The sequence below is a fragment of the Lysobacter sp. Soil_C_15 genome, from assembly GCF_057657315.1.
In genome coordinates, this window is the sequence record NZ_JBDGIR010000001.1 from 776,899 (window position 1) to 833,036 (window position 56,138).

General features: G+C 68.4%; 49 protein-coding genes, 1 tRNA gene and 1 pseudogene (1 of these 51 running past the window's edge). 18 read left to right on the forward strand and 33 right to left on the reverse strand.

Annotation, left to right across the window (positions count from 1 at the left end):
- Positions 1-203: 203 nt before the first annotated feature.
- From AC3A57_RS03310 to glyQ, 4 genes are all read right to left on the reverse strand, one after another.
- Complete coding sequence (locus AC3A57_RS03310; RefSeq protein WP_487577559.1) at positions 204-4,082, reverse strand: translocation/assembly module TamB domain-containing protein; 3,879 nt, start codon at positions 4,080-4,082, stop codon at positions 204-206.
- A 29-nt stretch (positions 4,083-4,111) separates the two neighbouring features.
- Entirely contained in the window at positions 4,112-6,010 is a 1,899-nt protein-coding gene (locus AC3A57_RS03315; protein WP_487577560.1) for an autotransporter assembly complex protein TamA, read from the reverse strand.
- Positions 6,011-6,273: 263 nt separating this feature from the next.
- A complete protein-coding gene (gene glyS, locus AC3A57_RS03320) occupies positions 6,274-8,451 on the reverse strand; it encodes a glycine--tRNA ligase subunit beta (protein ID WP_487577561.1) in 2,178 nt (725 codons plus the stop codon).
- Between the two features lie 127 nt (positions 8,452-8,578).
- The gene (glyQ, locus tag AC3A57_RS03325) at positions 8,579-9,532 is read right to left on the reverse strand and encodes a glycine--tRNA ligase subunit alpha (RefSeq protein ID WP_487577562.1); all 954 of its coding nucleotides are present in this window, start codon (positions 9,530-9,532) and stop codon (positions 8,579-8,581) included.
- A 149-nt stretch (positions 9,533-9,681) separates the two neighbouring features.
- Here glyQ and AC3A57_RS03330 point away from each other — a divergent pair, with 149 nt between their 5' ends.
- Positions 9,682-10,407, forward strand: a complete 726-nt coding sequence (locus AC3A57_RS03330; protein ID WP_487577563.1) for a glutamine amidotransferase — start codon at positions 9,682-9,684, stop codon at positions 10,405-10,407.
- Positions 10,408-10,491: 84 nt separating this feature from the next.
- Positions 10,492-11,421: a BPSS1780 family membrane protein gene (locus AC3A57_RS03335; protein ID WP_487577564.1), complete on the forward strand. Its 930-nt coding sequence runs from the start codon at positions 10,492-10,494 to the stop codon at positions 11,419-11,421.
- 141 nt (positions 11,422-11,562) lie between these two features.
- Here AC3A57_RS03335 and AC3A57_RS03340 read toward each other — a convergent pair whose 3' ends face one another.
- From AC3A57_RS03340 to AC3A57_RS03365, 6 genes are all read right to left on the reverse strand, one after another.
- Positions 11,563-12,249, reverse strand: coding sequence for an RDD family protein (locus tag AC3A57_RS03340; protein WP_487577565.1), 687 nt, complete (start codon positions 12,247-12,249; stop codon positions 11,563-11,565).
- Positions 12,246-13,037: a twin-arginine translocase subunit TatC gene (tatC, locus tag AC3A57_RS03345; protein ID WP_487577566.1), complete on the reverse strand. Its 792-nt coding sequence runs from the start codon at positions 13,035-13,037 to the stop codon at positions 12,246-12,248. The genes AC3A57_RS03340 and tatC overlap by 4 nt, the downstream gene beginning before the upstream one ends.
- A complete protein-coding gene (gene tatB, locus AC3A57_RS03350) occupies positions 13,024-13,527 on the reverse strand; it encodes a Sec-independent protein translocase protein TatB (protein WP_487577567.1) in 504 nt (167 codons plus the stop codon). Before tatB ends, tatC begins: the two co-directional genes overlap by 14 nt.
- 42 nt (positions 13,528-13,569) lie before the next feature.
- Complete coding sequence (gene tatA, locus AC3A57_RS03355; protein ID WP_221670530.1) at positions 13,570-13,794, reverse strand: Sec-independent protein translocase subunit TatA; 225 nt, start codon at positions 13,792-13,794, stop codon at positions 13,570-13,572.
- A 213-nt stretch (positions 13,795-14,007) separates the two neighbouring features.
- Positions 14,008-14,895 carry a lipid-binding SYLF domain-containing protein gene (locus tag AC3A57_RS03360; protein WP_487577714.1) on the reverse strand — a complete coding sequence of 296 codons (888 nt, stop codon included), beginning with the start codon at positions 14,893-14,895 and terminating at the stop codon, positions 14,008-14,010.
- Between the two features lie 164 nt (positions 14,896-15,059).
- Positions 15,060-16,052, reverse strand: a complete 993-nt coding sequence (locus tag AC3A57_RS03365; protein ID WP_487577568.1) for a hypothetical protein — start codon at positions 16,050-16,052, stop codon at positions 15,060-15,062.
- A 279-nt stretch (positions 16,053-16,331) separates the two neighbouring features.
- Between AC3A57_RS03365 and hemH the strand changes: the two genes are divergently transcribed.
- The gene (gene hemH / locus AC3A57_RS03370) at positions 16,332-17,327 is read left to right on the forward strand and encodes a ferrochelatase (RefSeq protein WP_487577569.1); all 996 of its coding nucleotides are present in this window, start codon (positions 16,332-16,334) and stop codon (positions 17,325-17,327) included.
- Complete coding sequence (locus tag AC3A57_RS03375; RefSeq protein ID WP_487577570.1) at positions 17,327-18,190, forward strand: alpha/beta fold hydrolase; 864 nt, start codon at positions 17,327-17,329, stop codon at positions 18,188-18,190. The genes hemH and AC3A57_RS03375 overlap by 1 nt, the downstream gene beginning before the upstream one ends.
- Before the next feature lie 434 nt (positions 18,191-18,624).
- On the opposite strand, the gene AC3A57_RS03380 is transcribed toward AC3A57_RS03375, so the two are convergent.
- The 3 genes from AC3A57_RS03380 to ttcA form a co-directional block, all read right to left on the reverse strand.
- Positions 18,625-19,419, reverse strand: coding sequence for a M48 family metallopeptidase (locus AC3A57_RS03380; RefSeq protein ID WP_487577571.1), 795 nt, complete (start codon positions 19,417-19,419; stop codon positions 18,625-18,627).
- Positions 19,420-19,636: 217 nt separating this feature from the next.
- Positions 19,637-20,548 (reverse strand): recombination-associated protein RdgC, encoded by a 912-nt coding sequence (locus tag AC3A57_RS03385; RefSeq protein ID WP_487577572.1) that lies wholly within the window; start codon positions 20,546-20,548, stop codon positions 19,637-19,639.
- Positions 20,549-20,704: 156 nt separating this feature from the next.
- A complete protein-coding gene (gene ttcA, locus AC3A57_RS03390; RefSeq protein ID WP_487577573.1) occupies positions 20,705-21,610 on the reverse strand; it encodes a tRNA 2-thiocytidine(32) synthetase TtcA in 906 nt (301 codons plus the stop codon).
- A gap of 96 nt (positions 21,611-21,706) precedes the next feature.
- On the opposite strand from ttcA, the gene AC3A57_RS03395 reads away from it, so the two are divergent.
- The 5 genes from AC3A57_RS03395 to AC3A57_RS03415 all read left to right on the forward strand — a co-directional run bounded on the left by AC3A57_RS03395 (position 21,707) and on the right by AC3A57_RS03415 (position 25,763).
- Positions 21,707-21,916, forward strand: coding sequence for a YdcH family protein (locus AC3A57_RS03395; RefSeq protein WP_487577574.1), 210 nt, complete (start codon positions 21,707-21,709; stop codon positions 21,914-21,916).
- 157 nt (positions 21,917-22,073) lie between these two features.
- A complete protein-coding gene (locus AC3A57_RS03400) occupies positions 22,074-23,729 on the forward strand; it encodes an ATP-binding cassette domain-containing protein (protein ID WP_487577575.1) in 1,656 nt (551 codons plus the stop codon).
- Positions 23,730-23,806: 77 nt separating this feature from the next.
- Entirely contained in the window at positions 23,807-24,430 is a 624-nt protein-coding gene (locus AC3A57_RS03405; RefSeq protein ID WP_487577576.1) for a hypothetical protein, read from the forward strand.
- Positions 24,427-25,074 carry a hypothetical protein gene (locus AC3A57_RS03410; protein ID WP_487577577.1) on the forward strand — a complete coding sequence of 216 codons (648 nt, stop codon included), beginning with the start codon at positions 24,427-24,429 and terminating at the stop codon, positions 25,072-25,074. The genes AC3A57_RS03405 and AC3A57_RS03410 overlap by 4 nt, the downstream gene beginning before the upstream one ends.
- A 47-nt stretch (positions 25,075-25,121) precedes the next feature.
- Entirely contained in the window at positions 25,122-25,763 is a 642-nt protein-coding gene (locus tag AC3A57_RS03415) for a hypothetical protein (protein WP_487577578.1), read from the forward strand.
- A gap of 1,013 nt (positions 25,764-26,776) precedes the next feature.
- Here AC3A57_RS03415 and AC3A57_RS03420 read toward each other — a convergent pair.
- From AC3A57_RS03420 to ubiA, 3 genes are all read right to left on the reverse strand, one after another.
- Positions 26,777-28,219, reverse strand: coding sequence for a short-chain fatty acid transporter (locus tag AC3A57_RS03420; RefSeq protein WP_487577579.1), 1,443 nt, complete (start codon positions 28,217-28,219; stop codon positions 26,777-26,779).
- Between the two features lie 432 nt (positions 28,220-28,651).
- Positions 28,652-29,158, reverse strand: a complete 507-nt coding sequence (locus tag AC3A57_RS03425; protein WP_487577580.1) for a Rid family hydrolase — start codon at positions 29,156-29,158, stop codon at positions 28,652-28,654.
- An 87-nt stretch (positions 29,159-29,245) separates the two neighbouring features.
- Positions 29,246-30,151: a 4-hydroxybenzoate octaprenyltransferase gene (ubiA, locus tag AC3A57_RS03430; RefSeq protein WP_487577581.1), complete on the reverse strand. Its 906-nt coding sequence runs from the start codon at positions 30,149-30,151 to the stop codon at positions 29,246-29,248.
- A 332-nt stretch (positions 30,152-30,483) separates the two neighbouring features.
- On the opposite strand from ubiA, the gene AC3A57_RS03435 reads away from it, so the two are divergent.
- Positions 30,484-30,560: transfer RNA gene (locus AC3A57_RS03435), tRNA-Arg, on the forward strand.
- 69 nt (positions 30,561-30,629) lie between these two features.
- Here AC3A57_RS03435 and AC3A57_RS03440 read toward each other — a convergent pair.
- On the reverse strand, positions 30,630-31,256 hold the full coding sequence (locus AC3A57_RS03440; RefSeq protein WP_487577582.1) for a hypothetical protein: 627 nt from the start codon (positions 31,254-31,256) through the stop codon (positions 30,630-30,632).
- 183 nt (positions 31,257-31,439) lie between these two features.
- On the opposite strand from AC3A57_RS03440, the gene AC3A57_RS03445 reads away from it, so the two are divergent.
- The gene (locus AC3A57_RS03445; protein ID WP_363799851.1) at positions 31,440-31,826 is read left to right on the forward strand and encodes a DUF4160 domain-containing protein; all 387 of its coding nucleotides are present in this window, start codon (positions 31,440-31,442) and stop codon (positions 31,824-31,826) included.
- A gap of 139 nt (positions 31,827-31,965) precedes the next feature.
- Positions 31,966-32,187, forward strand: a pseudogene (locus AC3A57_RS03450) (hypothetical protein); the annotation flags it as partial.
- A gap of 450 nt (positions 32,188-32,637) precedes the next feature.
- Here AC3A57_RS03450 and AC3A57_RS03455 read toward each other — a convergent pair.
- From AC3A57_RS03455 to AC3A57_RS03470, 4 genes are all read right to left on the reverse strand, one after another.
- Positions 32,638-33,612: a hypothetical protein gene (locus AC3A57_RS03455; protein ID WP_487577583.1), complete on the reverse strand. Its 975-nt coding sequence runs from the start codon at positions 33,610-33,612 to the stop codon at positions 32,638-32,640.
- A gap of 263 nt (positions 33,613-33,875) precedes the next feature.
- Positions 33,876-34,532 carry a hypothetical protein gene (locus AC3A57_RS03460; protein WP_363799854.1) on the reverse strand — a complete coding sequence of 219 codons (657 nt, stop codon included), beginning with the start codon at positions 34,530-34,532 and terminating at the stop codon, positions 33,876-33,878.
- Complete coding sequence (locus tag AC3A57_RS03465; RefSeq protein WP_363799855.1) at positions 34,532-35,563, reverse strand: ImmA/IrrE family metallo-endopeptidase; 1,032 nt, start codon at positions 35,561-35,563, stop codon at positions 34,532-34,534. Before AC3A57_RS03465 ends, AC3A57_RS03460 begins: the two co-directional genes overlap by 1 nt.
- A 31-nt stretch (positions 35,564-35,594) precedes the next feature.
- Positions 35,595-35,963: a hypothetical protein gene (locus tag AC3A57_RS03470; RefSeq protein ID WP_487577584.1), complete on the reverse strand. Its 369-nt coding sequence runs from the start codon at positions 35,961-35,963 to the stop codon at positions 35,595-35,597.
- Positions 35,964-35,999: 36 nt separating this feature from the next.
- Between AC3A57_RS03470 and AC3A57_RS03475 the strand changes: the two genes are divergently transcribed.
- Entirely contained in the window at positions 36,000-36,560 is a 561-nt protein-coding gene (locus tag AC3A57_RS03475; RefSeq protein WP_363799857.1) for a sce7726 family protein, read from the forward strand.
- On the opposite strand, the gene AC3A57_RS03480 is transcribed toward AC3A57_RS03475, so the two are convergent.
- Positions 36,557-37,579 (reverse strand): beta family protein, encoded by a 1,023-nt coding sequence (locus tag AC3A57_RS03480; protein ID WP_363799858.1) that lies wholly within the window; start codon positions 37,577-37,579, stop codon positions 36,557-36,559. The genes AC3A57_RS03475 and AC3A57_RS03480 overlap by 4 nt on opposite strands.
- 749 nt (positions 37,580-38,328) lie before the next feature.
- Complete coding sequence (locus AC3A57_RS03485; RefSeq protein WP_487577585.1) at positions 38,329-39,072, reverse strand: SDR family oxidoreductase; 744 nt, start codon at positions 39,070-39,072, stop codon at positions 38,329-38,331.
- A 98-nt stretch (positions 39,073-39,170) separates the two neighbouring features.
- Here AC3A57_RS03485 and AC3A57_RS03490 point away from each other — a divergent pair, with 98 nt between their 5' ends.
- Together AC3A57_RS03490 and AC3A57_RS03495 are read left to right on the forward strand one after the other, a co-directional pair.
- Positions 39,171-40,091 (forward strand): AraC family transcriptional regulator, encoded by a 921-nt coding sequence (locus AC3A57_RS03490; protein ID WP_487577586.1) that lies wholly within the window; start codon positions 39,171-39,173, stop codon positions 40,089-40,091.
- A 575-nt stretch (positions 40,092-40,666) separates the two neighbouring features.
- Positions 40,667-41,830 (forward strand): AlbA family DNA-binding domain-containing protein, encoded by a 1,164-nt coding sequence (locus AC3A57_RS03495; RefSeq protein ID WP_487577587.1) that lies wholly within the window; start codon positions 40,667-40,669, stop codon positions 41,828-41,830.
- A 770-nt stretch (positions 41,831-42,600) separates the two neighbouring features.
- Here the strand turns inward: AC3A57_RS03495 and AC3A57_RS03500 are convergent.
- The 8 genes from AC3A57_RS03500 to AC3A57_RS03535 form a co-directional block, all read right to left on the reverse strand.
- Entirely contained in the window at positions 42,601-43,131 is a 531-nt protein-coding gene (locus tag AC3A57_RS03500; RefSeq protein WP_487577588.1) for a hypothetical protein, read from the reverse strand.
- A gap of 61 nt (positions 43,132-43,192) precedes the next feature.
- Complete coding sequence (locus AC3A57_RS03505; RefSeq protein ID WP_487577589.1) at positions 43,193-44,191, reverse strand: alpha/beta fold hydrolase; 999 nt, start codon at positions 44,189-44,191, stop codon at positions 43,193-43,195.
- A gap of 138 nt (positions 44,192-44,329) precedes the next feature.
- The gene (locus AC3A57_RS03510) at positions 44,330-44,488 is read right to left on the reverse strand and encodes a DUF1427 family protein (RefSeq protein WP_487577590.1); all 159 of its coding nucleotides are present in this window, start codon (positions 44,486-44,488) and stop codon (positions 44,330-44,332) included.
- On the reverse strand, positions 44,485-44,727 hold the full coding sequence (locus tag AC3A57_RS03515) for a DUF1427 family protein (protein ID WP_487577591.1): 243 nt from the start codon (positions 44,725-44,727) through the stop codon (positions 44,485-44,487). The genes AC3A57_RS03510 and AC3A57_RS03515 overlap by 4 nt, the downstream gene beginning before the upstream one ends.
- A 34-nt stretch (positions 44,728-44,761) precedes the next feature.
- Positions 44,762-46,615 carry an amidohydrolase gene (locus AC3A57_RS03520; protein WP_487577715.1) on the reverse strand — a complete coding sequence of 618 codons (1,854 nt, stop codon included), beginning with the start codon at positions 46,613-46,615 and terminating at the stop codon, positions 44,762-44,764.
- 121 nt (positions 46,616-46,736) lie between these two features.
- The gene (locus tag AC3A57_RS03525; protein ID WP_487577592.1) at positions 46,737-47,393 is read right to left on the reverse strand and encodes a hydrolase; all 657 of its coding nucleotides are present in this window, start codon (positions 47,391-47,393) and stop codon (positions 46,737-46,739) included.
- A 99-nt stretch (positions 47,394-47,492) separates the two neighbouring features.
- A complete protein-coding gene (locus tag AC3A57_RS03530) occupies positions 47,493-48,023 on the reverse strand; it encodes a helix-turn-helix domain-containing protein (RefSeq protein ID WP_487577593.1) in 531 nt (176 codons plus the stop codon).
- A 137-nt stretch (positions 48,024-48,160) separates the two neighbouring features.
- On the reverse strand, positions 48,161-48,487 hold the full coding sequence (locus tag AC3A57_RS03535) for a hypothetical protein (protein WP_487577594.1): 327 nt from the start codon (positions 48,485-48,487) through the stop codon (positions 48,161-48,163).
- A 207-nt stretch (positions 48,488-48,694) separates the two neighbouring features.
- Here AC3A57_RS03535 and AC3A57_RS03540 point away from each other — a divergent pair, with 207 nt between their 5' ends.
- The 3 genes from AC3A57_RS03540 to AC3A57_RS03550 are packed head-to-tail and all read left to right on the forward strand — an operon-like array spanning position 48,695 to position 54,078.
- Complete coding sequence (locus AC3A57_RS03540) at positions 48,695-51,793, forward strand: sensor histidine kinase (protein WP_487577595.1); 3,099 nt, start codon at positions 48,695-48,697, stop codon at positions 51,791-51,793.
- Positions 51,783-52,409: a response regulator gene (locus AC3A57_RS03545; protein WP_487577596.1), complete on the forward strand. Its 627-nt coding sequence runs from the start codon at positions 51,783-51,785 to the stop codon at positions 52,407-52,409. The genes AC3A57_RS03540 and AC3A57_RS03545 overlap by 11 nt, the downstream gene beginning before the upstream one ends.
- A 25-nt stretch (positions 52,410-52,434) precedes the next feature.
- Positions 52,435-54,078: an MFS transporter gene (locus AC3A57_RS03550; RefSeq protein WP_487577597.1), complete on the forward strand. Its 1,644-nt coding sequence runs from the start codon at positions 52,435-52,437 to the stop codon at positions 54,076-54,078.
- Between the two features lie 241 nt (positions 54,079-54,319).
- Here AC3A57_RS03550 and AC3A57_RS03555 read toward each other — a convergent pair whose 3' ends face one another.
- Together AC3A57_RS03555 and AC3A57_RS03560 are read right to left on the reverse strand one after the other, a co-directional pair.
- Entirely contained in the window at positions 54,320-55,333 is a 1,014-nt protein-coding gene (locus tag AC3A57_RS03555; RefSeq protein ID WP_487577598.1) for a hypothetical protein, read from the reverse strand.
- Between the two features lie 307 nt (positions 55,334-55,640).
- Positions 55,641-56,138, reverse strand: the 3' portion of a protein-coding gene (locus AC3A57_RS03560; protein ID WP_487577599.1) for a TraB/GumN family protein. Its footprint extends 255 nt past the window's final position; the window shows 498 of its 753 coding nt (coding positions 256-753); the start codon falls outside the window, past its right edge — the gene reads right to left on this strand; it ends in the stop codon at positions 55,641-55,643.

A 56,138-nucleotide genomic window follows, 5' to 3' on the forward strand; every position in this document is an offset into this window, starting at 1 on the left:
CACGCCGCTCCTACAGGGGTACGGCGCCCCGGTTTGGGTAGGAGCGACGCAAGTCGCGACCGCGCCGTCGCCCGCCGTGGCGATCCGATCCCGAAGCGCGCAACACGCGCCTGCTCGAACAGAAGCCGCCGATGGGCGTGCCTATCGGTCTTGCCCCTTGTTCGGCCAAACGCGTCCGGGCGCGACGGCTAGTTTTGCTCCGGCTACTTTTCCTTGCGCCAATTGATCGAAGCCCGATTCTCCAGGGTGCTCGACTCGATCTCGATGTCGAAGCCCTTGCGCAGCAGGTACTTCAGGGTCAGCACCTGGCCGGTGCCGAGCAGCGACACGCCATAGCCGACGTACAGGCGCGGCGACAGGTATTTGCCGACGCCGAGCACCGAACCGCCGAGGGCGCGGCTTTCCATCACCCCGGCGTCGTCGAGGCCGATCTTGGCGCCGAGCTGCGAGGCCAGCAGGCCGCCGCCGGCCGAGAGCGCGGCGCTGGCGGCGTTGAGCTGCTTGCTCTCGTCGCCGGTGACCGAGGACAACGGGCGGCCGAGGGCGAGGTAGGCCAGGGCTTCGGACTGCGAGCTGGCCGGGTCGGACCAGACGTTGACCTGCGGCGAGCTGACCCGGCCGCTGATGTCGACGCCGGCGGTGACCGCGCCGACTTCGCGCTCGGCGCGGATGTCGAGGATCGGGTCGGACACCGGGCCGTTGTTCCAGATCAGGTTGCCGCGGCTGATCTGCAGCTTCTGGCCGTAGGCGGTGTAGCGGCCTTCGACGTTGAGCGCGCCGCTGGCGGTCATCTCGCGGCCGGGGCGCGAACGCACCCGCATCTGCCCGCCGAGCTTGCCTTCCAGGCCGAAGCCGTTGAGCTTGACGTCGTCGCCGACCGCCAGGGTCAGGTCGAGATCGAGCGGCGAGCTGCCGGTGTCTTCCGGATCGACCGGATCCAGCACGACCACGTCCTCGGACACCGACACGCCCTGGTCCAGGCGCTCCAGGTCGATCCGCGCCGACGGAATCGTTACCTTGCCGGTGACGCCGAGCGGCTGCCTGGCCGCGTAGCGCACGGTCAGCTCGGGATTGGCCACCGCGCGCAGGTCGCGGGTGTCGGAAGCCAGCACGTTGGTGCCGCGCAGGTTGAGCACCAGCGGCGTGTCCTCGCCCTGCCAGCCCAGGGTGCCGTCGACGTTGAGCGTGCCCTCGCCGGAGCGCACGCTGCCGGCGATGCGCGCGCTGCCGTCGGGCTGCGCGTCCAGGCGCACGTCGCCGTCCTGCAGCACGATCGCCAGCGACGGCACCTCGGTGCTGAACTGCGACAGCCGCGCCTGGCCGCCGAGCAGCGGCTGCGAACGGGTGCCGGCCAGACTGATCCGGCCTTCCAGCTTGCCCTTGGGCTCGACGATGTCGGGCGAGAACAACTCGATCCAGGTCAGCTCGTCGGTGTCGACCGCGATCGCGCCCGACAGCGGCGCGTAGGCGTCCCAGCCGGTGGCGAGGTTGGCCTCGATCCGGCCGTCGTCGTTGAAGCCGGCCTTGAGTTCGGCGCGCAGCCTTTGCGGATCGAACTCGGCCTTCAGCGCGAGCTGGTTGTAGCGCAGCAGCTCGCGCCGCGAGCGTTCGCTGAACTTGAGCCCGCCGCCGGCGGAAGTGACGTCGAACTGGCCGCGCCAGCCGTTGCCGAGCGGGCGCAGGCTGCCGTCGATGGCGATCTCGCCGCGCAGCAGCCACGGCCGCTTGTCGCTGCGTTCGGGCAGATAGGCCTGGGCCAGCAGCAGCGGCAGCCCCTGACCCTTGAGGTCGAGGCCGCGTCGCGGCCAGTCCGCGTTCGCGCACAGCGAGCCGCCGCTGCTCGAGGCCAGGCAGGCGTTGCTGAGCGCGCCTTGGCGGCCGTCCCAACGGAACTGCGCGGGCTGCTGCAGGCGCCACGAGGCGCCCTTGCTCGGGGTCAGCTGCAACGACGCCAGCGCGCCCTGCCAGGTCGCGCCGCGCTTGTCGGCGTGGCCGCTCAGATCGAGCGCGGCGACCTCGCTGCGCGCCTGCGCCTGCAGTTGCAGGGCTTCGATCGCGCCGCGCGCGTCGATGTTCAGCGACGACAGCGCCAGGCCGGCGTCGAGATCGCTGGCGCGCACGATCAGCTCGCCGCCGCGGCCGCGCCAGGGCAGGCGGCCCTTGGCGCTGACGCTGGCGGCGCGGTAATCGCCGTACTTGAGCCCGCTGCCGCTGAGGTCGGCGTCGATGTCCGGCGCATCGGCCGCGCCCTTGAGCTTGAGCGTGCCGCTGAGGCTGCCCGCGGCGCCCGGCAACAAATCGTTCAACTGCAGCGGCGCCAGCTTGGCGTCGACATCGATGGCCTGGGCGTACTTGCCCTTGGCGTCGATGCGGCTGCCGCCGAGGGTCAGGGCGACCTCGCCTTCGTAGGCGTCGCCGGTCTTGCCGCTGGCCGCGCCGTGCATGACGAAGCGGCCGCGGCCGCCGAGCGGGCGATCGCGCAGACGCCCGCCGAGGCGTTCGGCGCTGGCCTGGATCTCCAGACCGCCGTCGGCGCGGGTGCTGCCGGTGCTGGCCAGCTGGCCGTCGACCGCGCCCTTGAACTCGGGCGCGAAGTAGCCCGGATCGAAACCGGACAGAGTGGCCTTGGCGTCCCAGCGCAGCGACGGCGCCCAGGTCACCTCGCCGCTGGCGTCGAGGCGGCCGGTCGGCATCCGCGCCTTGAGCGACTTCAGGGTCATGCGCTGGTCGTCGCCGCGGCCGTCGAACTCGACCGTCGCCGCCTGCTGGTCGCGCACCAGCTTGGCGGTGCCGATCGCCGCCCACTGCTTGACCGTGCCGGCGAAGCCGAGGTCGGCGGTTTCCAGGGTCACCGCCGGCGTCGCCGGCGCGGCGATCGCCTTGGCCGGCTTGCCGACCGTAGCCAGGGTGGTCGGCGCGGCCTGGCCGCCCCAGGTCAGGCCGCGGGCGTTGATCGCGAACTTGAATTGGCCGTTATCGGCGTCGCGGAAGTCGGCGCGGCCGCGCAGGGTCGCGCTGCCGCCGAACAGGCGCAAAGCCAGCGGCTGCACGTCCAGCACCTGCTCCTTCAGCGACACCTTCGACGGCAACACCTCGATCGCCAGGTCGCCCTGGCGGAATTCGCCGCGCAACTCGGCCTGGCCGCCGACGCCGTCGGCATCGAACCGCAGCGCCATCGGCGTGTCCGACGGCCGGGCCTCGGGCGAGACCAGCAGGCCGATGTCGAGCGCCTCGCTGCGCGCCTGCAGCCGCCAGCGCGGATCGTCCTTGCCGCGCAGGGTCAGGGTCGCGCGCACCGGGCCCGGCGCGGCGCCGGCCACGGCCACGTCCATGCGCGCCAGATCGCCGCGCGCGACCAGGCCCAGGCGCGGCGGCGTGCGGCCGAAGCCGGCCGGCAGCACCGCGGTGGCGACCAGGTCGGTCTTGAAGTCGTCGTGCGGCTCGTACTGCCCGTGCAGGGCGAAGCGGCCGCGGTCGGTGTCGGCGTCGAGCTTTTCCACCCGCAGGCGACCGGACTGCGCATCCAGCCCGGCGCGCAGGCGGCGCACGTCGAGCAGCGGCTTGCCTTCCTGGCTGAGCTTGAAGCCGTCGATGCGGACGTCGTCGGCCTGCAGCGCCAGCGGCGGTTCGATCTGCGGCAGCACCTCCGGCCAGCGCGGCAGCTCGAACGGTTCCTCGCTCTTGGCCAGGTCCAACGTCGCCCGCTCGACCTGCAGCGCGTCCAGGCGCAGCTTGCGGCCGAGCAGCGGACGCAGGGCCGGATCGACGTAGATGCGTTCGGCGGTGAACACCGTGCCGCGGTAGCTGAAACGCACCCCGCGCAGGGTCAGCGGCCCCGACATCGGGCCTTCGGCGCTGCGCCAGGTGAAGCTGGAATCGGCCGGCAGGCGGGCCACGATCTGGCGCAACAGCAAGTCGCGGCCGGCGATGGTGGCGATCAGCCAATACACCGCGAACGCGAACAGCAGCGTCAGCGCGGCGGCGACGAAGCTGCTGCGCCAGGCCCAGCGCTTGGCCGCCGCGCGCCGGCGCTGGCGCCGCTCGATCAGCAGTTGCTCCGGAGTTTTCGCCGTCTCGCTCATGTCGTTGCGGATACGTCCTTGGGTCCGGGTCAGAACTCGGCGCCGATGTTGAGGTAGATCTGGAAGTTCGAATCCGGGTCGTCCAGGCCGCGCGCGATGTCGATGCGCAGCGGGCCGACCGGCGAACGCCAGCGCAAGCCGATGCCGACGCCGGTGCGCATGTCGGGCGTGTCGTCGAAGGCGCTGCCGCTGTCGACGAACACCGCGCCGCCCCAGCTGTCGTTGAAGTACTGCTCGTACTCGACGCTGCCGGTGACCACGTTCTTGGCGCCGAGCGCGAAGGCCTTGCGGTCCGGCCCGGCGGGGATGCGCGGGCCGACTTCGCGCCATTCGTAGCCGCGCACGCTGCGGTCGCCGCCGGCGTAGAAGCGCAGGCTCGGCGGCAGGTCGACCAAGGCATTGGTGAAGGTGTGGCCGAGCTCGCCGCGCACGATCAGCCGGCTGCGCTCGGCCAAGCCCTTGTACCAGCGCGCGGTGACGTGGGCCTGGATGAAGTTGGCGTCGGAACCGACCCCTTCCAGGCCGCCGCGGATCATGCCGGTGGCGCCGATGCCGTTGCGCGGGTACAGGCGGTCGTCGGCGTCGATGTATTCGGCGCGCAGCGAGGGATACAGGAAGGTCGCGGTGCGGTAGTCGACCGGCGTGGTCGGATCGTCGTCGTCCTCGTCGGCATAGGCCCAGCGCTCGCGCAGGCCGTGCAGCGAGGCGGTCGCGGTCCAGTGCTGGTTGATCTTGCCGCTGCGGCTGGCGACCAGTTCGATCCGGCGGGTATCGATGTAGTCGGTCTGCTCGTCCGAGCCCTGCAGGCTGAAGGTGTACCAGCCGTCGACCCAGGCGAAGGCCGGGATGCGGTACTGCAGGGTCGCGGTCTTGCGCCGCTGCGCGTAGTCGACCTGGGCCAGGGCCTTGTGGCCGCGGTCGTTGAGGTAGCGCCGCTCCAGGCCCAGGCGCACGCCGGCGCCGCTGTCGGTGCCGTAGCTCAGGCCGGCGGTGTAGATGCTGCGCTTGGCCGGAGTCAGCACCACCTTGACCGGCACCTGGCCGTCGACCGCGTTCTCCGGCTGCGGCTCGATGTCGATGCTGGAGAAGTAATCCAGCCGCGCCAGCGATTCGCGGAAGCGATCGAGCTTGCCTTGGTGGTAGTAGCTGCCCTGCTCCCAGTACACCAGGCGCTGCAGCAGGCTGTCGCGGATGATCCGCTTGGGCGTCTGCTCGAAGCTGATCGGCCCCATGTCGTAGCGCGGGCCGCTGGTCCAGACCAGGTCGATGTCGGCGGCGTTCTGGGCCCGGGTGACTTCGACCCGGCGCGAAGAGAAATCCGCATCGAAGTAGCCGCGCTCGGCCAGGCGGCGACTGATCTTGGTCTTGCTGGCCTCGTACAGCTCGTGGTTGAAGACCTGCTCGGGACCGGGGCGGAACGCGGCCAGGTCCTGGTTCAGATAGCGGTCGTCGCTGCCGGCGCCGAGGATGGCGATGTCGGAGCGGCGCACCTTGACCGGCTCGCCCTTGTCGACGGTGATCACCACCGACACCGGCGTGCTGGACGGGGCCCGCTCCGCGGCCGGTTCCGGCGCGGCCGCGGCATCGGCGGCCGCGGCTTCGCGTTCGGTCTCGGCATCGCCGGCCTGCGATTCGCTGCGCCGGCGATTGCCGCGCGAATCTTCGACGGTGATGGTCGGCGAGTAGTAGCCGAACGGCTCCAGCGCCTCGCGCGCCTCGTCCTCGGCCTCACGCAGCAGATAGCCCAGGCGGCGGCCGGACACGGTCTTGCCGATCGCGTCGACCAGCGACAGCGAGACGCGCACGTTCTGGGTCATGGCCTCGTCGAGGCCGCGGATCTCGACCTTTTCCACCTTCGCCGCCTGCGCCGCGCCGACGGATGCGAAACACAGGGCGGCGGCGAAGATCAGGCGGGAGGTCGGGGGCATGCGTCAGGTTAACCGGCAACGGCTTGTATTGCTTGGAGATTTTCCGGGCAGTTTGCAGCCTGCGACGTGCGTCCGCGTTAAGGGCGCGTGACGCTGTCGCGATGCATGGGAGGCGAAACGCCGCGCCGGCGACGTGCGTGAGGCGAATGCGGGCGCGCGCCGACGTCCGCAGAGCGCGCGGCGATCGCTCGCAGCGCGGTCGCGGCTTGCGACCGCAGGAAAATCCCCGTGGCGGCGCCGCTCCTGCCTGGGAGCGGCGGGGCTCAGATCGACAGGTGTTCGATCGCGGCGACGCTGCCGAGGCGGTCGGACAGGCGCTTGAGCAGGGCCAGGCGGTTGTTGCGCACCGCCGCGTCGTCGACGTTGACCATGACCTTGTCGAAGAAGGCGTCGACCTGCGGCCGCAACCGGGCCAGGCGGCCGAGCACGGCGACGTAGTCGCGCTGGGCCAGCAGCGGATCGGTGTCCGCCACCGCGGCATCGACCGCCTCGGCCAGCTCGCGCTCGGCCGGCTCGGCGAACAGCGCCGCATCGATGGCTTCGGGCAGCCCGCCCTCGACCTTCTTGAGGATGTTGCGGCTGCGCTTGTTGGCCGCGGCCAGGGCCTCGGCTTCGGGCAGCTTGGCGAACTCGGCCATGGATTTCATACGCGCATCGAAGTCCACCAGCGAATTGACGACTTTCATGGCGAACACAGCATCGAACTGCTCACCCTTGTACCCAAGATCCTGGTAGTAGCTGCGCAGGCGGTCTGCCACGAAGTTATAGATATCAACGCTGAGTTGCACGAACTCTCTTAGCTCAGGGAGATCTTGAGAAACACTGATGTCGATACCCTTCTCATGCAGCTTGAGAGCCGCCTGCATGAAAGGCAGGGTTTCTATTTTTTTTACCGAAGCTATAGACAAAATTGCCGAGTGCATTAGCGACTGAAAGAAATCAACATCAACTCGCGACTCGATAATCGTTCTCGCAAGCCCAAGAGCGTTTCGCCGCAAAGCAAAAGGGTCTTTGTTTCCCGTAGGCCTGAGTCCAGCAGCGAAGCCACCCGTTAGGGTATCCAGCCGTTCGGCGATCGCCACCACCTGGCCCAGCTTCGACGGCGCGATCGCGTCGCCGGCGAAACGCGGCATATAGGCCTCGTCGATCGCCGCGGCGACCTCGGCGCTTTCGCCCGCAGCCCGGGCGTAATAGCGGCCGGCGATGCCCTGCAATTCCGGGAACTCGTTGACCATGCGCGACTGCAGGTCGTTCTTCGACAGCGAGGCGGCGCGCGCGGCCTGCTCGGGATCGACGCCGACCTGCTCGGCGATCGAGCGTGCGAGTTCGGCCACCCGCTCGACCTTGTCGGCGACGCTGCCCAGCTTGTCCTGGTACTTGACCGTCTTCAGGCCCTCGCCCATCGCGGCCAGGCCCTGCTTGAGATCCTCGTCGTAGAAGAACTTGGCGTCGGCGAAGCGCGGCCGGATCACCCGCTCGTAGCCCTTGCGCACTTCGTTCTCGTCGCGGCTGGCGATGTTGGCGACGCCGACGAAACGCTCGGTCAGATGGCCCTGGCCGTCGAGCACCGGGAAGAACTTCTGGTTGGCTTCCATGGTCGCGATCAGCGCTTCCTGCGGCACGCGCAGGAACTCGCGCTCGAACCCGCAGGCGATCGCCACCGGCCATTCGGTCAGGCCGTTGACCTCTTCCAGGATGCCTGGGTCGATGCGGGCGACGCCGCCGGCGCCGCGCGCGGCCTGCTCGACCTCGCGCACGATGCGCTCGCGGCGCTCGTCCGGATCGACCAGCACCTGCGCGCTGCGCAACGATTCGACGTAGTCGTCCGGCTCGCTGAACCACACCGGCTTGTCGTGCATGAAGCGGTGGCCGCGGCTCATCCGGTCGCTGGCGATGCCCAGCACCCGCGCCGGCACCACGTCCTTGCCGAACAGCAACACCAGCCAGTGCGCCGGACGGGCGAAGCCGTAGTCGTGGTCGCCCCAGCGCATCGGCTTGGGAATCGGCATCGCCGCCAGCGCCTCGCGCACGATCTCCGGCAGCAGGCTGGCGGTGTCGGCGCCGGGCTTGACCGCGCGGTGGACGAAACGCTCGCCCTTGGCGTCGCTGGTGCGCTCCAGTGCGGTCCAGTCGATCCCGGCCTTGGCGGCGAAGCCCTGCAGCGCCTTGGTCGGCTGGCCGTCGGCGTCGAGGGCGATGTTGAGGTAGGGGCCGAGCACTTCGCTCTTCTGTTCCGGCTGCTGCGCCTGCACCGCACGCAGCTGCACGGCCAGGCGGCGCGGGGTGTACAGCGGCTTGGCGCCGTCGCGGTCGAAGCCGATGCCGCGCTTGTGCAGGCCGTCGAGGACGCCGTCGAAGAAGGCCTGGGCCAGGCCCGGCAGCGCCTTGACGGGCAGTTCCTCGGTGCCGAGTTCGATCAGAAGAGGTTGGGTCGTGCTCATGCGGTGGCCTTTGCGGTGTCGCCGCGCGTCCTGCGGACGGCGCCGGAAATTTTCTGGGTGTTTCGTGCGGGGCGGAATGCCCTCACCCCCGCCCCTCTCGCGCAGGCGGGAGAGGGGCCACGAGGAGTCAGGCGGCCTTGGGCGGCTTGAGGCCCGGGAACCCGAGCTTCTCGCGCTGCGCGTGGTAGGCCTCGGCCACGCCCTGGGCGATCTTGCGCACGCGCAGGATGTAGCGCTGGCGCTCGGTCACGCTGATCGCGCGGCGCGCGTCGAGCAGGTTGAAGCTGTGGCTGGCCTTGCACACCTGGTCGTAGGCTGGCAGCGGCAGGCCGAGTTCGATCAGCTTCGCGGCTTCCTTTTCGCAGGCGTCGAAGCGGTGGAACAGCTCGGCCACGTCGGCGTGCTCGAAGTTGTAGGCGCTCTGCTCGACTTCGTTCTGGTGATAGACGTCGCCGTAGGTCACCGCCGTGCCGTCCGGACCGTAGGTCCAGACCAGGTCGTAGACGTTGTCGACGTTCTGCAGGTACATGCACAGGCGCTCGAGACCGTAGGTGATCTCGCCGAGCACCGGCTTGCACTCCAGGCCGCCGGCCTGCTGGAAGTAGGTGAACTGGGTGACTTCCATGCCGTTGAGCCAGACTTCCCAGCCCAGGCCCCAGGCGCCCAGGGTCGGCGATTCCCAGTTGTCCTCGACCAGGCGCAGGTCGTGCACGCGCGGGTCGACGCCGAGCGCCTTGAGCGAGTCGAAGTACAGCTCGACGATGTTGTCGGGGCTGGGCTTCATCGCCACCTGGTACTGGTAGTAGCGCTGCAGGCGGTTGGGGTTTTCGCCGTAGCGGCCGTCGGTGGGACGGCGGCTGGGCTGGACGTAGGCGGCGTTCCACGGTTCCGGGCCCAGCGCGCGCAGGAAGGTCGCCGGGTGGAAGGTGCCGGCGCCGACTTCCAGGTCCAGCGGCTGGATCAGCACGCAGCCCTGCTCGGCCCAGTAGGCGTTCAGGCGCTGGATCATGGCCTGGAAAGTCAGGCCTTGGGGGGTCGGGCCCTGGCCCTGAACCGGGGTCGGTGCGTCGCTGGCGTCCATGGTCTCATCGCAGTGCAGCAAAGCGGGTTAGTATACGGCGAGGCCCGCCGGGCGGGCCCGCGCGCCTGTCAATAGCGGGCTGCAGTCGGGCTTCCGGATCGGCGGTCCGGCCCGGATTTCGCAGCGCCTCCCCCACTCGCCGCCCGATCGTGAACCCGCCTTTCCTGATCCTCGAGACCGGCCAGCCGGTCGCCTCCATGCGCCGCCACCGCGGCTTTCCGCACTGGATCCGCGTCGCCGCCGGCCTGAGCCGCGACGAGGCCGTCGTGGTCGATGTCGAACGCGGCGAACCCCTGCCCAGCCGCGAAGGCTTCGCCGGCGCGATCGTCACCGGTTCCGGCGCGATGGTCACCGACCGCGCCGAGTGGAGCGAACGCAGCGCGCAGTGGCTGCGCGAGGCCGCGCATGCGCGGCTGCCGCTGTTCGGCATCTGCTACGGCCACCAGTTGCTGGCGCATGCGCTGGGGGGCGAGGTCGGCAACCACCCGGGCGGGCGCGAGATGGGCACGATCGCCCTGGAGCTGCACCCCAGCGCCGGCGAGGATCCCTTGTTCGGCGGCCTGCCGGCGCGGTTCCCGGCCCAGGCCACCCACCTGCAGACCGTGCTGCGCGCTCCCGAGGGCGCGACCGTGCTGGCGCGCTCGGCGCACGACGCCTGCCATGCCTTCCGCTGGGGCGAACGCGCCTGGGGCGTGCAGTTCCATCCCGAATTCAGCGCCGGCCACATGCGCGGCTACGTGCGCGCGCGCCAGGACGCGCTGCGCAACGAAGGCCACTGCCCGAAGTCGATCGCCGGTGCGGTCAGCGCGACCCCGCATGCGCGCCGCGTGCTGCGCCGCTTCGTCGGCCACGCCCGCGCCCTGCACGGTCGCTGAGCCCGCCGTGTCCTGCGTCTTTGCGCGCGCTCCGGCCGGGGCGCGCTCCGCCAACCGAGGGGCCCCCGCCCCGGGATCGAACCGATGACCCAACCGATACGCAAGGTACCGCTGAGCCACGGCGTGCAATGGCTGCTCCGCGCGGTCAACCTGGGCAGCCGCAACCCGCGCGCGATCTTCGGCGCGGCGGTGCTGTTCATGGCCGTGCTGTACCTGCTCGCGGTGCTGCTGGCGACGCCGGCGCGCAGCCTGGCCGGCGGCGCCGATCCGGACATGAGCAGCGTCGCCACCGCGTTGATCCCGATGTTCGTGCTGTTGGTGCTGGCCTTGCCGGTGCTGCTGGCCGGGCTGATGCACGTGATCCGCGAAGCCGAGGCCGGGCGCCCGACCCGCGCCCGCGACCTGTTCGCGCCGCTGCGCCAGCACAAGCTCAGCGCCCTGGCCGGGCTGGGCCTGATCCAGATCGCCCTGACCCTGGTCAGCGGTGCGCTGGTGGTCTGGCTGGCCGGCCAGGATTACTGGTCGCAGTACCTGGAGATGCTGCGCGCCGCGCTCAGCGGCCAGGCAGTGAAGCCGCCGGAGCCCGAGCACCCGGGCCTGATGATGCTGGTGCAGTTGCTGTCGAACTACTTCACCAACGCGATGCTGCTGATCGCGGTGCCGCTGATCATGTTCTCCGGCCTGGGCCTGTCGGAGGCGGTCAAGCGCAGCCTCGGCGCCTCGCTGTGGAACCTCGGCGCCTACCTGCTGGCGGCGATGCTGTTCATGGCCGCGGTGATGATCTCCGGCCTGATCGTCGCGGTGGTGGCGGTGATCGCGAACCAGATCGGCTCGCTGCTGCATCCGGCGGTGGGCTCGCTGCTGACCATGGTGCTGCTGATCGGCTACGGCGCGACCGTGCTGGTGGTGCTGTGCGGCACCTGCTATTTCGCCTGGCGCGACGTGTTCGGCCACGAGGCCGATGCCGCCGCTGCGCCCGCCTCGACGCCGCGTCCGGGGCAGTTCGAGGCCTGACGCCAGACTGCCGTGGCGCCGCTTCTGTAGCAGCGGCGTCAGCCGCGACGCGCTGCGGCCGGTCGCGTCGTAATCGCGAAGTCGCGGTCGCGGCTCACGCCGCTCCTACAGGGCGGCATCGCCGGTCTTGCCAATTCCGAATCACAGCATGCCGGGGTCCAGCGCGGCCTGCAGCGCCGCCTGGAAGCTCCAGCTCAGCCACACCGTGGCCGCCAACGCGCCGAGCAACTGCAGGCCGATCCAGGCCCAGGCCCAGGCCGGCATGCCGCGCTCGTCGCTGCGCTCCACGCGCGCGCCGGCCAGGCGGTCGTGCAGGGCGCGTTGCTCGGGCTTGGCCACCGCGACCAGATGGCCGACGTTGAGCGTCAGCCAGGACAGGCTGCCGGCGAAATAACGCAGCGCCGCGCGGCCGGCGCCGAGCCGGCCGCCGTCGGCCGCGACCACGCGCAGGCCCAGCGCGCGCTTGCCCGGCGTCGTCTGCCACGGGCTGGCGACGCCGCCGATCTCGATCAGCGCACCGAGCGCGACATAGGCCAGCAGCCAGCCCAGCACCAGGGCGCCGAGCGCCGCGCCGACCTGGCCGAGCGCGGCGTGCAGCGCCGGGTCGGCCATCAGGCGCCGGGCGAAACCGGCGAAGTTCAGATCGGCCAGGGCCGAGTCGGCCATCACCTCGGCGGCGCGGCGGCCGATCGCCGCCTGTCCCTCGCCCATCGCCTGCAGGCGCTCGGCCCACCACGGCGCGCCGAATGCGCTGACCGCGGCGGCGGCGACGGCCGCATCCAGCGACCAGGCCGCGTAGCGCGGCCAGAATCCGGCCGGCGCGGTCATGGGCCGGAAGCGTCGCCGGTCTCGGTCCGGTCGCGGTCGGAAGCGACCCATCTGGAGGCGATGATGCCCAACTCGTACAGCACGCACATCGGAATCGCCAGCATCAGCTGCGAGACCACGTCGGGCGGGGTGATCACCGCGGCGATGATGAAGATGCCGACCACCGCGTAGCCGCGGCCTTCCTTGAGCTGGGCCGGGGTCACCCAGCCGAGCAGGGACAGGATCACCAGCGCCACCGGCACTTCGAAGCTGATGCCGAAGGCCAGGAACAGGATCAGGACGAAATCCAGATAGGCGTTGATGTCGGTCATCATCGCCACCCCGGCCGGGGTGACCTTGACCAGGAAGCCGAACACCGACGGCAGCACCAGGAAGAACGCGAACGCGCAGCCGATGTAGAACAGCGACAGCGCCGAGGCCAGCAACGGCAGGGCCAGGCGCTTCTCGCGCTTGTACAGCCCCGGCGCGACGAAGGCCCAGGCCTGGTACAGCAGCCACGGCATGGTGATCATCAGCGCGGCGAAGAAGGCCAGCTTGATCGGCGCCGAGAACGGCGAGGCGACCTCGACCGCGATCAGCTGGCTGCCGGCCGGCAGCTTGGCCAGCAGCGGCGTGGCCAGGTAGTGGTAGAGCTTGTTGGCGAACGGCAGCAGTCCCAGGAACACCACGATCAGGCCGACCACGCCGCGCAGCAAACGCGCGCGCAGTTCGATCAGGTGGTCGAGCAGGCGCGGTTCGGCCGTCGCGTCGCCGGCGTCGCCGTGCGGCGGAAGGTCAGCGTCGCTCATCGTTGGAAGTCGGGCTCGGGCTGCGGGGGCGGTAGTCGGGCAAGGCGGCGCCGGCATGGCCGTGATCGACCGGTTCGGGCGCTTGCGCGTCGTCGATCGGCAGCGGCGCCTCGGCGGGCGGTTCGGCCGCCGGCTCCGCCGCGGTTGCGCCGGCCTGGGCGGGCGGAACTTCCTCCGCCGGGCCCCGCGCGCCGGCCGGCGCGGCGATCCGGCGGTTGAGTTCGTCGACCTCGTTGCGCATCGCCTGGCCGCTGTCGCGCAGCTGGGCCTGGGCGTCGCGCAGGTCGGACTGGGCTTGGCGCAGGCTGCGCTTGAGCTCTTCGTCGGCGAGCTCGTTCTCGAGCTCGGACTTGACCGAATACCACTGCGCGCGCGCGCGCCGCACCCACAGGCCGGCGAACCGCGCGGCCTTGGGCAGGCGCTCGGGTCCGAGCACGATCAGGGCCACGATCGCGATTACGAAGACTTCAGAGAAGCCTATGTCGAACATGCGGTAAAGCCGGGCGGGGGCGGAAGCGTCTGCGCCGCGGCGTCAGCGCGGGGTGTGCTCGTCGTTGCGCGAGGCGGCGTTGCTGTCGTTGCGACGGCTCTCGTCGCCGAGCTGGGCCGAGGGCTTGTCCTCGTCCTGCATGCCTTTCTTGAAGCCCTTGACGGCTTCGCCGACGTCTTTGCCGATGTTGCCCAGGCGTTTGGTGCCGAACACGAGAACGACGATCAGCAGGACGACGACCCAGTGAATCCAACTCATGCTGCCCATGGCGGTGTCCTGTAGGAACCTGTAGATGAACCGGGATGAGCGCGCGCTGGGCCTGGAGCCGGCGGCTCGGGTGACCGGGCCGCGGCCGGGCGATCGCTGCGCACGACCCGGGAGTCCGAGGATACCGCAACCTCGGCGACAGGACAGGGCGCGCGCAACGCCGAATTGCAGGGTTTTCGTTGCAATAGGTCGTCAGTCACGCCCGGGCGCGGCTCAGGGCAGCGGTTCGACCTTGGCCGGGTTGGCCGGCACGGTTTCGAACGGCTGCGGCTGGCCCGGCTCGACCGTCTGCGCCGGCTGGGCCGGAGCCAGGCGTTCGCGCGCCGGCGCACGCGGCGCGGCCGGCGCGGCGCCGGCTTCGGGATAGACCGTGGCGCCGAGCGCCGGACGCTGGTCTTCGGCGCTGCGGTTGGCGCGCGCGGTGGCGCTGGCCTCTTCGAGGCGATCGCGGAAGTCCACCACCGCGGTCGAGGGCTGTCCGGCCGCGCGGCCTTCGAAGATCATCCGCGGCGTGCTGCCTTCGCCGTACACGGCCTGGTTGGCGTCGTCGTCGATCGACAGCGCGGCGCCGTCCAGGGCGATGCCGGCGAACAGGCCGCGCGCGCGCGACCACGACCAGATCTCGGCCTTGAGCTGGCCGTCGGTGGCCGCCGCGGCGGTGCGCCCGACCGGACCGGCGGCGACGCTGGCGTCGGCGCCGAGGGTGACCTTGCCGTTGACGATAGAATCCAGGCCGCGCGCACCGCGGAACACCAGCACGATGTCGGAGGACTGCACGCCGGCCTGGAAGCCGAAGCTGCCGCCGGTGAGCTTGACGAAGCTGGGGTTGGACCAGGTGCCGTCGGGGTTCTTGACCGAGACCAGGCCGTGGCCGCGGCGGCCGCCGACCACCAGGCCGATTTTCAGCGTGTCGGGCACCACGACTATCGCCCGGGCCTCGTCGAACAGCTTGTCGGGGATCGAGGACTCGGGAATCTGCTGGATGTCGGCGAGCACGCGCACCGCATCGCGGGCGCGCTGGTCCTCCGTCTCGCCGGCGACGGCGGCGGTGGCGGCGAGCCCCAGGCTCAGGGCGAGGCTCAGGCTCAGGGCGCGGGGCAGCGGACGGGACATGGCGGACTCCGGCGTGGCGTAGGGAAACCTACGAAGTAGAGAGAACGGAACAACGGGCGGCCGCCGCGAAAGCGAACCGCGCACGGCGCCCATGGTAAGCAAGGACGCCGCTTCCGGCATCGGCCTGAGGCTAGCGGCGCGGCGATGAATCGCTACGGAACTGCGCCGCCGGCCGCGCGCGGCTCATCCAGCCGCCCCGACAGCCAGTGCGCGATGTTGAGCGCGAGCTGATGATTGCGTTCCGCATCGGGCGCGTTCATGCCCATCGGCGCGCCCTGCGCGCCTTGCCGTTGCGCGCTGAACATCGCCGCTTCGCCGAAGAACGCGGCACGGCCGCGACCGACCCGCAGCAGCGCTCCCTGCGACCAGCCCCCGACTTCGATCCGCGGCGTGTCGGCGTCGAACCGCCAAGGCTTGGCCGGCTGCAGCGACACGTAGCCCGGCGGCAGGGTCAGCACCGGCTCGGCGCGCGGCGGCAGGCGGAAGGCCTGGCCGGTGAAGCTGCGCACCTGCTCGACCGCTTCGCCGGGCGCGCCGCCGCGGGTCACCGCGTGCGCGGCCAGGCTGCCGTCGCCGCGCCGGAACACGGTCGGCCGGGCGAACAGTTGCGCGCGCCGCTGCGGATCGGCGTCGAAGCCCGGCATCGCGAAGCCGTCGAGGAACTCGATCCCGAACGCGCGCGCCAGGCCGGCGGCGGCGCCGGCCAGCGGCATGTGGTCGGCGATCAGCCACAAGCGGCCGCCGCCTTCGACCCAACGCCGCGTCGCGCGCACTTCCTCGGCATCGAACGCCGAGGGCGTCGGCGAGGGATAGTCGTTCCAGTCCGCGTCGCCGGGCTGGGCGTTGGCGATCACCAGGATCGAGCACGGCGCCAGCGTCGCCGCGCTCAGGCGCGCGCGCAGCGGCCGCACCGCATAGCCGTCGCGCCGCAGCAGCTCGCCGAAGCTCCAGTAGCGGCCGTCGAGGGTATGGAAATTGTGATGGCCCTCGTCCAGGCACAGGCTCGGACCGGTGCCGGCGGGATAGGCCGGTCGCGCGATCGGCGGGCGGTAGTCGCGGTCGGGCAGTTGCTGGGCCGCGGCCGGCGACGCGGCGGCGAGGAGCCAGGCGAGGAAAAACAAGGCGGACGGGCGGCGGCGGCTCATGCGGGCTCCAGGGCGCAAAGGGGCGGGACCGGCAAGACCGGACCGGATCGGCACAGACGGCGAACGCGCGGCGGGCGTTGGCGGTGTACAGGATGGTCGCCGGCACGGCGCCGGACTGTGGCGGCGGTCGCGCCATCGCCGCCGCCGCTGCGACGCAGCGTTGCCGGGCGAATCGGTGTGCGTACGCGGAATTCGCCGCCGCCGCGGCCGCGCCTATCGCTGCGATCGAAACATTCGATCCGGCAAGGATTCCGTGGCCGCGCCCGCGGATGTCATCCTATGCCGATGCCCGCTCACGCCAGCAACGCCGAGGCCCGCACCGCCGCCGCCGACACCGCGGTGGTGCTGGTCAATCTCGGCACCCCCGACGCGCCCAACACCGCTGCGGTGCGGCGCTACCTGTCCGAATTCCTGCACGACCGCCGGGTCGTCGACCTCAGCCGCTGGCTGTGGTGCCCGCTGCTGCATTTCGCCATCCTGCCGCTGCGCAGCGGCAAGGTCGCGCACAAGTACGCCAGCATCTGGCTGCCGGAAGGCTCGCCGCTGGCGGTCTACACCCGCCGCCTGGCCGAGGCCGTGCAGCGCGAGTTGCCCGACGCGCGGGTGCTGCATGCGATGCGCTACGGCCAGCCCTCGTGGAAGCAACTGCTGGCGCAGCTGCGCGAGCAGGGCGTGCGGCGGGTGTTGGCGCTGCCGCTGTATCCGCAGTTCTCGACCTCGACCACCGCCTCGGTCGGCGACGTGTTGCAGGCCGCCGCCGGCCTGGACACGCGCCTGCTGCACGACTATCACGCCGACCCGGCTTGGGTCGGCGCGGTCGCCGATTCGATCCATCGCCACCGCCAGCACCACGGCGAGGGCGAGCACCTGCTGTTCTCGTTCCATGGCCTGCCGCAGCGCTTCGCCGACGCCGGCGATCCCTACCCGCGCCAATGCGAGGCCAGCGCGCGCGCGATCGCCCAAGCGCTGGGCCTGGCCGAAGACGCCTGGACCCTGTGCTACCAATCGCGCTTCGGCCGCGAGCGCTGGCTCGAACCGGCCACCAGCGACGGCTTGAACGCGCTGGCGGCGCGCGGCGTGCGCAAGGTCGACGTGGTCGCGCCGGGCTTCGCGGTGGACTGCCTGGAAACCCTGGAGGAAGTGGCGATCATGCTGGCCGCGGACTTCGCCGCGCGCGGCGGCGAGCTGCGCTACATCCCCTGCCTCAACGATTCGCCGGCGCATGCGTCGGCGCTGGCCGGCATCGCCCGGCGCGAACTGGACGCCTGGAACTGATGGCCGCATTGCAGGAATTCGTCGTCGACACCGCCTTCGGCCGCCTGGCCGGGCTGCGCAACGGCCGGATCGGCGCGCCCAAGCTGCTGGCGCTGCACGGCTGGCTCGACAACGCCTCCAGCTTCGTGCCGCTGGCGCCGTGGTTCGAAGGCTACGACCTGGTCGCGCCGGACTTGCCCGGGCATGGCGCCAGCGCGCATCTGCCGGCGGCGGCCGAGTACACCCTGGTGACCGCGGCGCGCGCGGCCTTGTCGGTGGCCGATGCGCTGGGCTGGGATCGCTTCCACCTGCTCGGCCACTCGCTCGGCGGCGCGACCTCCAGCATGCTCGCCGCGGCGCTGCCGCAGCGGATCGAAAAATTGCTGCTGGTCGAGGCGCTGGGCTCGCTGTCGGAACCCGAGGAGCGCGTCGCCACCCGCCTGCGCGAAGCCTTCGCCGGCCAGGCCGCGTTGGCCGGCAAGCAGCTGCGGGTGTTCGACGACATCGCCACCGCGATCAAGGTACGCATGGCCGCCAACGACCTCAGCGAACGGGTCGCCCGGCTGCTGGTCGAGCGCGGGGTCGCGCCGGCGCAGGGCGCGCAGCGCCAGGGCTACGTCTGGCGCAGCGATCCGCGCCTGACCCTGACCGCCGCGCTGCGCATGAGCGAAGCGCAGATGCGCGCGCTGATCGGCGCGATCGAATGCCCGACCTGCATGGTCTGGGCCGACCCGGCCCAGGCTTACATGCCCGACGCGCTGCGCCGCGAACGCGCCGGCCTGCTCGCGCGCGGCGAGATGCACGTGCTGGCGGGCACGCACCATCTGCACATGGAGCAGCCGGCGCCGGTGGGGGAACGGTTCCGGGAGTTTCTGGCGGGCTGAGGCGGCCTGTCGGATGGGTCTTCGCGCGGGAGTTCGCGGTCGCGCGGAAGAGCAACCCCCTGCCCCCTTTTTCGAAGGGGGGAACAGCAACGGCGCGGGCGTGGGTGCTGGCGGCGGCGATCGTGGCGATGACGTCACCGACACCGGCTTCGGCACTTGCACCGGCACCAGCACCGGCACCGGCACCGGCACCGGCAACAATAGCGGCGACGGCAATCAGGGGCGCGGCGAGCGCGTTGTGTCGCCCCCTTTGGAAAAGGGGGCGAGCGCCCGGCGCCGGTACGAAGTCCGAAGCGGCCGGCGGCGCGGGGGATTTGCCGTTGCCCGCCAGGACGGGGCGAACACCAGGCACGGCGCTCCGGCCCGGGCTTCAACCCAGCAAGGAATCGCACGTGCCGGGCCTCGCGCAGCGATGTCTGCAGGCCGCGGCAGGCTCAGTCGGCCGCGATCAAGCGCCGCAAGCCGGCCTTGAGGCTGCGGCCGGAAGCGCGGAAGTAGTCGCGCTGGTCGCGCCAGTCCGGACAGCGCGCTTCGACTTCGCGCCAGAACGCGCGCGAGTGGTCGGCGTGGATCAGGTGGCAGAGCTCGTGCACCAGCACGTATTCGAACGCCGCCGGCGGCGCCAGCACCAGCGACAGGTCCAGCGACAGCGCGCCGTCCGGCGCCAGCGAACCCCATTGCGAGGACATCACCCGATAGCGCAGCCGCGACGGCGGGCGCGGCAGGCCGGGCAGGTACTTGGGCAGCCAGCGGCCGACGTCGGCGCGGGCCTGGCCTTCGTAGAACTCGCGCATCGCCCGCTGCAGCGCGGCCGGCTTGAGCGTATCGGGCACGGCGATGTCGAGCGCGTCCTCGGCCAGTTCCACCCGCAGCGCGCGCGCTTGGCGCCAGCGCACCGGCCAGTCGCGTCCGCGCAGCGGCACGCTGGCCGGCGCATGCGGCTGCAGCGGCGGCGCGCCGCTGTCGGCCAAGGCCATCTGCGCCAGCAGCCAGTCGCCGTGCTCGATCACGAAGCGCTGGCCGGCGATGTCGCTGGCGCGCAGCGGCAGGGTCAGGCGCGGGCCGCGCTCGTCGACGCTGAGCCGGATCCGCCGCGCGCGCGGGTCGCGCACCCGCAGCACCTCGATGCGGCGGCCGTTGCCGAGCTCGATCGCGACGGTCTCGCGCGAGACCGTGCGCGGCGCGGCCGGCGGCTTGCCGCTCAACAGGCGCAGCAGCAGATTGCTCATGAGGACGGGGCCGCCATGGGCCGAGGATAGCGCTTGCCGGCGACCGGTGGACGATGCCGGCGGCCTGGCGCTGCGCGGCGACGGCCGGCGCCCTCGCCCCCATCCCCCTCCCGCAGGCGGGACAGCGGCCAGCAGTCGTCGCGCCAGGGCGGACGCGCTGCGCTTGGGGACGAAGCGGCGCCCGCCGTCGACAGGCGCAGCGTGGGTCGCGCGGGCCTCAGCCCTCGACCTTGGACAGCTTCAGCGCCGGCTCCAGCACCTTGAACAGGCGCTTGACCTCGCCGCTCATCAACGCGAAACGCGCGTCGAGCTCGGCGCGCAGGCCGTCGCCCTCGGAATGCTCGAGCTGGTCGACGGCGCCGTCGAGCAGCTTGAATTTGCGCACTACCAGGTCTTCGCCGAGCACGAAGGACACGTGATCGTCCAGGGTCAGGGCCAGGCGGGTGACCTGCTTGCCGGTTTCCAGGTGCTTGGCGATCTCGTCGCTTTCCAGTTCCTGGCGCTGGCACTTGACCACCGCGCCCTGGTCGACCGGATCGCGCAGCTCGCATTCGTCGCCCAGGCTGAGCCCGTCCGGCATCTCTTCGCCGGCGACCCAGCCGGTCAGCACCGAGCGCGGCGCGATCTCGGCGTTCAGCGGCAACGCCGGCAGGCTGCCCATGGCGCGACGGATCTCGCTGATCACGTTCTCGCCGGTCTTGCGGCTGGAGGTGTCGACGATCACCAGGCCGTGCTCGAGGTCGATCATCGCGTCGGTGCGGCTGGGCTTGATGAAGGCGCGCGGCAGCAGGTCGACGATCAGCTCGTCCTTGAGCCGCTTGCGGGTGCGGCCGCCGGGCTTGCGCCCTTCCTTCTGCTCGATCTCGGCCAGCTTCTTGGCCAGCATGTCGTTGACCACCGCGCCCGGCAGCAGCCGGTCTTCGCCGCCGGAGGTGATCCAGATCGCGTCGCCGATGCGGTTGCTCATCGCCGCGTCCTCGGCGTCGCGGCCGAACGGCGAGATGAAGCCGCGCGAGGACAGCTCGAGCGGGCCGACCGGCTTGAGCCGGCATTCCTCCAGGCCTTTGTCGAGCTCGCTGAAGTCGTGACTGGTGGGAAAGCGGAACAGCGTCAGGTTGCGAAAGAACATCGAGGGACCGGATTGAAAAGGAATGGAGTCGGATGCTCTTGCTCGGCGTTCCCGCGAAGGCGGGAATCCAGAGACTTCAGAGCCATTCGGCGATAACGTCGGGCAAGTACGGCGGCGCCGACGCAAGCCGGTGCCGGCCGGGAAACGGATACGGCCTCATCCCGCCCCTGCGTCGTCGCCGTCGGCGATGGCCTGGTCCAGCCACGCCGGCGCCGCGGCGATCGGCGCGCCGGCCTTGCCCAGGCCGAGGAAGTCGAACAGCTTGGGATCGCTGAGCTGCGACGGACGGATGTCGCCGAGCGCGCGCGAAATCGTCTCGATGCGGCCGGGCGTCTCGCGCTCCCAGGCGTCCATCATCCGCTTGACCTGCTTGCGCTGCAGGTTTTCCTGCGAGCCGCACAGGTTGCAGGGGATGATCGGGAATTGCTTGATCGCCGCGTAATCGACGATGTCGTCCTCGCGCACGTAGGCCAGCGGCCGGATCACCACGTGCTTGCCGTCGTCGGACAGCAGCTTGGGCGGCATGCCGCTGAGCTTGGCGTGGAAGAACAGGTTGAGGAAGAAGGTCGCGACCAGGTCGTCGCGGTGGTGGCCGAGCGCGATCTTGGTGAAGCCCTGCTGCTCGGCGTAGGTGTACAGCGCACCGCGCCGCAGGCGCGAACACAGCGAGCACATGGTCTTGCCTTCCGGCACCACCCGGGTCACCACCGAATAGGTGTCCTGCTCGAGAATCTTGTACGCCACCCCGATCGATTCCAGGTACTGCGGCAGCACGTGCTCGGGAAAACCGGGCTGCTTCTGGTCGAGGTTGACCGCGACCAGCTCGAACTTCACCGGCGCCTTCTTCCGCAACTGCAGCAGGATGTCGAGCAAGGTGTAGCTGTCCTTGCCGCCGGACAGGCAGACCATGACCTTGTCGCCGTCTTCGATCATGCCGAAATCGGCGATGGCGCGGCCGACCTGGTGACGCAGGCGGGTGGCCAGGCGCTCGCCGTCGGCGGCGGGGACGACGCCGGGGCGGGCGCGGCGGATGGGTTCGGCCAGGGGCAGGACGGTGTTCATGAGGCCGACGATTCTACGCCAAGGGCCGGTGAACGCCCTCGCACCGGCCGCCGCGGCCGATGACGCCCGCGCGGGCGGCGCGTTAAGCTGGAGCGCATGACCGCCAGTACCGATGCCGCCGAGATCGCCCGCCAGCTGGCCGAGCTGCGCCAGGAACATCGCGACCTCGACGCGGCTATCGAGCACCTGGGCCTGGACCCGCAGGCCGACGAGCTGACGGTCAAGCGGCTGAAGAAGCGCAAGCTGTGGCTGAAAGACTGCATCGCCCGGCTGGAAAGCGCGCTGATTCCCGACCAGCCGGCCTGAGCACGCCAGCCGGCGTTCAGCGCGCGCCGGCGCGGGCCGCTACACTGCCGCCTGGACCACCGAGTGGAGTATCATGAAGCTCTGAACCGATACGCCGTCTTCGCAACCGACGCGACTCGCGCGCCGTTGCCCTGCCCGTCGCATCGCCGGAGCCCTCATGCCCGCCCCTCCCGCCTCGGACCCGGTCCGATTGCAGGCCTTCGGCCTGTCCGCCGTCCTCGACGACGGCCGCATCCTCTACCAGAACCTCGACCTGAGCCTGCGCCGCGGCTACACCGCCCTGGTCGGCCGCAACGGCGCGGGTAAATCGACCCTGCTCGCCGCGCTTGCCGGCGAGGCCGCGCCGGCCCAGGGCCGGCTCGAGCGCCGCGGCACGATCGTCCATCTGCGCACCGAGGCGGCGCCCGCGTCGCGCGGCAGCGTCGCCGCCCTGCTCGGCGTCGCCCCGGCGCTGGCCGCGCTGGACCGGCTCGCCGCCGGCCAAGGCAGCGCCGACGACCTGGTCCGGGTGGCCGATCGCTGGGATCTGCGCGAACGCCTGGCCCGGTCGCTGGACGAACTCGGCCTGGGCGGCCTGTCGCTGCAGCACGATCCGGGCCGCTTGTCCGGCGGCCAACGGCAACAGCTGCGCCTGCTCGGCGCCTGGCTCGCCGAGGCGGACATCGTCCTGCTCGACGAGCCCAGCCGGCACCTGGACGCGGAGTCTTCCGCGCATTGGTTCCAGCGCTACGCCGCCAGCGCGGCGGCGGTGCTCGCGGTCAGCCACGATCCGGCCTGGCTGGAACAGGCGCCGCGCATCGTCGAACTCGGCCGCGACGGCGCGACCGAGCACTACGGCGGCCTGGCGCAGTACCTGCGGCAACGCGATCGCCGGCGCCGCGAAGGCCTGGACGCGCTGGACGCGGCGCGGCTGGCGCTGCGCCGCGAACGCCGCGATCAGGTCCGCCAGCGCGAAGCCCTGGACCGGCGCGCCGCACGCGGCCAGCGCGCCGGCGCGCAGGCCAACCAGTCCAAGCTGTTGCTCGATTTCAGCCAGAACGCGGCCGAGCGCCATCAAGGACGCCGCCGCGCCGCACTGAGCGAACGCTTGCAGCAACGCGACGCCGCCGTCGGCCAAGCCCATGCGCGCGCCGACACCGCCGCCGCGCCGGTGTTCCTGGGCAGCGCCGCGCAACAGCCGGCCGGACGGCGCACGCTCGAGTTCGCCGCCGCGCATCCCTGCCATGCCCAGCCTGCGCAATCGCTGAGCGCAGTGTTGGACGGCCCGGTGCGGATCGGCCTGAGCGGCCGCAACGGCAGCGGCAAGACCAGCTTGCTGCGCGCCATCGCCGGGCTCGGCACGCTCGCCGCCGGGCACGCGCGGGCGGCGGTTGCGACGCTGTGGCTGGACCAGGATCTGCGCTTGCTGCCGGCGCAGGCGGGCGCCCTGGACTGGATCGCCGGCGACGCGGCCGGCGGCGACGCGCAAGCGCACGCCGCGCTGGCCACGCGCCTGGCCTTGCTCGGCCTGCCCGGCGATCGCGCCCGCCAGGCGATGGCCACACTGTCGGCGGGCGAACGCATGCGCGCGGCGCTGGCCGCGGCCGCGTATCGCGATCCGCCGGCGCCGTTGCTGCTGCTCGACGAACCCGGCGAACACCTCGACCTGGACAGCCGCGAAGCCCTGATCGGCTTGCTCGACGCCTGGCCCGGCGCCTTCGTCGTCGCCAGCCACGATCGCCGCCTGCTCGACGCCCTGCGCCTGAGCCATCGCATTCATCTGACAGATGTCAGTGCGCAGCTGGAAACGATTGCGGCATCGTCGCGCCCTTGATCGAAAGAATGCGAAATCGGTGACCGGGATCGCGGGCGCGCTGTGCTAGGGTGCCGCGACTCGCAGCAGGCAGGGCTATGGCGAACAAGGACGAACTGATCGGCGCGGCGCGCAATCCCTGGTGGCAGGGCACCGCGGCCGTGGTCCTGGTCGCGCTGGCCGCGACCGCCGCGCTCGGCGGCTTCGGCGAAGCCAAGAGCAAGAGCAAGCCGCTGCCCGAATACAAGGCCGGCCACCGTTTCCAGGGCGGCGCGCTGGCGGTGAAGCCGTTGCGCGCCTGGGTCGCGCGTTACAAGCCCGGCGGCCGGGTCGACCCCTACAGCCCGGACAAGCTCTACCTGGTGCTGCAGGTCGAAATCGAGAACCGTACCCAACGCAGCATCAACGGCTTCGGTTATCCGCAGCAGGACCTGATCCTGCTGTCGAAGAAACGCGAACCGATCCCCGCCGAGACCTTGATGATGGCCGACGACCACAGCATCGCCGCCGACCTGCACCCGCGCCTGAAGCAGCGCGTCGACCTGGTCTGGACGCTGCCGCGCGGCTATGTCTATTCGCCGCAGGAAACCTGGGGCGTGTTCGCCCGCGACTACAAGGCCAAGGCCTATCTCAACGACGAGGGCGCCTGGGTCCAGGGCAAGCCGGCGGCGAAGTACCGCCTCGCGGTGCAGGACCTGCGCGACCGGGCGGTGGCGCCGTGAGCGCGCCGGCGACGACGGGCGCGGCGGCCTCGCCGCACTGGCGGCTGCGCTGGCGTTGGCGCGACGCGCTGTGGATAGTGCTGGCGCTGGCCGCGGTGGTGGCGCTGCGCAAAGGCGAATCCGATTACGAGCAGCGCGACGCGCCGCTGTTGCAGCGCGCGCCCGCGGTCGCGCCGACCCGCGCGCAAGGCCGCAACTTCGCGGTCGAAGTCAAACGGCTCAAGGTCGCCCGCGCCTATCTGCTCAAGGGCGACTACGCCCAGCCGCAGGACTATGTGCTGCGTACGCCCGGCGTATGGCTGTCGGTGGTCGGCCAGAGCGAAGCCCTGCGGCAACCCGGCTATGTCACCGCGCAGCTGCGCACCCGCGACGGCTTGGTCTATGTGGCCTCCAGCCCGGACCGGCCCAAGCTCAAGGGCTTCAACCTGCGCGAGCGCGCGCTGGCGCCGGGCCTGCCGGCCGAAGGCGCCTGGTTCTTCGAAGTGCCGCCCGACCGACTGCAGGGCGCGCACCTGCAGTTCTATTGGGGCAACCTGCTGCCGCACGGCGGCGACAGCCTGGTCGACGTCGACCTGGGCATCGACGCCGCGCAGGCGCGCAAATTGCTGGCCGAAGCCAAGCCGGTACTGGACCTGCGCCCATGACGTCTGCGCCGCCGCCCCCTGCATCGCCCCTCTCGGCGCCCACCGCCATGAACGAATCCGCCGTACCGGCCACCGATCGCCCGGCGTTCGACGCCGGCCACGCGCCCGCGCCGACCGGCTGGTGGCGACGCAACGCCTTGTGGCTGCTCGGCACCGCCGTGCTCGGCGCCTGGGCGATGATCGTGCCTTACCGCGAACAGTTGCAGGTTTACCGGCAACGCCACCCCGACCAGGCCATCGCCGCCGCACGCGGGCAATGGGTCGCCTTCGAAGGCGCGCGCTGGCGCCTGATCGAAACCCAGGCCCTGGCGCCGCGCGATCCGCGCCTGCGCGGCCCGCTGCGCAAGGACGCCGGCGTGCTGCTGGCGACCTTCGAGGTGATCGCCGATTCCGGCACCGTCGCCAAGGACCTCGACCGCTGCCGCGGCCGCATCGCCGATGCCGAGGGCCGACTCTGGGACGCCAATCCCGGCGACCTGCCGCGCCTGGGCGGCGACAAGCTGCCGGAAACCTGCGGCACCGGCTATGGCGCCGACTTCAAGCCGATCAGCGCCCTGCCCGGCCGGCCGTTCGCGTTCCGTCATGCCTACGTGTTGCCGCGCAAGGATCGGCTGGACGGCCTGACTCTGCGGATCGAGTTCCCGAACTCGCCGACCTCTCAGGGCCGTTATCTCAGCTTCGCGCTGTAAGCGTCGCCGCGCTGCCTATGCAGCGTCGTGCCCGCTTCGGCGAAAGCGGGCCGAAGGCGCCGAATGCAGGCGCCGCAAGAACGGGGCGTCGCGGTCGCGCCTCGGGTCGGTGCTACAGGCGAGGGTCGAGAGAGCGTCGGTCGCGGGCGGCGCGAGAGCAGGGGCATCGCGTCGCGACTTGTGACCGGAGGAAATCCCTGTGGAGCGTCGCTCCTAGCCTTTGAACGGCGCGGCTGTGCGAAAAACACCCTGTAAGCCCTGTGGCGGCGCGCTTCACCGATCCGGCCGCCCGGCGCGCGGCCCCATTCGCGGCCTACCCGCAGCCCGATGGCGGAATCCTTTCCGCCACGCGCGCCATCCTGGCGCGACCCCGATTCCGATCGTCCGCCTGTCCGTGGCGGCCGCTCCCTGCTCGGCGCGTCCTGCGCGCCTGATCGAATCGGGCGGGGGTTGCCGGTCGGCGATCCTTCGCCGCTCCCGCCGGACCGGAATCGAGCCGCACAGGCATCGCGACGAGGTGCGATGCGCCCTGCTGGCCCGACCCCGATCCGACGCCGGAGTCCTTTCCTGCCGTGCCGCTATTGTCTCTCCCGGGCGTCGCAGAGGCTGAGAGCGCGGACGGGGGATCCGCATCGCCGAGCCCGCCGCGTCGCGCGGGTGGTGGAGAAGGCCGGATATCCGTTTCCGGCGCGACATCGGCGGCGTTCCCTCGCGATGCTCTCCACGGACACAGGATCGCGCGGACGCCGGGCCGGCGCAGTCGGGCATCGGCGCGAGCGGGGGTAGGAAATGCCCTATAGACGTGGGCCGCCGAACGAGAGTCCACGTTGCGCGGCCACGGCTCGGCCGTGCGGCGCCGGCCGCGCCTTGCCGTGCGGTCGATGTTTCAGGCTAGGCCGCGGCTGCACCCGCGATCGGGTGCGGCTTCGATGAGCGACGCCGGCGCTGTCGCCGCTGCGCGTCCCGGTCGCGGCTCATGCCGCTCCTACACGGGGGCGGTCGCACCGTAGGCCTCAGGGCATCACCGGCGGGTGGTAGCTCAGGCTCAGGCCGAGCAGCCACAGCAGCCCCAGCACCAGCGGGATATGCACCAGCAACTGGATGAAAGTGAAGCCGACGATGTCGCGCGCCTTCAGCCCCAGCACGCCGAGCAGGGGCAGCATCCAGAACGGGTTGATCAGGTTGGGCAGCGCCTCGGCCGCGTTGTAGACCTGCACCGCCCAGCCCAGGTGCACCTGCAGGTCGTTGGCCGCCTGCATCACGTACGGCGCTTCGATGATCCACTTGCCGCCGCCGGAGGGCACGAAGAAGCCCAGCACCGCCGAGTAGGCGCCCATCACCAGGGCGAAGGTGTCGGCGGTGGCGATCCGCACGAACACGCTGGACAGGTGATGCGCCAGGGTCTGCCCGTCGGCGCCCTTGGCCGCGGTCAGCAGGCTGGCGATGCCGCCGTACAGCGGGAACTGGATCAGCACGCCGGTGGTGCTCGGCACCGCGCGCGCGACCGCATTGAGAAAACTGCGCGGCCGCCAGTGCAGCAACAGGCCGGCGGTCAGGAACAGGAAGTTGTAGGTGTTGAGATTGGCGATCGCGCTGACCCAGGGCTTGGCCGAGAACTCGTAGGCCAGCCAGCCCAGGCTCATCGCCGCCAACAGGATCGTCACCAGCGGGCTGTACTCCAGCCATTCGCCCGGGCGGCTGCGCGGCGGCAGCGTGGCGGCGTTGCGCTCGTCCTCGGCCAGGCGGCCGGCGCCGTCGAAATCGCGCGCGCGCCGCACCGAGGCGCCACGCGGCGCGGTGACGTAGCAGACCAGCAGAGACACCACGATCAACGCCGCGGTGAGCGCGATCGACTGCCACAGGAAGATGGTTTCGCTGAACGGAATCACCCCGGTGATCGCCAGCAGACCCGGCGGCATGCTGGCCGGGTTGGCCTGCAACTGCGCCGCCGAGGAACTGAGCCCCATCGCCCACACCGCGCCCAGGCCCAGGTAGGCGGCCGCGCCGGCGGCGCGGTAGTCCATGTCCAGGTCGTCGCGCCGCGCCAGCGCGCGCACCAGCAGGCCGCCGAACACCAGCGAGAAGCCCCAGCTCAGCAGCGAGGTCAGCATGCTCACCAGGCCGACGTAGCAGACCGCGCCGCGGCCGCTGCGCGGCACCCGCGCCAGCGCGTCGATGACCCGCGCCACCGCCGGCGCGGTCGCGACCACGTAACCGCCGATGACCACGAAGGCCATCTGCATGGTGAAAGGGATCAGGCTCCAGAACCCGTCGCCGAACGCGGTCGCGGTCGCCGCCGGCGTGGCGCCGAAGGCCAGCGCCGCGACCGCGACGATGGCCACGCCGAGCGCGGCGAACACGTAGGCATCGGGAAACCAGCGCTCGGCCCACGCGGCGCTGCGCAAGGCGAAGCGGGCGAGCAGACCGTCGTGGACAGCGGTGTCGGCAGCGGGCATGGCGGGATTCCTGCGACGGGCCCGGGCATTGTCCGAGCCAGGGGTGGGCGGGCCACTTGGACTTTAGTCGCAGGATGCGGGGGAGCAAGAGCCCCCCCTGCCCCCCCTTTCAAAGGGGGGAGACCTTCGAGCAAGTTCGTCGCGAGCGTGGCGATCCGCTTCCTCGACTCCCTCCTGCCGATCCACGCCCTTTCAAAGGAAGAGTCCTACCGGCAAGTTCGTCGCGAGCGTGGCGATCCGCCTCCTCGAAACTCGCCTACCGATACTCCGCTGAAAAGCGGAACCCTTCGGGCAAGTTCGTCGCAAGCATGACGACCCGCACCTTCGATCCCTCCTACCGATCGCCCCTTTGGAAAAGGGGGGGGCCGGGGGATTTGCTTCTGCTTTTGTGCTTCTGCTTTTGTGCTTCTGCTGTCCGCCCCCGCCAACCCCTCACTTAGCCGGCAGCGCGATCTCCGCCCGCGCCCGCCGCCCCGAGCCGACCACCGCCTCCGCGCGCAACTCCATGCTCGCGTCCTTGGAGTACAGCGCGCCGGTCGCGACCGCGGTCCAGGCCGGGTAATGCCGCTGGAAGAACTCGCGATGCACCTTCAGCACCGGCGCGATCCGGCGCCGGAATTCGGCGTGGTCGGCGGCGACGTGGAAGCTCTGCAGCTCGATCACGTCCTCCAGCCCGGCACCGGCGCTGCGCAGGTGCCGCTCCAGCTCGGCGAACGCCCAGCGCGCCTTGGCCTCGTCGTCCGCGCCCTCCAGCGCCGGGATGCCGGACACGATCACCCGGTCGCCGATCCGCACCACCGGCGAGTAATGCAGTTCGTGGTACGAGGACTCCCAGCCCGGCGGCGCCAGATGCACCCGCGCGGGACCCGCCTCATCGGCGCGAACGGAACCGGCGCAAGCGCCGGCCAGGCACAGAACTACCGCGGGGCACCAACGCATGAGCGACTCCGGCTACCGAACCAGCCGCCATTGCAGCGCGCCGCGCCGCCGCCGTCGTTGCCCGCGGTTGCGGTTTCGCCGTCGCGCTCAGGCCGCCGGCGCCCGCAGGGCGTAGTCCAGCGCCAGCCCGGCGAAGATCGTCAGCCCGACCCAGTGGTTGTGCAGGAAGGCGCGGAAGCAGGGCTCGCGCTCGCGCTTGCGGGCGATGACGAACTCGTAGGCGATCAGCGCCGCCGCCACCGCCAGCCCGCCGAAATACCAGGGCCCCAGGTCCACGCGCTGGCCGACCAAGAGCAAAGCGGTCAGCATCAGCGCGTACAGCACGCCGTTGGCGACCAAGTCCAGTTCGCCGAACAGGATCGCGGTCGACTTCGAACCCATCTTCAGGTCGTCCTCGCGGTCGACCATCGCGTACCAGGTGTCGTACGCGGTCGACCACAGGATATTGGCCACGTACAGCAGCCAGCCCACCGCCGGCACCTCGCCGCGCACCGCCGCGAACGCCATCGGGATGCCCCAGCCGAAGGCCATGCCCAGGTAGACCTGGGGCAGATGGGTGTAGCGCTTGAGATAGGGATAGCTGGCCGCCAGCACCACGCCGACGGAGCTCATCAGCACGGTCAACCGGTTCAGGGTCAGCACCAAGCCGAACGCGACCAGCATCAGCACCGCGAACACCGCCAATGCCTCGCGCCCGCGCAGCTCGCCGGTGGCCAGCGGCCGATGCTTGGTCCGCTCCACATGCGGGTCCAGCCAGCGGTCGGCGTAGTCGTTGATCACGCAGCCGGCGGCGCGGGTCAACCAGACCCCGGCGCTGAACACGAACCAGGTCCACCAAGGCGGCACGCCCTCGGCGGCGATCCACAGCCCCCACCAGGTCGGCCACAGCAACAGCAGCCAGCCGATCGGCCGATCGCCGCGGGTCAGCTTCCAATACAGGGACAGCCGGCGCCGCCAGTCCGGCACCGGGGGATGGGATTGGGCGTGTTCCATGGCGCATAGAGTAGCGCGCGGGCCCAGGCCGGCCGCCTGGGCGGAGCGCCACGGGCCGAATCGGGCCGGCCCGGCAAACGAGGCGGACGGCCGGCGCGGCCGGATCCACCGTCTGAGGCTGTGGGATACCCACCGGACCCAGCGCCGGCGCCCGAGCGGCGTCCAGCCCCGCGCGCCGAGCCGCGCGAGCGCCAGGGCGACGGCTGGCCGAAGCCGATCCTGCCGGCCTCAGGGCCCCAAGTCGCGGGCCCGCGACACAACACGTGCCCTCGCCCCCGATTTGCGTTTAGAATGCCCGGCCGCACGACGCGTTCGTGCGATGCAGCCTATACGCGCCTGTAGCTCAGCCGGATAGAGTAGCGGCTTCCGAAGCCGTTGGTCGGGGGTTCGAATCCCTCCAGGCGCGCCATCCCCTTCGCATCGCTTCCTGCTCCGCCGGGTGTTCGGGCGGAGAGTTGCCGTTGCTCGCGGTTTTGCCCTAGGCGCCAGAACCGCGCCGTCGCCATAGCGCCGGAACCGCAGCACCACCACGGACAGGCGAAGCCGACCCGACGCGCAGCACCGTTGTCCATGTTGTTCGATGACAAGCCGAGCACGTCGTTAGAACGCCTTTGTCTACTTGAGCTGCCGAAAAGGTGCTCTGACCCGGTTTTCTAACCCCCTCCCAGACGATCACCGGCGCCAGCGAGCCCGGGTAGATCCGCGAGTCGCGCGGCTTGACCTCGGTACGGCGCAGGTCATCTAGCTTCGTCTTGAACTGGCCGATCTTGTTGGTTGCGACCCGCAGATCGTTCTGCGCCTTCTTCGTCACCTTGGTTTGCAGCGCGCGTTCGGCGTCCGCAAGGCGCTTGGCCTGGGCGAAGAGGTCCTGCTGGGTCTTGGTTGCCTCCCGGGCCTCCCACTCGGCGATGGCGGCCTGAACTCGGACCTCTTCGGCCGTCTGCGGATCGGCGAACCAAGCCCGGGCCGCCTTCGGCAGCTTCTTGACCCACTCATCGCCCATCTGCTCCCAGTACTCGGCGACGTAGGCATCAAGGCTGAGCACTGCGCCAAATTCCCTGACGTACTCTCGGTACTCGGCACGGACCTTGGCGGAGTAGCACATACTGGCGACTCAAATGTGCGCTGCTGAATATTAATATATCAAGTCCGTTATAAGCGCGTGATCGTCCTTGCGTTATGGGACTTGCCGGATCCTCCCTCCTCGGGAGTTTTTCGCGATCTGGGGCATGAAGTCGGCCAGTCCGCATCGGTTATCGAACCCATGTGTAGCGTCGGAGTCGAACCAATGTCGAAAGATGAATTTACGAAGTTCGCCCGGGAACTCCAGTACAACCTCGCGCTTAGTGAAACGGACGATCGCTGCGAGCCGCATTCGCAAGAATGGGTAGGCCTTCAAATTATTCGGCTTCGTAATCTGAAAGTGAAAATGTACCAAGAGCGTGGACATTCGCTACCCCACCTTCATGTTGACTATGGGCGCGAGCATCATGTCGCGAGCTTTGGCATCGATCCTCCGCAACTTCTCGAAGGAAAGTTAGATCTTGAGCTGCAATTCACCGTAGAGAGTTGGATCTCACGTCACAAGGAATCGCTACTAGCGCTATGGGATGAGCTACAGGCAGGCGGATGCATCGGCCTCCTACTGGCGGAAATTGCAGCAGAAAATGCCTAGATCGATTTAGATGTGCGTTGCCTGCCGGCGCCCGCCTTTGCGCGTAGCGTCTCCCGAAGCCGCGTGTTTCGAGAGCCCGCGTCGATGAAGGCGCTGTGCCAGCCCCCCCCTTTGGCCGAACTTTCCCGCCGGCGCCGTCCGCGCCTATACCCTGCACGGCCGCGCCGACGGCTACGTCCTGTCGGTGCAGCACGGCCTGCACGAGGCCGTCTTGACGGCCAAGCGCGGCGGCGCCCGCCGCTTCGCCCGCCTCGACACCGCCCTCGCCTTGCTGCGGACCCTGCGCGCGGCCGCGGTCGAGGTGCGCCTGGCCGACACCGCGCCGCCCGCGCGCCCGGTCGCCCCGCGGCCCCATCCCTAAGCCGCCGCGACACCCTAGTCGATCCGCCGCGCCAAGGCGCGCGCGGCCGCCCTGCTTGACGCCCTCGAGGTCGGCGAGACTTGGGACGCCCACGACCCCGAGCGCGCGTTCAACTTCGAGCGTCATCGGGTCGCGCTGGCGGCCCGGGCGCCCGGGGGGGCGTGCTCAGTTGCTGAACCTGAAACGACAGGCAAGGAACACCTCGCCGACGTTTGCGCGGCTCCATCGTCCAATGGGCTGCCCCAGGTTCGCTGAGCACCGCACCGAAGCCATCGTCTGACGGAGTGGAGCCGCGGTCCGTGCGGCGCGACACCCCGAGCGATGTAGACGCCGAAGTTGAGTCACTGTTCGTGGCTACGAGATGACTACGAAAGCCTGGGCGATTCAGTGCTCGGCTCGGTGTGCACCAAATTTCGAAAACCTCTACGGGATTGAGCTCAAACAGATAGATCAGCCGGCTGATCGTGTTGGGATGATGCCTCTCAACAGTGCCCCCAATTCCTTCAAACTGGCGCTTACGCCTTCTTGTTGCAACTTGCTTCGCTCCAGATCAATAGTGGACTGACCTTTTTCAAGAATAAAATTTCGCTCTGTAGAAACCAATGATTCAATTACCTTGCTACGCAGAGCATCGTCCTTGAGTTCAAATGAGGCATTCGCCGCTGAAAGCTTAAGCTCAATGTTTGTGAGCTCATTCTGATAGTACTTTCCATCATCAAGCGACTGTTTGTACAAGCGCAGAAAGAAATACGCGAAGACTTCAATGAGGAGGACCAATGAAAAGCGTGGAGCATACGCACTCAACATGCCATCCCATGAGCTGAAGGAAGTTGGCGCGAGAATGCTCTGCCCGAGGATAAACACCCCCGCTGCCGCCATAATCATGCCGATCACTAGATTCAGATTTCCCCTTCTTACTAATGCGTCAGATTGGCGCATTAATCTGAATCGAGCCTGCTCGATCGGATCCCGATACGAATTTTGGCGCAACACATCCTGCATGGAAGCTTCAAGCTTTTGTATTTGCCCAGCTACCAAGTCGGTCTGAAATTCATTGACAATCGATTTAACAGCCGCCTCGCGCTCATCCGGCGTAAGAGTGATAGTGGATTCTGCCATGCGAGCCGCATGCTCGGAAAGGCTTTTCGCAATTAACCGCACAACCTCTTCTTCGCGCACGATGCTCGATGCGCGCGACCGCCTCGGCTGAAGATAGCCTAGCGCCCCCATTGCAAATGCCGCCGCCGCGACTACCGCAAACATGTTGACGTAGGTTGTCGAACTTTTCAGCACGCCAGTAAAGATAAACGGCACCAGCATAGCTAGAGATACGGCTAAAACGAATGTGCCGACGATTGGCAGTCGCCGAGTCCAAACGCCCGGCGCCGACCGGCTTGCCGCTCGCGCTGCGTTATCCTTGCTCATTTTTAGCCCCCCCCCCTGAGATAACGCGCAGAATTTCCGAAAATCAATGCTCGCTGACACCCGGACGCGGTTTCTTCGTCTCTCCCGCACTTCGTATTACGCCTTAGGCTGCTGACCCGAAGCGGTCGCCAGCCGGTGGAACGTGGCTCAAATCGTTGTCGTCGCGCCGGACTAGCGCGCTCTTAGCCCGAAATCTGCTGCCGTGTTCGTATTCGTGACGTTAGGTTCAGTGTAGTTATAAAACTCCACAATAGTGTGGTGCACTACGTCGTCGTTTCCGCAAGGAAGGGGGACACATACCTTCCATGGGTCTCAGTTACCAGATCATTCAAATAGCTCTTCAGCCCTTCATTAACGTCTTCGATCGTGGCTGCTCTACTACGGCCAAATATCATCTCAAGCGCGATGTTGGTACCGACGTGAGCGCGAACCTTGTTCGATACGTGATCTAAGCCAAAGTGAGCGATGAGACAAGCAATGGCCTCTTCCAAGCACAGGATCTGCGCCCACGTGAACGCGCTCTCGATCGCCCCGGTTACTTTGCAAAGGGCGACTAGTGCACGCTTGTCCCCAGTGACCAATCCTGTGCTCGGGCTTTCGCAAAGTGCCGCGAACAGGGCCAGTTCGCCACCATCAATGTCAGGCGTTCCGTCCAGCAGTACGTAGTTGGCCGAATCAGCCATTACGACAACCTCCGACGCCTGATCTACAAGCCTCTGCGCTTGCTGCACGGCTTGGGATGTCCCAAGTTTTTTTAAAGCCTTGGCAGGCTTGGCAAGATGAAGCTGGTATTTCAATTGGGATAAAACGAAAAAGTCAGCCAAGGTGACGCCGAGCGCTGTCGCCAAATCCTCGATCAACTCATAGCTACACATGCACCTGGCGACGTCGCTATCTATCAAGTACTTGGTCAGGCTCATCAGAATCCTTGCACTTCGAGCAGGTAATCCCGATTCTCGTCGGTGAGCCGGTCTAGTTTGGCATGGCTGGTGAAGCTGCCGCGTAACACGGCTAGCGCAGTTTTGCTATCAGGAAAGTAGTTCGTTGCCAGATTTCCGATCGGCCAGTCCTCATGATCCTTGGCATAAGACAACACCAAATGGCCGGGGTCTATGCCACGCGCTCTGCCTTCCAGAGCCGCGGCACTCGCTAACTCCGAGGCGGATGTAAAGCGAACATTGCCACGCAAAATGGCGTCATTGCCATTGCGTAGCAAGGTGAGCGCGAAACGATCCGCCTGCTGCTCCTCGCGGTCTTTCTTTTCCGTTGGCGCACCTTCGATCGAATCAGTGATGGCATCGAGCCCTTCATCGATGAGCACACCAGTTTCGGTCACGTGCCCCAGGCAGATGTGTGCGAGCTCATGAGCCAGGACGAATAATTGACGTGCGCTCTGAGTGGACTGATAGCCCAGCACGACAACCGGGCGGGAATCGGCGCGGACCGCCATTCCTGTAACGCGCTTGGCTGACTTGGGCACGTCCTTTAGAAACAAGACGGGCACCCCTGCGCTCCAGCAAAACTCCACCAAGTCTTGGAACGAGATGGCCGGTCGCCCAGTGAACTCCCGAATCCGAGCCCCCAGCACCTTGGGGTCGGCGGGCAGTTCGGCGTATGGCTGCGCCGTGCAGTACAAGGCGAGCTTCGCTAGGGCGATACCTAAGGTAGCCGAGAGCCGCAGTTCGCTTTCCCGCGTCGTCGCCCGACGTTTGAAGCGGACAGGACGATCCGAGGCGAGCACCTGAAGCTCTCCTTCCTGGTCGAACTGAACGTCGACACCTAGGCGCTGCTTTACGATCGAGGCGAACTCGATCGCACCGCTACTGGTCTTGAACAGGGCGTTGTCCCACCAATCTGGCAGCAGCCGCTGCACGTAGGTTTTGGGAAAACCAACCGAACCCAAGGCCTCATACGCTTCCCTGGCCGACACTACGGGGGGCTTTTTTATCATCCTTGGCCTCCGTTAGGCGCTATGCGAATGGTCACACATGGGCTCTTTGATGCGCAAAAAGCAGATTTGCCAGCTTGCGTGCGTGCGACTCGCTGCCATCCCAAATAGTGGCCAACGCTTGCATCAGGACCTGAGACTGACTCGGGTCAACCACACCTTCGTATGCGTCAACATTTGCATGTTTGCATAGCATCGTCAGCGTCTTCGAGACCGTCTTCGGTCGGCCAAATAGGTTGCGGTATACCTGCGATTGACCTAAATCGAACGCCCTTGCAATCGAGCTGCTCGTAGTCAAGTTGCGCTCGGCCAAGCGCACCCTAACTTCAGCAGCCAGGACTAGTGGGTCCTTATGTCTTTTCATGCCGTCAGCATACATCAATTTGCATAATTGCATAGACATGATATGCTTGATCGAACCCACTGAAGCGCCCTGTTCATGCGAGAGGCCCAGATCAAGAAGGCCCTAGCGGACCACCTAGTGAGCCAGCAATCGGCTCAACAGCACTCGTTTATCGAGGAGCTACGCCTGCATGGGGGTGAGGTACGCGCAGATCTGGTCCACGTGGAGCAGATGCACTGCTTTGAGATCAAGAGCGAAGCGGACAGCTTGGCCCGACTGATCACTCAGGGATCCCGGTACACGCTGATCTTTGATCGGATCACGCTTGTGCTGGCCCAACGCCATGTCGCCAAAGCCATAGAGATGCTGCCGCCCTGGTGGGGCGTGCTGGTACTTGAAGCCGGGACAAGCCAGTTCGTAACGCTGCGCGAGGCAGGTGTAAATGTCCGCCATCGCGCCGACTCGCTAGCCTCGGTTCTGACCAAGGATGAAGCACTTCACATTCTGGAAGGCGCAGGCGTTACGAGAGGCTGGCGCAGCAAGAGCCTCTACCTAATCCAGCAGCACATCGCACAGATGTTTCCGGTGGAAGAACTCCGGCAGCACATACGCGAGGCACTACTGATCCGAGCCGAGAAGACACTCCTAGCGCACTAATATTGTCGCTTTACCACATGGGCAATGTGGTGATTCCAGAACTCGGTGATGTGATACTGGCCGCAGCGCTTCTTTGCTAGAGGAAGATGAGGGTCGGCACGCTCTTCGATGAGTTGGTCCCCATAGGAAAACGGCGCCCCCATAAATTCGTGGCCGTATGTAGTCACCATCAGCGTCGAGATGGCGATAGAGTCGCTCGTCGTGTTGGTCGCAGCGCGAATGATGCGCCACTTGTCGTCCAGGGCATAACGGATAACCGATCGATTGCCACGCCGCTGCAGCACCCCCTCACTCCAGTTGGGAGTCAGCGGCCCGTAGTCCGAATAGCCAGCGAGCAAAGATGGGCTTGCCGCAGCGACCTGGACCCAGAACGCCCAATCCCTCCGATCCACATGCCCGGCACCATTGATATGCATGAGGCTGTCTGGGAATGCGCCTGAGGCCAAATGTAGGTGCTCAAATCCCAGCGCCTTCATCTGCTGGAGTTCGACGGCCAAAGCAGTCGCCTGGACCTTGCCGATCCCTACGGGCGTGGCGCCCAGATCGACTATCAAACGGTTAGTGGCCGCAGCGACGCCAGGAGCTGCCAAAGCAATCTTGAGGGAGTTCAGATGTCCTGCTGATTGGTCCAAGTTGCTTAGGCGCACACGCAGAGTGACCTTGCGAGAGCCCAGCACCGACTTGATCGATGGAAACACTAAGGGAGCGACGGCGGGATTGAGCACTGGCGAGGCATAGGTAGCCGAGCCTTTGACCGTCTTAAGGAACTCTGCAAGCTCAGTCGCTCTTCCCGGCGGCAATTGCCCGAGAGGGTTGGAGTAGTCCACCAGCGCCGGAAGGGACCACGTGTGATCGTAGTCACTGAGCGCGCGTTGATGCTGGGCTGAGTCTCGAACTTCGATGCAAGGTAGTACTCGAAGCGCATCGGTTGCGTCTATCTTCTTTAGTGCCAACCGCTCCCATTTCTGCCATTTCACGATGGGCACGTAGTGCGGGTAGTTCGCGTATTGCGACGGCATAAGCCCACTCCCTGGCTAGTGGTCGATGGAGGGCCCGTCCGGCTGCCACGCATCACGTGAAGATGCGTCGAGGAGGTATTGCTCTCAACGCCCCGCTCCAGTCATCGCGACACGCGAGAACCGGGTTTCAAAATCGGCCCAAGGCAAGTATCACAGGACCAAACCCCACGCGCAAACAGCTCCTTGGGTGATCAGTTGCCAAGTAGGTTGCCCGCACGACCGAGACTGGAAATCGTTCTCCTAAGCGGCTTTCCGTGAACCTACCAGTTCGAATAAGGGAGCCGTGGGCGCGCCATCCCCTTCGCATCGCTTTCTGTTCCGCCGGGTGTTCGGGCGGAGCGTCCTCGTCGCTGGCGGTTTTGCCCGAGACGAAGGCAACGGCGCCGTAGCCGACAGCGCCGAAACCGCGACACCAATGCGGATAAGAGAAAGCCGCCCCCAGCGCCCAGAAGCGCCGCTGTCCATGTTTTTCGATGGCAAACCGAGCGCGTCAAAATGCCTTTTCCGCTGATCTGCTGGAAAAGGTGCTCTGACCCCGTTTTTTGCTGCAACAAAGGGGATATGAAAGACGTCCACCGTCCGGTCGGGACGGTGCTACGCATCGATGAAAGATCCGACCCGCTGCTGTCTCCCCAGACGATCTTTCGCGACAGAGGGGGTGAATCGGTTTCCACCAGGTTCACAGAACCTATGTGCGGACCGGTATCCAGCACCGCTGTTGGCCATCCGGGGCAATCGTGCCGGCGCGTTCACCGCGGCCCTGCCAATGCGACGGCATCGGCTCCAGCGGGGAAATGGAACTGGTCGGATGCGTCGTGCACGGCCTGCCACACCGCTTCGGCTACATCCTGGGGTTGCGTCGTCGCCTGCGGCCGGGCGAAGGCCTCGAAGATCGGACGGGCGAAGTCGGCATAGGTGTCCGGGATGAGGCCGTTCATGCGCTCGGCCCCGTTCTCGGCGAACCGCGTGGTCGGGCCGTAGCCGGGTTCGACCAGCTTGACCCGGATGCCGAACGCACTGAGTTCATGCGCCAGGGAGCCTGTGAAGCCTTCGACCGCGGTCTTGCTGCCCGTATAGGCGGCAGCGAGCGGCATGCTGGCCAAGGTGACACTCGAGGTGACATTCACGATCGTGCCTGCCCGGCGCTCGCGCATCTGCGGAATCACGGCCTGCGCCATCGCCATCGTACCGAACGTATTGGTGTCGAACACCTCGCGTACCGTTTGCATCGACGTGGCCTCGAAGGCGCCGACGACACCGATGCCCGCGTTGTTGACCAGAACATCGACCGGGCCGGCCTCGGCGACGGCGCGCGCGATGCTGTCGGCATCGGTGACATCCAGCGCGACCAGTTTGATGCGGTCGGATGCGGGCAGGAGGTCGGAGTTCGGGCGGCGCATCGTGGCGACGACCTTCCATCCTCGATTGTGGAAGTAACGGGCGGTTTCGAGCCCGTAGCCGGAGGAACTGCCAGTGATCAGAACGGTCTTCATTGCGGGACTCCTTGGTTGGTCAGGTGCGACCACGATAGGCTTGCAATACCGGACTATCGATGCTGTAGAGTCCACATAACATTGGCCATAGTCCTGCCATGACCGACCCACTTGCCGAGCTGATCACCCTGCTTCGACCTGCCCGGGTCATGGGCAAGAGCATTTCCGGCGCCGGGCGCTGGGGTGTCCGCTACGCGCCGTTCGGACACCCTGGTTTTTGCGTAGTGACCGACGGTGCGTGCCTACTGCGGGTCGATGGCGCGGATCCTTTGCGCCTGGAGGCGGGCGATTTCGTGTTCCTGCCCGCGACACCGGGATTCGTTCTGTCGGGATTCGAGCCCGTCGAACCGCAGCAGGTCGATCCCACCGCCATCGCGGACCAAGGCCCTGAATTGCGTCATGGCTCCCCCGATGGGGAACCCGACGTGCGCATGCTGGGCGGCTATTTCGTCTTCGATTCGCCGGACACGACGCTGCTGGTGGCGCTGCTTCCACCGATCGTCCACGTCCGGGGCGAGGATCGCTTCGGCGTGCTGGTGCGGCTCGTGCGCGAGGAAGCCATGCAAACGAGGTCGGGGCGCGACCTCATCTTGACCCGGCTGGTTGAGGTCCTGCTCATCGAAGCCTTGCGGGCGGCACCGGGTGATTCGGCACCCGCCGGCCTACTGCGCGGCTTGGCGGACGAGCGTCTGGCCCTGTCGATCCGGGAGATGCACCGCGATCCGTCCCGTGCGTGGACGGTGGAGCAATTGGCGAAAGCCGCTGCGCTATCGAGGTCGGCCTATTTCCAGCGCTTCAACCGTGCGGTCGGCCTACCGCCGATGGAGTATCTGCTCGCCTGGCGGATGGCGATTGCGAAGGACATTCTCGATCGACAGGACCTGGTGATCGAGAAAGTCGCCGAGCGCGTAGGCTATTCGTCGGCGAGTACGTTCAGTACGGCCTTCACCCGTTACGTGGGGCGATCACCCAGCGGCTATGCCCGCGAGAGACGCCAAGCGCGCCCCCGTTTGGCCTGATGTCCGCTTCGGGTCGCAAGCGGCCGCACGACGAATGTCGGCTGATCACGAAGCCCGCTGGGCCGATCATGGAGGATCGGCCTGCCGATGCATCAGCGCTGGTGCGCGCGCACTCAATCATGGCGAATCGTTTCGTCGGACATGAATAATGCCCGGCGGCATAATTACTTCAAAATCAACGACTCATACCTCTCCCGGAGTGCCAGCTTCCGGTTCCCGCACGCCCTACCGCTCTGCTAGTTTTTTACTCTCACTAACTGGCTGCGGGCCCACTGCTCCGCCGGATGTCCGGGCGGAGAGTCGCCGTTGCGCGCGGCTTTGCCCGAGACGTCAGAACCGCGCCGCCGTCGATAGCGCCGGAACCTCAGCGCCATCATGGACAAGACAAAGCCGACCCGGCGCGCAGCGCCGTTGTCCATGTTGTTTCGATGACAACCCCGGGCACGTCGTTGGAAGGCCTTGTCCGCTTGATCTCTCGAAAAGGTGCTTTGACTCGGCTTTCAATCGTTCTCAATGGCCAGCAAGTATCCGTAACCGTCGTATGATTGGCTATCTCAGAAGCGCGAACGGAATCTATGCTACTGCATACGCCAATAGAACAAATTACCTTCCGTGAACTGGAGGAATTGATCAACCAGAAAGTTCCGGAAGACGCAAGGCTCGACTACAAGCGCGAGTTGCCGAAGCGAGATGATCGTGGTCGAAATGACTTCATCGCAGACGTTTCAGCCTTTGCGAATAGTACGGGCGGTGACCTAGTCTACGGCGTCGAAGAAGATGGCGAAGGACGAGCGATGGCCCTGCGGCCACTCGAAGGGAATCGAGACGAGGAAGTGCGCCGGCTCCAAGACTACGCCCTCAACAGCATTGAGCCCCGAGTTCCCGGAATAGTAGTCCACGCAATTCCGTCGCCGGATGGATTCTTCATTCTTGTCCGCGTCCCCCAAAGCTGGGCTGGACCACACCGAGTCAACACAAACCAGCACTTCTATACCCGCGAGAACGGTCGCAAGCGAACACTGAATGTACCAGAAGTCCGTAGCTTGTTCTTGCGCTCACAAGGACTGGCTGATCGGATCAAAGACTTTCGCACAGAAAGACTTGGTCGGATCATTTCCGGTGAGACTCCACACCCTGTCGTTCCGAACCCGCTTCAGATCATCCATTTCATACCGACCCAAGCCGCTCTCGGATTAATGAATGTTGATCCTGTTCCTTACGCCGTCAGTCAGCGGCATCTGCCCCAGCCTGGCGCTCGAGGCAATCCTCGTCTCAATGCGGATGGCATCGTAGCGATTCGGAACCCAGAGCCTAGAGGTACTCACGGATACGCAATGTTGTTCCGAAACGGATTCTACGAGAGCGTAAACACACTCAGGGAAAGAGAAGATGGCAGTTTCAACTTGCCTAGCCTTAGCTACGAGGAAGAGCTTATCAAGCTACTTGGAGCAATGCGCAAGGAGTATGAATCCCTTGGATTCAGCGCGGAGTTGACATGCATGCTCTCGTTTCATAGAGCTAATGAAGTGCAGTTGGGTATCGACAGATTCAGGTTCAACATTGACGATGACCAAGGCAAGTTTGACCGCGCCACGCTCGCCCTTCCTGAGGTACTCATTCCCGCTGATGTGCCGGAAGAGAAAGCCCTGCGCCCTCTCTTCGATCTCGTGTGGCAGTCAGCGGGGCTTTTGCGGTCATTCAACTACAACGCTGCCGGCGAATGGGCGCCGCGACGTTGAAACTGCTCCGCGTCTTGTAGCGTCAGATTATTAATAGTATTGGAACAATCATGTCGCCTTAGGAAGTGGTTTTGGCTGCTTTCCGGGGGCAAGCCGTCCTGTTAATTATTTTGGGACTCCTAGCTCGTAGTCTGCTTAAGCATTGGCTCGGAAAGGACTTGGAACGTTACTAGTCCAACATCGACAAGAAGCATGAACTGGCCTTAGCTAGGTCTACTCATGAACTTTCCCTGCTCGCCCAAGAGCACTCACTCAAAGCCGTACAATTGCAAACCCGACGGGCGGATGTCATTTCTGAAGTTTGTGGCCTGCTAGCAGATGTGGAGTGGGAGGTTCGCTTGTATGTCAATGACGTGGATCTGACGGGGCAAACAAAGAACGAATTTCAACGCGCCCTTGTATCAGCGAAAGTCGAAGCTTTTTTCGTTACTTCAATCGAAATCGAATTTACCTGCCGGCCGACACGTGTGACGCCGTCTGGCTTCTCCTGAGCGGCATGGCGAACGCCTCTGACAAGATCAGAACGCACCTACGCATCGCGTACCGCTCCGCCTGATGTTCGGGTGGAGAGTCGCTGTTGCTCGCGGTTTTGCCCGAGACGTCGGAACCGCACCGCCGTTCGATAGTCATGCTCGTAGCCAACACTGAGCCAGATTCGCCACAGATGTTGGCGCTACTCACGAGCGCACTTCCCAGCAGCGGCGGATGAGCATGCCCTCATCGGGCGAACTGACCTCGACACAGGCGGCGTTGCACTCTTGGACACGTTTTTACTGAATTGCCCGACCTGCGGCTTCGGGGCCCGAGGCATTCGAGTGCCTGGCCTGACGGCGAATACCGATGGCCTGCCATGCAGCGCCGATCAGATAGAGCAGGAAGCAGACGCCGATGATCGCGGCCAGCTTCGGGTCCTGCGGTCCGCTCGCCCAGGGCCGCCCGGCGGGAAGCCGGGTCAGGGTCTCGGTGAAGCCGGGAATGAAGTGGAAGAAGAACGTCAGCGAATAGGTCAACGTCGATACGTAGGCCGCGGCGCGGCCGAACCAGCGGTAGCGCTCGGCGCCGGCGGCCACGACCAGCGCGGCCAGGGTGAGCAGGCTCAAGGCATGCGGCGGGCCGAAGCCGCCGTGATGGAAGATGAAAAGCCCGGTCACGCAGGCGGCGACGGTGAGCCAGACGTAGCCGCGGCCGCTGCGCCAGGCCAGCGCGATGCGGCCGTGGCGAAGCAGGCAGGCCGCGCCTGCGATCAGCGCGAGCAAAGCCAATGCGGTGTGGAACGCTCCGAACGGGGTGATTCCCAGCATGGTCGCTACTCCTGGCTGAGCCGGGCCGGTTCGATCCGGCCCGGCGGGGCGTGGCAAGCGGTCAGGACTTGAGGAACTCGAGCAGGTCCTGGTTGAGCCGGTCCTTGTGGGTATCGGTGATGCCGTGCGGGCCGCCCGGATAGACGATCAGCCGGTTGTTCTTGATCAGCTTGGCCGAGGCGCGGGCGGCGGCGTCGATCGGCACGACCTGGTCGTCGTCGCCGTGCACGATCAGCACCGGCACGTCGATCTTCTTCAGGTCCTCGGTGAAGTCGGTTTCGGAGAAGGCCTTGATGCAGTCGTAGGCGTTCTTGTGCCCGGCCCACATGCCCTGCATCCAGAACCAGTCGATCGCGCCCTGCGACTTCTTCGCGCCGGGGCGGTTATAGCCGAAGAACGGGCCGGCGGCGAGGTCCTTGTACAGCTGCGAGCGGTCGGCGATCGATCCGGCGCGCAGGCCGTCGAACACTTCGATCGGCAAGCCGCCGGGGTTGGCGTCGGTCTTGAGCATCAGCGGCGGCACCGCCGAGATCAGGCCGGCCTTCTTCAGCCGCGCGGTGCCGTGGCGGCCGATGTAGCGCGCCACTTCGCCGCCGCCGGTGGAGAAGCCGAACAGCGTCGCGCCCTTGAGGTCGAGGTGCTCGATCAGCTGCGCCAGGTCGTCGGCGTAGTGATCCATGTCGTTGCCGTCCCAGGGCTGGCTGGAACGGCCGTGGCCGCGGCGGTCGTGGGCGATGCAGCGATAGCCGTTGGACGCCAGGAACAGCATCTGCGCTTCCCAGCTGTCCGCGCTGAGCGGCCAGCCATGGCTGAAGACTACCGGCTGGCCGTCGCGCGGGCCCCAGTCCTTGTAGTAGATCTGCACATCGTCTTTGGTGGTGAGGGTGGCCACGGTCTTGGCTCCTGTAGCGGGTTCGGAAGTAGGGGAAGGGTTGGCTGCCGGCGCGGCCGGAGCGATATCGGAACTGCAGGCCGCCAGGCCCAGGCCCGCGACGGCCAGGGCGGAACCGGCGATGAGCAATTGGCGGCGGGTTTCGTCGACAGGGGGCGGCTTGGGCATGAGCGATCTCGAAGGGCGATCTGAAGGACGATCAGCGATGGTCGAAGTGCAGCGGCAAAGCCAAGACTGAACGCAAGCCGGAACGGCGTCTTGCAAAATCGTGCTGCGGCCAGCGTGCGCAGGCGCGCGGACGCCGCCTCATCCCAGCCAGCGCTCGCCGGCGAGAAAGCCCAGCGTCATCGCCAGCACCAGCAGCGCGCCTTGCAGCTTGGGCGGCGCCGGCACCGGAATATCGACCAGACGGCAAGCCGCGCCGATCGCCAAGGCCAGGATCAGGCCGATCAGGGTAGCGGTCATGGCCGGTCGTGCTCGCCGGCGGCGCCGCGGGTCTGCCCGGTCGGACCGCCGCAATCGTGCAGACGGGTCGCCGGGCGGCGGGCGAGGAAGCGGTCGGCGAGCGTATAGCCTGCGGTCATCGCCACCACCAGCAGGGCGCCGGCCAGGGCCGGCGGCGCGGGCGACGGGATGCCCGACGCGCGGCAGCCCAGACCGATGCCGAAGCCCAACAGCAAACCGGCCAACAGTTTTGGATTCATGCGCGAGTCCGGCGTGAGTGCGATCGAAAGGCAATCAGAATGCGAAGCAGGAGCAGCCCAACGCGCCCCAGAAGCCGCGATCGTCGGCCACCGGCACGGCCTGCCGCGCGGCATGGCCGTGCGGATGCGCGTGGCAGGCGCCGCCGTGCGCCTGGGCGTGCGCCTGGCCCAGGCCGGCCACGGCCTGGATCAAGCTGCCCGGCTGGTAGCCGCCGAAGCGCCCCGCCGGCGACCAATCCGGCATCGGCGCCGGCAACTCGGGCGCCAGCGGCGCGAACTCGCCGGCGCCGTGCACCACCCGCCCGCCGAGCACGGTCAGCAGGCTGGTGATCGCCGGGATCTCGGCGTCGGCCACATGGAAATAGTCGGCCGAAAGCACCGCGAAATCGGCGAACTGCCCGGGCGTCAACGCGCCCTTGCGGTCCTGCTCCGAAGAGAACCAGGCGCTGCCCTGGGTGTACAAGCGCAGCGCCTGCTCGCGTTCGAGCAGATTGTCGTCGCCGTACATCGCCAGTCCGCCGACCGTGCGCCCGGTGCTGAGCCAGTACAGCGCCACCCATGGGTTGTAGCTGGCCACCCGGGTCGCGTCGCTGCCGGCGCCGACCGGCACGCCGGCGGCGAGCATGCGCCGCACCGGCGGCGTGCGCCGCATCGCGGCCGCGCCGTAGCGTTGCAGGAAGTACTCGCCCTGGTAGGCCATGCGGTGCTGGATCGCGATGCCGCCGCCGAGCGCGCCGATGCGCTCGATGTTTCGGTCGCAGACGGTTTCGGCGTGGTCGACGATCCAGTTCAGTCCGCGCAGCGGAATCTCGCGGTCGACCCGCTCGCAGACGTCGAGAATGCGGCCGATGCTCTCGTCGTAGGTGGCGTGGATGCGGAACGGCCAGCGCTTCTCGCCCAACAGGCGCACCACCCGTTCCAGATCGGGCTCCAGCTCCGCCGGCAGTTCCGGACGCGGCTCGCGGAAGTCTTCGAAGTCGGCCGCGGAGAACACCAGCATTTCGCCGGCGCCGTTGTGGCGCAGCAGGTCGTCGCCCTCGCGCGGCGCCAGCATCGCGCTCCAGCGCTCGAAGTCTTCCAGTTCGCCGCCCTTGTTCTGGGTGAACAGGTTGTAGGCGATGCGCACGGTCAACTGATCGTCGGCATGCAGCTCGCGAATGATCCGGTAGTCGTCGGGGTAGTTCTGGAATCCGCCGCCGGCGTCGATCACCGAGGTGACGCCGAGACGGTTGAGTTCGCGCATGAACTGGCGGGTCGAATTGCGCTGATACTCGGCCGGCAGCTTCGGCCCCTTCGCCAAAGTGGCGTAGAGGATCAGCGCATTGGGCTTGGCCAGCAGCAGCCCGGTCGGATTGCCGGCCTTGTCGCGTTCGATCCGGCCGCCGGGCGGGTCCTGGCTGTGCCTGTCGTAGCCGACCGCGCGCAACGCGGCGCGGTTGAGCAGGGCGCGATCGTACAGATGCAGGATGAACACCGGGGTGTCGGGCGCGGCGGCGTTGATCTCCTCCAGGGTCGGCAGACGCTTTTCGACGAACTGGTGTTCGCTGAATCCGCCGACCACGCGCACCCATTGCGGCGCCGGGGTTCGCGCGACCTGCTCGCGCAGCATCGCCATCGCGTCGGCCAGGCTGCGCACGCCGTCCCAGCGCAGTTCCAGGTTGTAGTTGAGGCCGCCGCGGATCAGATGGATGTGGCTGTCGTTGAGACCCGGAATCAGGCGCCGGCCTGCGGCGTCGATACGCCGCGTGCGCGGCCCGGCAAGCGCGGCGATCTGCGCATCGTCGCCGACCGCGAGGACCCGGCCGTCGGCCACGGCCAAGGCCGTAGCCGATGGGCGCCGCGGGTCGAGCGTGGTGACGCGCGCGTTGAGGACGATCAAGTCGGCCATGGCGGAGGAACCTCGCGGGGCGTTCGGGCCGTTGCTGCTCAGGCAGCCCGCCAGCGGACCGGCCAGGGCGGCGGCGAGCAGGCGGCGGCGGACGACGTCGGCCATCGCGGCAAGTCTCGGCTCAGTGGCCGCCTTCGGAGGCGCCGAACATGGACTTGGCGTACTGGATGCCGAGGCCGTAGCCGCCGCCGTACTCGCGCGCGATGCCGGTGGTCAGCTCGTAGGTCTGCGCCCGCGCCCAGTCGCGTTGCAGCTCCAGCAGGTATTGCACGCTGGTCATCGGCACCGCGCCGGCCTGGATCATGCGCTGCATCGCGCGCTCGTGCGCTTCGCCGGAGACGTCGCCGCAGCTGTCGGCGATGACGTAGACCTCGAAGCCCTGCTCCAGGGCCGAGAGTACCGGGCCGACGATGCACACGCTGGTCCACAAGCCGGCCATCACCAGCCGCGACTTGCCGCCGGCGTTGACCCGATCGACGACCGCTGCGTCCTCCCAGGCGTTCATGCTGGTGCGGTCGAGCGCCGCCACCCCTGGAAGCGCGGCGGAGATCTCCGGGAACAAAGGGCCGGAGAAGGACGTTTCGGCGACCGTGGTCAGGATCGTGTCGACCCCAAAACCGGCGGCAGCATGGGCGACCAGGGCGACGTTGTTGCGCAGCGACACCACGTCGATGGAGTGGGTGGCGAACGCCATCTGCGACTGGTGGTCGATCAGGATCAGGCTGTGGTCGCCGGGGGTCAGCAGTCGCTTGCCGGGAGTCGGGGTGGCGGTGGGCATCGGATCGGTTCCTGTGGCGAACGGGGGAAGAGCGGCCGCGAGAGGGCTCGGCGTACAAGCGGTATCGGGAAGTCGCCGGCCTGCGCCGGCGCGGCTTCGCTACACGATGCGGGCGGCGCGCGCGGATGGATTGGATGCGCGTGCTGTATGCGCATCGGTCCGCGACGAAACGCGACGGCGGCGGCTGCGGGCCGCGAATCGCAGCGCCGGGTACAGCGTCGGCGTGCAGCTGCCGTCGTCGGCGCCGGCGGCGAAGCGCCCCGGCGATTGCCCGGTGGCCCTGCGGAACACCCGGGTGAAATGGCTTTGGTCGAAGAACCCCAGGGCCACGGCGATGCGGCTCAGGCAAGGCGCGGGCTGGCGCAACAAGCGCTTGGCCGCTTCGATGCGCTGCAGCTTCAGGTACTGCATCGGGCTCAGGCCGGTGCGGGCGCGGAACAGGCGGGCGAAATGGAAACGGCTGATGCAGGCCTGTTCGGCCAGGTGCTGCAGCGAAATGGGCGTGGCCAGATGCGCATCGACGAAGGCCTGCACGCGGGCCATCGCCGCATCGCTCAAGCCCTCGGCGAACGCCGGCGGCGATGCGCTGCGGCCGGGTGCGGGGCGGGACTGGACGTCGCTGCGGTTCACGGCCGGCTCCTGCGATGGCTGAGGGGAGAACGCGCGGCGCGAGGCCCGACGTTCGGCAGCTATGCTCGCTACGCCCGGGCCGCGGTTGAATCCCGGATCGGGCGAGCGCCCGCTCCCTCGTTCGGGGGAGGCGCCGCTCACGGCCGCCGTTCCGGCAGGCGCAGCACGCGCCGGCCGAACAGATGCGCATCCATCGAGTACGCGCCCGGGCCGAGCAAGCTCAGCGCCAATGCGGCCAGCGCCAGCGCCAGCGCACCCGCCGATACGGTCCACGCGCCCAGGCACCAGCCGACGCAGATCGAGGCGACGCTGAGCAGGCTCAGCCATGGCGTCAACACGCCGCCGATCAGGCCCAGGCCGATCGCCGCGGCGAGCCAGTGCAAGGCCGATGCCGCGTCGGGCCAGTAGGCGGCCGGATCGTGCTCGTGCAGGCTCAATGCGGCCGCCAGGCGCAATCCGATCAAGCCCAGGCCCGGCAGGCCATGCGGGAAAAGTGAGTAGAGACGCTGCACGCATCGAGGCTAAGCCGGCTGCGAGTACTCGGCCAACCGCGGCCGGGGCAGGCGCGACTACCTCTTCCGGGGGATGGAGCAGCCCCGGAATGCCGTAAATTTGTCGCCCGAAGATTCAGCCGGGTTTACAGACGAGGGCACTGCGTGGAGTCGAGGGCCGTGCCAGCGCGAATTTTGACCGCGGTCGCGCTTGTCGCGTGGCTGGCCTGGATGCCGCGCGGCGCCGCCGCCAAGCCGCGCTTCGACGCGCCGCAGTATCACCACAGCGCCTGGAGCCTGCGCGACGGCGCGCCGGCGGACATCTGGGCGATCGCGCAAGGACGCGACGGCTATCTCTGGCTGGGCACCGGCACCGGCCTGTACCGCTTCGACGGCGTCCAGTTCGAACCCTATCGTCCATCCGGTCCCGAGTTCGCGTCCAACAACATCACCGCCTTGACCGTCGCCGGCGACGGCAGCGTGTGGATGGGGTTCCTGATCGGCGGCGTCAGCGTCGTGCGCGACGGCCGCGTCCGCCACTACGGTCCGGCCGATGGCGCGCCGACCCAGCTGATCATGGACCTGGCCGAGGACCGCGACGGCGTGGTGTGGGCCGCCGCCGGCAGCGGCCTGGCGCGATACGAGCGCGGGCGATGGAGCAAAGTCGGCGCCGAATGGGGCTATCCGGGCCCACGCGCCGACGCCTTGTGGCTGGACGCCCGAGGCACCTTGTGGGTCACCTCCGGCACCCGCCTGGTCTATCTCCCGCGCGGCGCGCGGCGCTTCCTGGACAGCGGCGAACCGGCCGGCGTGTACGCGTCGCTGGCCCAGGACCGGCAAGGCCGGATCTGGGTATCCGATGGCGAGCACGGCACCCGCGCCGTCGCAGCCAGCCCCGCCCTCGCCGCGCGCCAATCCCGCACGCGCACCGACCGTCCCCGACTGGCGCGCATGCGGGTGGACGCCCACGGCGCGCTGTGGGGCACCGACCGCACCGGCGGCGGGGTGATCCGGACGTCGGGACTGCAGCGTTTCGGCGCCGGCTACAGCCTGCGCGCGAGCGACCTCGACGCCGCCATCGGCAAGCGCAACGGCCTGACGTCCGACCGTGCGGTGCCGGTATTCGAGGACCGCGAGGGCAACGTCTGGGTCGGCACCAACCTGGGTTTGCACCGTTTCCGCTTCAACCGCGTCAATGCGCTGGCCGACGAGCGTCTGAACCAGCAACATACCTATGCCATCGGCATCGACGGCGGATCCGGACGCCCGTTGGTCACCGCCGGCGAACAACTGTTCCGGATCGACGCCGACGATCTGGTCCCGCTGGCGCGTTCCGATCGCGGCGAACTGTTCGATGCGATCGCGCGCGCCGACGACGGCCGCGCCTGGATCGCGACGCGCGCGAACCTGTGGCGCCGCGACGACGGCGCGATGACCGCGGTGCCCGGCCCCGTGCCCGGCGCCGGCCCGCGCTTGCTCGCGCCCGCGCCGGGCGCGCAACTGTGGGCGATCTGGGATCCGGGCGGGCTGCAACGTTTCGACGGCGAACGCTGGCGCGCCGCGGGCGCCGGCCTGCTGCGCTGGCGCGATGCGACGGTGCTGGCCGGCAGCAGCGACGGCGCGGCCTGGATCGGTTACCCGCGCAGCGAATTGGCGCGCTGGGACGGCGTCGCCCAGCGCCGCTACGGCAGCGCCGACGGTCTGAGGATCGGCGCGCTGACCGCGATCTCCGAGCTGGCGCCGTTGCCTGGCTCGGCCGCGCGCCGGCCGGACATGCTCGCTGCCGGCGAGACCGGCCTGGCGCTGATCCGCGACGGCCGGGTGCGACCGCTGACGGCGGATCATCCGCAACGGCTGACCGGCATCACCGGCATCGTCGTCGCCGCCGACGCGGCGCTGTGGCTCAACGGCATGCGCGGCCTGGTCCGGATCGAACGCGACGAACTCGAACGCGCCGCGGCGACCCCGGGCCACGCGTTGCGCACCGAGTTGTTCGACGACGACGACGGTCTGCCCGGGCTGGCCCAGCAGGCGGTGGTGACGCCCTCCGCGCTGGCCGCGCCGGACGGGCGGCTGTGGTTCGCGACCAATCAGGGCGTGGCGACCGTGGATCCGGCGCAGGTGCGCGCCAATGCGGTGGCGCCGCCGGTATCGATCCGCGGGCTCGCCGCCAATGGCCGCCGCTATCCGCCCGGCCCCGCACTGAAACTGCCCGAACAAGCGCGCGACCTGCAGATCGACTACAGCTCGCTGAGCCTGAGCATGCCCAGGCGAGCGCAGTTCCGTTACCGCTTGGTCGGCCTGGACGGACGTTGGCGGGACGGCGGCAACCGGCGCCAGGCCTTCTTCACCAACCTGCCGCCGGGCGACTATCGCTTCGAGGTGATCGCGGCCAACGAAAGCGGGCTGTGGAGCCGTCGCGCCGCCGCGCAAGCCTTCTCGATCGCGCCGCGCTTCACCGAAACCTGGTGGTTCGCGATGCTGTGCGCGGCGGCCGCGGCGGCCGCGCTGTTCGGCGTGTACCTGCTCCGGTTGCGGCAGATTTCCGCGCGGCTTCGCGCGCGCCTGGGAGAGCGCCACCAGGAGCGCGAGCGCATCGCGCGCGAACTGCACGACACCCTGCTGCAGAGCACCCAGGGCCTGGTCCTGCGCCTGCAGGGCGTCGCCAACAAAGTCCCGCAGGGCGACCCGACCCGCGCAGCGATCGAGAGCGCGCTCGATCGCGCCGACGAAGTCATCGCCGAAGCCCGCGATCGCGTGCGCGACCTGCGCGCCGGCGGCGCCGGCCTGCCGCAGGGCCTGGCCGACGCCTTCGCCTACCTCGGCGCCGAGCTGGCCGAGCAGCACCCCGCCCAATTCAAGGTGGTGGTCGAAGGCCGGCTGCCGGAGCTGGACCCGTTGTTGCGCGACGAGTTGTTCCGGATCGGCCGCGAAGCGCTCGCCAACGCCTTCCGCCATGCCCACGCGCGCCACATCGAAGTCGAACTCGCCTGCGACCGCAAGCGCTTGCGCCTGCGGGTGCGCGACGACGGCCGCGGTATCGACGAGGAGATCCAGCGCGCCGGCGGCCGTCCGGGGCATTGGGGCCTGTCGGGCATGCGCGAGCGCGCCCTCGGCGTCGGCGCGCGGTTCCGGCTCTGGAGCCGCGGCGGCGGCGGCACCGAAATCGAGGTGACGCTGCCGATGGCGGCATGTGCGGGAAGCCGCAACGTCCGCTGGCGACGCTGGCTGCAGCGGATCCGCAAGACGATCCGAAGGAACGAGACCGATGCCCCCTAGACCGACCCGAATCCTGGTCGTCGACGACCACCCTCTGCTGCGCGAAGGCATCGCGAGCGTGCTGGAGAGCGAAGCGGACATGCGCATCGTCGCCGAGGCGGCCAACGGCCGCGAGGCCATCGACGCGTTTCGCGGCAGCCTGCCGGACGTGGTGCTGATGGACCTGCAGATGCCGGAACTCGGCGGCGTCGCCGCGATCGAAGCCATCCGCGCCGAGTTTCCGGCCGCGCGCATCATCGTGGTGACCACCTACCAGGGCGACGCGCAAGCGGTGCGCGCGCTCAAGGCCGGGGCGCAGAGCTACTTGCTCAAGAGTTCGCTGCGCAAGGAACTGGTCGATACGATTCGCGCCACCCTGGCCGGGCGCCGCCGCATCCCGCCGGAGGTCGCGGCCGAGATCGCCGCGCATTCGGCCGACGCCGAGCTGACCCTGCGCGAGCTCGACGTGCTCAAGGGCGTCGCCGGCGGCAACTCGAACAAACTCGTCGCCGCGCAATTGAACGTGACCGAGGAAACGGTCAAGGCGCACATGAAGAGCATCCTCGCCAAGCTCGGCGCCAACGACCGCACCCATGCCGTCACCATCGCCTTGCGGCGCGGCATTCTGCAGCTGTGAGAACCGCAAGAAAGGAAATGCCGCTATGAGCCAAGCATCGACTCCGGCGCCCGCCGAAGGCCCCTGGGCGCCGCTGCGCGAGCCCGAGTTCCGCGCGCTGTGGCTGGCGATCCTGGCCGGCAACATCGGCACTTGGATCCACGACGTGGCCGCGGCCTGGGTCATGGCCGAAACCACCCAGTCGCCGCTGATGGTGGCGGCCGTGCAGGCGGCGACGACGCTGCCGGTGGTGTTGCTGGCGGTGATCGCCGGGACCCTGGCCGACATCGTCGATCGGCGCCGCTACCTGATCCTCGCCCAACTGTGGATGTTCGCCGCGGCCACCGCCCTGGCCCTGCTCGCGCATTTCGACCGGCTCGGCCCCTGGGGCCTGGTCGCGCTGACCTTCCTGCTCGGTTGCGGAGCGGCGATGGCGATGCCCGCGCAGCAGGCGACCACACCGGAGTTGGTGCCGCGCCGCATGCTCGGACAGGCGGTCGCGCTGGGGTCGCTGAGCATGAACATCGCCCGCGCGATCGGGCCGGCGCTGGGCGGCCTGATCGTGGCGCAGGCCGGCGCCGGCTGGGCGTTCGCGATCAATGCCGTCAGCTTCCTCGGCGTGGCCGTGGTGTTGGCGCGCTGGAAGCGCAATGCCGCCGCCGCGGCCTTGCCTCCGGAGCATTTCGGCGCCGCCTTGCGGGCCGGCCTGCGTTACGCGCGCGAAGCCACGGTGCTGCAAGCGGTGCTGATCAAGGCCGCCGGGTTCTTCTTCTTCGCCAGCGCGCTGACCGCGCTGCTGCCGATCGTGGTCAAGCAGGAACTGGGCGCCAGCGCCGGCACTTACGGCCTGTTGCTGGGTTGCATCGGTGCCGGCGCCATCCTGGGAGCGATCGGCTTGCCGCGCATACGCCGGCGGCTGGACGGCGACCGCCTGGTGGCGCTGGCGACCTTCGTCTACGCCGGCTGCATGCTCGCGATGGCGCTGCTGCGCGACGTTCGCCTGCTGTATCCGGTCGCTGTCCTCAACGGCCTGGCCTGGATCAGCGTGCTGTCCTCGTTGCAGATCGCGGCCCAGGTCTCGGTGCCGGCGTGGGTGCGGGCCCGCGCGCTGTCGCTGTACATCGTAGTGTTCTCCGCCGGCATGGCCGTCGGCAGCCTGGGTTGGGGAGCGCTGGCCCAGCATTGGGGCAGCGATCGCGCGCTGACGATCGCCGCCGCCGGCGCAGCGGCCGCGGCGCTGGCGCTGCGGCGCTTCCGCCTGGGCCCGGCGGCGCAGCTCAACACCGCCCCCTCGGGCCATTGGCCGCAGCCGCTGCCGTTGGCCGAGATCGCCGGCGAGCGCGGCCCGGTCCTGGTCACCGTCGAGTATCAAGTGCGCCCGGATCGGCGCGGCGAATTCCTCGAGCTGATGGCCTTGCTCGGCCGAAGCCGCCGTCGCGACGGCGCGATCGCCTGGTCGGTGGCCGAGGACACCGAGGCGCCCGGCGTATATCTGGAATACTTCGTCGGCAGTTCGTGGCTGGAGCACCTGCGCTTGCACGAACGCGTGACCGAGGACGAGCGCAGTCTGCAGCAGCGCATCGCCGGTCTGCTGGAACCGGACTCCCGCCCACTGGTGCGCCACTTCGTGGGCGGCCCGCCCGGCGCGGCGGTGGCGCAGCCCAAGGACGCCGCCGACTGCGCGGTTTGAGATCGAGCCTCGCGCTGTCGCACCGCCGGCATCGCGCGCGGATCGCGCGACGCACCGGCCGCGAGGAGGACCGACAGCCCTCCGGCTGCACGCGTCTTGCCGTGCCGCCCCCGGCTTGATCTAGCCGGCGGAGCGGGCAACCGTCATCTCCGCTATCCGGCGGCGGCATGGCCGCCGCCATTGCGCCGGGCTGTCGAGCGTCGGTGCCGGCCGGCCGATGCAGCGGCGATGCGCTGTCGTGTCAGTCCGAGTAAGGTTCCGGATTGGCCAGCGCATCGCCGCGGTGGCCGGGCTGAGTGGGGTCGTTGCGGTAGTTGTCGGTCCATTGGCTCCAGCCATAACCGAGTCGCGCGCCCTCGTCGTAAACGTAGCCGTAACCGTAGCCGGTCCCGCTGAAGCGATTGTCGACCACGCTCAGTGCGCGGCCGTAGCGGTTGCCCCAGCGGGACTCCAGGATCAGCTGGTAGCCTTCGCCCTCGAACAGGTTGCCTTCGACCTGGACTTGGTCGATGTCGGCAGCGGTCTGCAAGAACAGCGAACCGGTGTCGTTGCCCGAACGGATGTCGAGGCGGTTGTTGCGGATCAGCATGCGCCGCAGAGGATTGGCGGCGGTGGAGAAGTCGCGCACGGTCGCGGCCGAGTTGTGCGAAGCGCTGGGGCCGGTGCCGTACGAGCGCAGGCGGTGAACGTAGTTGCCGTCGGCGACGGCGTCGTATTGCGGGCCGGTGTTGTAGAAGCAGATGCCGCTGCCGGTGTCGTGGATATAGTTGCGCTCGAGGATGCCCACGCCGAGGAACGCGCACGAACGCGAAATGCGCCTTTGCGGGACCAGCGCGCCCGATATCTCCGAGTCGCGGATCTCGACCCGGCCCCTGGCCGGTGGGCAGGCGTCGTCTATGCAGCGCGTGTAGTCGGTCGTGGTCAGCACCGCGGTGCCTTCGCTGAGCGAGGCCGGGCGGAAGCACGAGCGCTCGATGACGATGTCGCCGGCGGACAGGTCCAGCGGCGTCTCGAAGCGCACTTCGCTGATCCGGGCGCCGGCCGGCAGCCTGGCGTTGCCGGTGTAACGCGGCAAGGAATCGCAGGTATGCCGCCCGAGCGCGGCCAGGCCGGTGTTGGCGGGGCTCAGCTGCCAGCCGCGCAGCGCTTGCTGCGCGTCGGCAGTGCCGGCGAACGCGACCAGCGCGGCGCATGCGAACGTGCGGACGATCGGGGTAGGCGATGCGTCGGGCGCTGGTTTTCCGATATTCGTCATGGCTTGCTCTCGAGAAGAGGGGGCCGGGCCAGGTTCGCGAGGGCCCGGAAGCTCGATACATCTGCGACATGCAGGCCAGCGCGGCCGATCGGGCCGCGCCGGCCAACTCACCGGCGGTTCGGGTCCTTGCCGGCGCCATGATCCGGCCCGGTCCTCATGCGCCGGTGGCCGTGCGTCACGCTTGTACAGTCCGAGTGCGCGCGATGGATCGATCGAGGACAGCCCAGGTCCTCGAAGCGCGAGCGCCAACGCCGGGCATGCGCTGTACTGGGGTGCCGCTCGCCATCGCCGGCATGCGGGGCCGGGCTCAGTTTCGGCCCGCGCCCGCGGGCGGAACCCCCTTGCCGATCCAAGCCTGCGCGTCGACGACGCGCTGCGGAGCCAGCTCACGGGCGGCCCGGTCGAGCAACGCGCGGTTGCGGTAGCTGCCGATGACCATGACCCGCTTGCCCGGATTGTCGCGGACCGCCCGTCGCACCTGGCTGGACATGTAGCCGTCCCATCGGGCCTGCGAAGCCGCGAAGCGCGGGCCCGCCAACGCGAACCTGGCCGACTGCAGGCCGTCGGCGATCGCCGCGGTCCGGTCGTCCTGGACCTGCCCCGGCTGCCGCCAGTACGCCACGAGCGCGTCCTCGGTCGCCGCGTCCAGCCGGGACAGGGCGGCGGCCCCGGCCGGGTCGCGCTGCTTGAGCGCTTCGAGCGCCGCCCCTGCCTGGCGGGTGATGTCCTCAAAGAGAACGCCGCCGGGTTCCATGGCGACGGCATCCACCCGCATCCGGGCCAGAAGCGGCCAGACGACCGCCGG

Bases quoted from the DNA above. Each gene is read 5' to 3' on its own strand.
- AC3A57_RS03310 (WP_487577559.1), bottom strand. From the start codon at position 4,082: ATGAGCGAGACGGCGAAAACTCCGGAGCAACTGCTGATCGAGCGGCGC.
- AC3A57_RS03315 (WP_487577560.1), bottom strand. From the start codon at position 6,010: ATGCCCCCGACCTCCCGCCTGATCTTCGCCGCCGCCCTGTGTTTCGCA.
- glyS (WP_487577561.1), bottom strand. From the start codon at position 8,451: ATGAGCACGACCCAACCTCTTCTGATCGAACTCGGCACCGAGGAACTG.
- glyQ (WP_487577562.1), bottom strand. From the start codon at position 9,532: ATGGACGCCAGCGACGCACCGACCCCGGTTCAGGGCCAGGGCCCGACC.
- AC3A57_RS03335 (WP_487577564.1), top strand. From the start codon at position 10,492: ATGACCCAACCGATACGCAAGGTACCGCTGAGCCACGGCGTGCAATGG.
- AC3A57_RS03340 (WP_487577565.1), bottom strand. From the start codon at position 12,249: ATGACCGCGCCGGCCGGATTCTGGCCGCGCTACGCGGCCTGGTCGCTG.
- tatC (WP_487577566.1), bottom strand. From the start codon at position 13,037: ATGAGCGACGCTGACCTTCCGCCGCACGGCGACGCCGGCGACGCGACG.
- tatB (WP_487577567.1), bottom strand. From the start codon at position 13,527: ATGTTCGACATAGGCTTCTCTGAAGTCTTCGTAATCGCGATCGTGGCC.
- tatA (WP_221670530.1), bottom strand. From the start codon at position 13,794: ATGGGCAGCATGAGTTGGATTCACTGGGTCGTCGTCCTGCTGATCGTC.
- AC3A57_RS03365 (WP_487577568.1), bottom strand. From the start codon at position 16,052: ATGAGCCGCCGCCGCCCGTCCGCCTTGTTTTTCCTCGCCTGGCTCCTC.
- hemH (WP_487577569.1), top strand. From the start codon at position 16,332: ATGCCGATGCCCGCTCACGCCAGCAACGCCGAGGCCCGCACCGCCGCC.
- AC3A57_RS03375 (WP_487577570.1), top strand. From the start codon at position 17,327: ATGGCCGCATTGCAGGAATTCGTCGTCGACACCGCCTTCGGCCGCCTG.
- AC3A57_RS03380 (WP_487577571.1), bottom strand. From the start codon at position 19,419: ATGAGCAATCTGCTGCTGCGCCTGTTGAGCGGCAAGCCGCCGGCCGCG.
- AC3A57_RS03385 (WP_487577572.1), bottom strand. From the start codon at position 20,548: ATGTTCTTTCGCAACCTGACGCTGTTCCGCTTTCCCACCAGTCACGAC.
- ttcA (WP_487577573.1), bottom strand. From the start codon at position 21,610: ATGAACACCGTCCTGCCCCTGGCCGAACCCATCCGCCGCGCCCGCCCC.
- AC3A57_RS03395 (WP_487577574.1), top strand. From the start codon at position 21,707: ATGACCGCCAGTACCGATGCCGCCGAGATCGCCCGCCAGCTGGCCGAG.
- AC3A57_RS03400 (WP_487577575.1), top strand. From the start codon at position 22,074: ATGCCCGCCCCTCCCGCCTCGGACCCGGTCCGATTGCAGGCCTTCGGC.
- AC3A57_RS03405 (WP_487577576.1), top strand. From the start codon at position 23,807: ATGGCGAACAAGGACGAACTGATCGGCGCGGCGCGCAATCCCTGGTGG.
- AC3A57_RS03415 (WP_487577578.1), top strand. From the start codon at position 25,122: ATGAACGAATCCGCCGTACCGGCCACCGATCGCCCGGCGTTCGACGCC.
- AC3A57_RS03420 (WP_487577579.1), bottom strand. From the start codon at position 28,219: ATGCCCGCTGCCGACACCGCTGTCCACGACGGTCTGCTCGCCCGCTTC.
- AC3A57_RS03425 (WP_487577580.1), bottom strand. From the start codon at position 29,158: ATGCGTTGGTGCCCCGCGGTAGTTCTGTGCCTGGCCGGCGCTTGCGCC.
- ubiA (WP_487577581.1), bottom strand. From the start codon at position 30,151: ATGGAACACGCCCAATCCCATCCCCCGGTGCCGGACTGGCGGCGCCGG.
- AC3A57_RS03440 (WP_487577582.1), bottom strand. From the start codon at position 31,256: ATGTGCTACTCCGCCAAGGTCCGTGCCGAGTACCGAGAGTACGTCAGG.
- AC3A57_RS03445 (WP_363799851.1), top strand. From the start codon at position 31,440: ATGTCGAAAGATGAATTTACGAAGTTCGCCCGGGAACTCCAGTACAAC.
- AC3A57_RS03455 (WP_487577583.1), bottom strand. From the start codon at position 33,612: ATGAGCAAGGATAACGCAGCGCGAGCGGCAAGCCGGTCGGCGCCGGGC.
- AC3A57_RS03460 (WP_363799854.1), bottom strand. From the start codon at position 34,532: ATGAGCCTGACCAAGTACTTGATAGATAGCGACGTCGCCAGGTGCATG.
- AC3A57_RS03465 (WP_363799855.1), bottom strand. From the start codon at position 35,563: ATGATAAAAAAGCCCCCCGTAGTGTCGGCCAGGGAAGCGTATGAGGCC.
- AC3A57_RS03470 (WP_487577584.1), bottom strand. From the start codon at position 35,963: ATGTCTATGCAATTATGCAAATTGATGTATGCTGACGGCATGAAAAGA.
- AC3A57_RS03475 (WP_363799857.1), top strand. From the start codon at position 36,000: ATGCGAGAGGCCCAGATCAAGAAGGCCCTAGCGGACCACCTAGTGAGC.
- AC3A57_RS03480 (WP_363799858.1), bottom strand. From the start codon at position 37,579: ATGCCGTCGCAATACGCGAACTACCCGCACTACGTGCCCATCGTGAAA.
- AC3A57_RS03485 (WP_487577585.1), bottom strand. From the start codon at position 39,072: ATGAAGACCGTTCTGATCACTGGCAGTTCCTCCGGCTACGGGCTCGAA.
- AC3A57_RS03490 (WP_487577586.1), top strand. From the start codon at position 39,171: ATGACCGACCCACTTGCCGAGCTGATCACCCTGCTTCGACCTGCCCGG.
- AC3A57_RS03495 (WP_487577587.1), top strand. From the start codon at position 40,667: ATGCTACTGCATACGCCAATAGAACAAATTACCTTCCGTGAACTGGAG.
- AC3A57_RS03500 (WP_487577588.1), bottom strand. From the start codon at position 43,131: ATGCTGGGAATCACCCCGTTCGGAGCGTTCCACACCGCATTGGCTTTG.
- AC3A57_RS03505 (WP_487577589.1), bottom strand. From the start codon at position 44,191: ATGCCCAAGCCGCCCCCTGTCGACGAAACCCGCCGCCAATTGCTCATC.
- AC3A57_RS03510 (WP_487577590.1), bottom strand. From the start codon at position 44,488: ATGACCGCTACCCTGATCGGCCTGATCCTGGCCTTGGCGATCGGCGCG.
- AC3A57_RS03515 (WP_487577591.1), bottom strand. From the start codon at position 44,727: ATGAATCCAAAACTGTTGGCCGGTTTGCTGTTGGGCTTCGGCATCGGT.
- AC3A57_RS03520 (WP_487577715.1), bottom strand. From the start codon at position 46,615: ATGGCCGACTTGATCGTCCTCAACGCGCGCGTCACCACGCTCGACCCG.
- AC3A57_RS03525 (WP_487577592.1), bottom strand. From the start codon at position 47,393: ATGCCCACCGCCACCCCGACTCCCGGCAAGCGACTGCTGACCCCCGGC.
- AC3A57_RS03545 (WP_487577596.1), top strand. From the start codon at position 51,783: ATGCCCCCTAGACCGACCCGAATCCTGGTCGTCGACGACCACCCTCTG.
- AC3A57_RS03550 (WP_487577597.1), top strand. From the start codon at position 52,435: ATGAGCCAAGCATCGACTCCGGCGCCCGCCGAAGGCCCCTGGGCGCCG.
- AC3A57_RS03555 (WP_487577598.1), bottom strand. From the start codon at position 55,333: ATGACGAATATCGGAAAACCAGCGCCCGACGCATCGCCTACCCCGATC.